45 protein-coding genes (2 of these 45 cut by a window edge) are annotated in these 57,671 nt (G+C 33.3%); 40 read left to right on the top strand and 5 right to left on the bottom strand.

The window, feature by feature from the left end; genetic code table 11:
* The 9 genes from AVL50_RS33495 to AVL50_RS07875 form a co-directional block, all read left to right on the top strand.
* Positions 1-5,139: the 3' portion of a DUF6443 domain-containing protein gene (locus AVL50_RS33495; RefSeq protein WP_062615950.1), read on the top strand. It extends 861 nt beyond the left edge of the window; 5,139 of the gene's 6,000 nt are visible here — the last part of the coding sequence; the start codon falls outside the window, past its left edge; its stop codon occupies positions 5,137-5,139.
* A complete protein-coding gene (locus tag AVL50_RS07910; RefSeq protein ID WP_062615949.1) occupies positions 5,132-5,797 on the top strand; it encodes a hypothetical protein in 666 nt (221 codons plus the stop codon). Before AVL50_RS33495 ends, AVL50_RS07910 begins: the two co-directional genes overlap by 8 nt.
* Before the next feature lie 661 nt (positions 5,798-6,458).
* Positions 6,459-10,079: a hypothetical protein gene (locus tag AVL50_RS07905; RefSeq protein WP_062615948.1), complete on the top strand. Its 3,621-nt coding sequence runs from the start codon at positions 6,459-6,461 to the stop codon at positions 10,077-10,079.
* Between the two features lie 600 nt (positions 10,080-10,679).
* Positions 10,680-12,347, top strand: a complete 1,668-nt coding sequence (locus AVL50_RS07900) for a hypothetical protein (RefSeq protein ID WP_157491203.1) — start codon at positions 10,680-10,682, stop codon at positions 12,345-12,347.
* Between the two features lie 83 nt (positions 12,348-12,430).
* Positions 12,431-13,570: a tail fiber protein gene (locus tag AVL50_RS07895; protein WP_062615946.1), complete on the top strand. Its 1,140-nt coding sequence runs from the start codon at positions 12,431-12,433 to the stop codon at positions 13,568-13,570.
* Between the two features lie 23 nt (positions 13,571-13,593).
* Positions 13,594-14,640, top strand: coding sequence for a hypothetical protein (locus tag AVL50_RS33490; protein WP_062615945.1), 1,047 nt, complete (start codon positions 13,594-13,596; stop codon positions 14,638-14,640).
* Complete coding sequence (locus AVL50_RS07885) at positions 14,630-15,766, top strand: hypothetical protein (RefSeq protein ID WP_062615944.1); 1,137 nt, start codon at positions 14,630-14,632, stop codon at positions 15,764-15,766. The genes AVL50_RS33490 and AVL50_RS07885 overlap by 11 nt, the downstream gene beginning before the upstream one ends.
* Before the next feature lie 486 nt (positions 15,767-16,252).
* A complete protein-coding gene (locus tag AVL50_RS07880) occupies positions 16,253-19,507 on the top strand; it encodes a glycosyl hydrolase (RefSeq protein ID WP_062615943.1) in 3,255 nt (1,084 codons plus the stop codon).
* A gap of 623 nt (positions 19,508-20,130) precedes the next feature.
* Positions 20,131-20,586 carry a hypothetical protein gene (locus tag AVL50_RS07875; protein WP_157491201.1) on the top strand — a complete coding sequence of 152 codons (456 nt, stop codon included), beginning with the start codon at positions 20,131-20,133 and terminating at the stop codon, positions 20,584-20,586.
* A 113-nt stretch (positions 20,587-20,699) separates the two neighbouring features.
* On the opposite strand, the gene AVL50_RS07870 is transcribed toward AVL50_RS07875, so the two are convergent.
* On the bottom strand, positions 20,700-21,662 hold the full coding sequence (locus AVL50_RS07870; RefSeq protein WP_062615941.1) for a sodium-dependent bicarbonate transport family permease: 963 nt from the start codon (positions 21,660-21,662) through the stop codon (positions 20,700-20,702).
* An 8-nt stretch (positions 21,663-21,670) separates the two neighbouring features.
* Positions 21,671-22,039, bottom strand: a complete 369-nt coding sequence (locus AVL50_RS07865) for a hypothetical protein (RefSeq protein WP_062615940.1) — start codon at positions 22,037-22,039, stop codon at positions 21,671-21,673.
* 91 nt (positions 22,040-22,130) lie between these two features.
* Here AVL50_RS07865 and AVL50_RS07860 point away from each other — a divergent pair, with 91 nt between their 5' ends.
* The 3 genes from AVL50_RS07860 to AVL50_RS07850 all read left to right on the top strand — a co-directional run bounded on the left by AVL50_RS07860 (position 22,131) and on the right by AVL50_RS07850 (position 24,118).
* Positions 22,131-23,051, top strand: coding sequence for a LysR substrate-binding domain-containing protein (locus tag AVL50_RS07860; RefSeq protein ID WP_062615939.1), 921 nt, complete (start codon positions 22,131-22,133; stop codon positions 23,049-23,051).
* 40 nt (positions 23,052-23,091) lie between these two features.
* Complete coding sequence (locus AVL50_RS07855; RefSeq protein WP_062615938.1) at positions 23,092-23,631, top strand: GNAT family N-acetyltransferase; 540 nt, start codon at positions 23,092-23,094, stop codon at positions 23,629-23,631.
* Positions 23,632-23,740: 109 nt separating this feature from the next.
* On the top strand, positions 23,741-24,118 hold the full coding sequence (locus AVL50_RS07850) for a hypothetical protein (protein ID WP_062615937.1): 378 nt from the start codon (positions 23,741-23,743) through the stop codon (positions 24,116-24,118).
* Positions 24,119-24,172: 54 nt separating this feature from the next.
* On the opposite strand, the gene AVL50_RS07845 is transcribed toward AVL50_RS07850, so the two are convergent.
* Together AVL50_RS07845 and AVL50_RS07840 are read right to left on the bottom strand one after the other, a co-directional pair.
* Complete coding sequence (locus tag AVL50_RS07845; RefSeq protein ID WP_062615936.1) at positions 24,173-25,108, bottom strand: type II CAAX prenyl endopeptidase Rce1 family protein; 936 nt, start codon at positions 25,106-25,108, stop codon at positions 24,173-24,175.
* Positions 25,109-25,150: 42 nt separating this feature from the next.
* Positions 25,151-25,981: a sulfurtransferase gene (locus tag AVL50_RS07840; RefSeq protein WP_062615935.1), complete on the bottom strand. Its 831-nt coding sequence runs from the start codon at positions 25,979-25,981 to the stop codon at positions 25,151-25,153.
* 220 nt (positions 25,982-26,201) lie between these two features.
* On the opposite strand from AVL50_RS07840, the gene AVL50_RS07835 reads away from it, so the two are divergent.
* The 6 genes from AVL50_RS07835 (at position 26,202) to AVL50_RS07810 (ending at position 29,884) form a co-directional block, all read left to right on the top strand.
* Positions 26,202-26,732 carry a DinB family protein gene (locus AVL50_RS07835; RefSeq protein WP_062615934.1) on the top strand — a complete coding sequence of 177 codons (531 nt, stop codon included), beginning with the start codon at positions 26,202-26,204 and terminating at the stop codon, positions 26,730-26,732.
* Between the two features lie 2 nt (positions 26,733-26,734).
* On the top strand, positions 26,735-27,388 hold the full coding sequence (locus AVL50_RS07830; protein ID WP_062615933.1) for a bifunctional 4-hydroxy-2-oxoglutarate aldolase/2-dehydro-3-deoxy-phosphogluconate aldolase: 654 nt from the start codon (positions 26,735-26,737) through the stop codon (positions 27,386-27,388).
* Positions 27,388-27,897 (top strand): hypothetical protein, encoded by a 510-nt coding sequence (locus AVL50_RS07825; RefSeq protein WP_062615932.1) that lies wholly within the window; start codon positions 27,388-27,390, stop codon positions 27,895-27,897. The genes AVL50_RS07830 and AVL50_RS07825 overlap by 1 nt, the downstream gene beginning before the upstream one ends.
* A gap of 445 nt (positions 27,898-28,342) precedes the next feature.
* The gene (locus AVL50_RS07820; RefSeq protein ID WP_062615931.1) at positions 28,343-28,798 is read left to right on the top strand and encodes a hypothetical protein; all 456 of its coding nucleotides are present in this window, start codon (positions 28,343-28,345) and stop codon (positions 28,796-28,798) included.
* Positions 28,799-28,895: 97 nt separating this feature from the next.
* Positions 28,896-29,204 carry an MTH1187 family thiamine-binding protein gene (locus tag AVL50_RS07815; protein ID WP_062615930.1) on the top strand — a complete coding sequence of 103 codons (309 nt, stop codon included), beginning with the start codon at positions 28,896-28,898 and terminating at the stop codon, positions 29,202-29,204.
* A gap of 176 nt (positions 29,205-29,380) precedes the next feature.
* Positions 29,381-29,884 carry a hypothetical protein gene (locus tag AVL50_RS07810; protein ID WP_062615929.1) on the top strand — a complete coding sequence of 168 codons (504 nt, stop codon included), beginning with the start codon at positions 29,381-29,383 and terminating at the stop codon, positions 29,882-29,884.
* 126 nt (positions 29,885-30,010) lie between these two features.
* On the opposite strand, the gene AVL50_RS07805 is transcribed toward AVL50_RS07810, so the two are convergent.
* Positions 30,011-30,751: a DUF4272 domain-containing protein gene (locus AVL50_RS07805; protein WP_062615928.1), complete on the bottom strand. Its 741-nt coding sequence runs from the start codon at positions 30,749-30,751 to the stop codon at positions 30,011-30,013.
* Between the two features lie 323 nt (positions 30,752-31,074).
* Between AVL50_RS07805 and AVL50_RS07800 the strand changes: the two genes are divergently transcribed.
* The 22 genes from AVL50_RS07800 to AVL50_RS07700 all read left to right on the top strand — a co-directional run.
* The gene (locus AVL50_RS07800; RefSeq protein ID WP_062615927.1) at positions 31,075-32,391 is read left to right on the top strand and encodes an amidohydrolase family protein; all 1,317 of its coding nucleotides are present in this window, start codon (positions 31,075-31,077) and stop codon (positions 32,389-32,391) included.
* 12 nt (positions 32,392-32,403) lie between these two features.
* The gene (locus AVL50_RS07795; protein ID WP_062615926.1) at positions 32,404-32,994 is read left to right on the top strand and encodes a MarC family protein; all 591 of its coding nucleotides are present in this window, start codon (positions 32,404-32,406) and stop codon (positions 32,992-32,994) included.
* Between the two features lie 181 nt (positions 32,995-33,175).
* Positions 33,176-34,177 carry an AraC family transcriptional regulator gene (locus AVL50_RS07790; protein WP_062615925.1) on the top strand — a complete coding sequence of 334 codons (1,002 nt, stop codon included), beginning with the start codon at positions 33,176-33,178 and terminating at the stop codon, positions 34,175-34,177.
* Positions 34,178-34,344: 167 nt separating this feature from the next.
* Entirely contained in the window at positions 34,345-35,289 is a 945-nt protein-coding gene (locus AVL50_RS07785) for a hypothetical protein (protein WP_062615924.1), read from the top strand.
* Between the two features lie 674 nt (positions 35,290-35,963).
* Entirely contained in the window at positions 35,964-37,967 is a 2,004-nt protein-coding gene (locus AVL50_RS07780) for a hypothetical protein (protein ID WP_062615923.1), read from the top strand.
* A 743-nt stretch (positions 37,968-38,710) separates the two neighbouring features.
* Positions 38,711-39,928 (top strand): tail fiber protein, encoded by a 1,218-nt coding sequence (locus tag AVL50_RS07775; RefSeq protein ID WP_062615922.1) that lies wholly within the window; start codon positions 38,711-38,713, stop codon positions 39,926-39,928.
* A 145-nt stretch (positions 39,929-40,073) separates the two neighbouring features.
* A complete protein-coding gene (locus tag AVL50_RS07770) occupies positions 40,074-41,255 on the top strand; it encodes a hypothetical protein (RefSeq protein ID WP_062615921.1) in 1,182 nt (393 codons plus the stop codon).
* 18 nt (positions 41,256-41,273) lie between these two features.
* Complete coding sequence (locus tag AVL50_RS07765; protein WP_062615920.1) at positions 41,274-42,203, top strand: hypothetical protein; 930 nt, start codon at positions 41,274-41,276, stop codon at positions 42,201-42,203.
* 96 nt (positions 42,204-42,299) lie between these two features.
* The gene (locus AVL50_RS07760; protein ID WP_062615919.1) at positions 42,300-43,709 is read left to right on the top strand and encodes a pyocin knob domain-containing protein; all 1,410 of its coding nucleotides are present in this window, start codon (positions 42,300-42,302) and stop codon (positions 43,707-43,709) included.
* A 10-nt stretch (positions 43,710-43,719) separates the two neighbouring features.
* A complete protein-coding gene (locus tag AVL50_RS07755; protein WP_157491200.1) occupies positions 43,720-44,826 on the top strand; it encodes a tail fiber protein in 1,107 nt (368 codons plus the stop codon).
* A gap of 51 nt (positions 44,827-44,877) precedes the next feature.
* The gene (locus tag AVL50_RS07750) at positions 44,878-46,323 is read left to right on the top strand and encodes a tail fiber protein (RefSeq protein WP_062615917.1); all 1,446 of its coding nucleotides are present in this window, start codon (positions 44,878-44,880) and stop codon (positions 46,321-46,323) included.
* Positions 46,323-47,282: a hypothetical protein gene (locus AVL50_RS07745; RefSeq protein ID WP_062615916.1), complete on the top strand. Its 960-nt coding sequence runs from the start codon at positions 46,323-46,325 to the stop codon at positions 47,280-47,282. The genes AVL50_RS07750 and AVL50_RS07745 overlap by 1 nt, the downstream gene beginning before the upstream one ends.
* Positions 47,272-48,351, top strand: a complete 1,080-nt coding sequence (locus AVL50_RS07740; protein WP_062615915.1) for a hypothetical protein — start codon at positions 47,272-47,274, stop codon at positions 48,349-48,351. The genes AVL50_RS07745 and AVL50_RS07740 overlap by 11 nt, the downstream gene beginning before the upstream one ends.
* Complete coding sequence (locus AVL50_RS07735; protein ID WP_062615914.1) at positions 48,351-49,580, top strand: tail fiber protein; 1,230 nt, start codon at positions 48,351-48,353, stop codon at positions 49,578-49,580. Before AVL50_RS07740 ends, AVL50_RS07735 begins: the two co-directional genes overlap by 1 nt.
* A gap of 7 nt (positions 49,581-49,587) precedes the next feature.
* Positions 49,588-50,655, top strand: coding sequence for a tail fiber protein (locus AVL50_RS33485; RefSeq protein WP_062615913.1), 1,068 nt, complete (start codon positions 49,588-49,590; stop codon positions 50,653-50,655).
* Positions 50,645-51,811 (top strand): hypothetical protein, encoded by a 1,167-nt coding sequence (locus AVL50_RS07725; RefSeq protein WP_062615912.1) that lies wholly within the window; start codon positions 50,645-50,647, stop codon positions 51,809-51,811. Before AVL50_RS33485 ends, AVL50_RS07725 begins: the two co-directional genes overlap by 11 nt.
* Before the next feature lie 512 nt (positions 51,812-52,323).
* A complete protein-coding gene (locus AVL50_RS33810) occupies positions 52,324-52,524 on the top strand; it encodes a transposase (RefSeq protein WP_371259000.1) in 201 nt (66 codons plus the stop codon).
* Positions 52,525-52,969: 445 nt separating this feature from the next.
* Positions 52,970-54,067 (top strand): tail fiber protein, encoded by a 1,098-nt coding sequence (locus AVL50_RS07720; RefSeq protein WP_157491199.1) that lies wholly within the window; start codon positions 52,970-52,972, stop codon positions 54,065-54,067.
* Positions 54,067-54,927, top strand: coding sequence for a hypothetical protein (locus AVL50_RS07715; RefSeq protein ID WP_062615910.1), 861 nt, complete (start codon positions 54,067-54,069; stop codon positions 54,925-54,927). Before AVL50_RS07720 ends, AVL50_RS07715 begins: the two co-directional genes overlap by 1 nt.
* Positions 54,928-54,964: 37 nt before the next feature.
* Positions 54,965-56,197, top strand: a complete 1,233-nt coding sequence (locus tag AVL50_RS07710) for a hypothetical protein (RefSeq protein ID WP_062615909.1) — start codon at positions 54,965-54,967, stop codon at positions 56,195-56,197.
* A gap of 3 nt (positions 56,198-56,200) precedes the next feature.
* The gene (locus AVL50_RS07705) at positions 56,201-57,124 is read left to right on the top strand and encodes a hypothetical protein (protein ID WP_062615908.1); all 924 of its coding nucleotides are present in this window, start codon (positions 56,201-56,203) and stop codon (positions 57,122-57,124) included.
* Between the two features lie 23 nt (positions 57,125-57,147).
* Positions 57,148-57,671, top strand: the 5' portion of a protein-coding gene (locus tag AVL50_RS07700; protein WP_062615907.1) for a hypothetical protein. The gene runs 874 nt beyond the window's last position; 524 of the gene's 1,398 nt are visible here — the first part of the coding sequence; it begins with the start codon at positions 57,148-57,150; its stop codon lies beyond the right edge, outside the window.

Raw genomic sequence — 57,671 nt, 5'->3', positions numbered from 1 at the left:
ACGACTTGCGGTATAGATGCTGGTACTATAAATTTTACTTCTACAGCTTCTAGTGGTACCTACAGAATTTATAAAGATGGTACTGAAATACCAGCTTTGAGCTTTATTGGAAGTGGGAATAGTAGAGAAATAAATATATCAGGGTATGGATTTGGAAGTTATCAAATTAGATATTTTAATACGAACCAATGTATTGATGATGCAAATTTCACCATACCCGGAACATTCGAAGAATCATTTGCACCTGTAATTACAAGTTCTCCATCTTCTAGCATTTTGGATGTTGAAGGTTTATATGAATTTTCTGCATCACTAGAAGGATGTGGAAATATTGGTTGGCAATATTCAGAAGATAATTCGAATTGGACTACTTCAGAAACTCAAGGGGCCAATTTTTCAAGAATAATAACTACTCCCCAAATATTCATTCGTGCGATAAATACTGTAAATCATTTTTTAGTATCTCCTTCTTTAGCGTATACTATAAACTATCGATCTCCTGTGATTACTGATTATCCTAATTCAGTGATAAAAGAAAAGGGTGAATTCCCTTTTGCAGCTACTTTAGAAGGTTCAGGAGCTATAAGGTGGGAATATTCATCAAATAATTCTGATTGGACTAAATATTCTGATGAATTTGGGGAAGAGGTTGAACTGTCAATTCATAATGATTTACAATATATAAGAGCATATAATAGTAGAAAAGAAGATATGGTGTCGCAGACTATCATGTTTGTTGTTGCTCCTGATCTTAAGCCTCTATATTTCTCTAGAAAAGAGGATAAATTGTATGCAAATAATCTAGATGATTTAGAAAACTATGATCTGTTTTGGTCTGTAAATGGTGTATTAAGATTAGACTTGCCCATTAAAGAAAACCCTTTTCTTAGTGATTTATATGATAATTGGACTTATGGAATTATAGCCAAAATAAAAGAAGAGAATAAATATTCTGATGTATTGGTTGATTACACTTATTTACAGATTAGTAATACATACGTACCAAATAATCAATCATTATCACAAAGTAATATCAACTACGTGAGAACTTATGGTTTTAGGAAACCTATGGATAGTATACCTTCAGATATTGATTCAAAATCTCCGGAACATGGGATTCTGACATCTACAGAATACATTGATGGTTTAGGTAGACCGATACAGAATGTGAGTAAAGCAGGCAGTCCAAAGGGATATGATATTATTACTCCTATAGAATATGATGATGTAGGAAGAAACCCGAGAGCTTTTTTAAGTTATATAGATGAAGGGACTTCCAATGGAGATGTTAAAAACAGTGCTTTGAATAGTCAATTTGTATTTTATAATGACAACAAAGCAGGAGTTTCTAAGCATACCTCTTTCCCTTTTTCTGAAACAGTTTTTGAGGCTTCACCACTTGATAGACCATTAAAGCAAGGTGCGGCTGGAGATGACTGGGCTGGGAGTATAGGCATTAGCGAAGAAGAACATGTGGTGATAATAAACCAGAGACCAAATGTAAATACAGATTATATAAAAAGATATAGTTATGTAGACAATCCATTTGTAGAAACTATAGAATTTAACGAACCTGAAAGTGGAACACAAACTCATATAGCGAAGGAATCAATTACTTTTACAGATGGTTTTGAGTTTAGTGGAACTTCAGGGACTTTTATAGCATCTATTGATGATAATTTTGATGGCACGAACGAAGGATATTATTATACAGGAGACCTTTGGTTAGTAGAAACATATGACGAACATGGTTATTTAACCGTTGAAGGAAAAAATAAAAGTGGACAAGTAGTCGTAAAAAGAGTGCAGAATGGTATCGATGTAACCAATGGATTAGTGACTTACTATGATACTTACTATTCATATGATATATCAGGTAATCTTATTTTGGTTATTCCTCCTCAAGCAACTATTGATATCGGAAACTCTAATGAAATTTCACAAACCATTTTAGATAACTTATGTTACCAATACCATTATGATGAACAGAGCCGTATGATCGCCAAAAAAATACCAGGTAAAGGTTGGGAGTATATGGTATATGATTATTGGGATCGATTAGTGCTCACGCAAGATGCTAATTTAAGAAAGGAAAAGAAATGGTTATTTACGAAGTACGATTATTTCAATAGACCCATTTTAACAGGAATAAAAGTATTAGGGGATACTCATGAAAACTTACAAACTATTTATAATAACTCTTCTTTAGAACGTTATGAAAGTCAAGGTGGAAATGTTTTAGATTATACAAATATTGCGTTGCCTTCTGTTTCAGAAACGGATGTATTAACGGCTACTTACTATGATGATTACTCTTGGAGAGAGGAAACGTTGAAATTTGCCTTGCCAAGTAATATTTTTAATGTGACAACTGAAGAGCAACAGTTGGGTATTGAAGTTCCTAGCATACGTGAAAGCGTTAAAGGACAAATAACAGGAAGTAAGGTGAGAATTCTTGATACAAATCATTTCCTTACTACAGTTACCTATTATGATGCTCGATATAGAATTGTGCAAACTATCACGGAATCTTTAGGTGGTGGTAAAGATCGTTTAACGAATCAGTATAATTTTTCAAGTGAAATTGTCAAAACGTACCTAGAACATGATAAGGTGATCGATAATGTTACCTGTACTGTGAATGTACTACAAGAAAATGAATACGATGATTTAGGTAGAATACTAACTGTACATCAGAAGTTAAATAATGATGAAAAGCAGCTTATTGTTGAAAATACTTATAATGAGTTGGGGGAATTAGTTAGTAAAAAAACTGGTACTGCAAACCAACCTTTATTACAGGAATATAAGTACAATATTAGAGGATGGCTATTGGGTGTAAATACGGATCAAAATAGTAGTAAAACCTATCCATTTAGTTACGAGTTAGCTTACAATGAAGCAGGACAGTTTAATGGAAATATCGGTAGTCAATTATGGCAAAGTTACGGAACGCCAAATACGCTAAGAACTTATGATTATACCTATGATCCTTTAAATAGATTGAAAAAAGCGACCTATGAGGCAACACAAAACGGTTCTCCTATATCTGAAAATTTCTCTGTCACAGGAAATGATAATGGAATCGCTTATGATGCCAATGGTAATATTTTAAGCTTACAAAGACAAGGTTTAGAGTATAAAGTAGGTGAAGGAAATAGTTTTGGCTCTATTGACGATCTTACTTATACTTATGCAACAAATAGTAATCAGCTGATAAAAGTAACTGATGTTGCGAATAAAATAGGGGCTAATTTTAAGGAAGACCATAGTTTTTATGATGGTGCAAATTCTAATTCAGAGTATCAATATGATGCCAATGGAAGTATGATTTATGATGGTAATAAAGGCATTACTAATATAACATACAACCACTTAAATCTTCCAACAAAAGTAGTAGTTGCTGATGGAACAGTAGAATATGTCTATGATGCAGCAGGTATTAAATTACAAAAAATAGCTACGATCAATGGGGTCACAAAAACAACAGATTATATTGGTGGTTTTGTGTATGAAGACAATGAATTACAGTTTATGCATACGGCAGAGGGTCGTGCTTTAGCAAAAGGTTCTGGTATCACTTCTCATACAGAAAATCAAGATTTCGTACAAGAATACCATTATAAAGATCACCTAGGCAATTTAAGAGTTGCTGTTCGTCCAAATTCGATGTATTATGAAGATTTCGAGGACGATGAGACCTATTTTGAAGATGCCTTAAAAGATAAAATCAGTTTTGCAGGTAGTATGACCCAAATGCTTGGAGGAGAAACGGACCATCAAAATGGTGCAAATATTCTACTAGATGTAAAAGAAGGAGAAACCTTTGTGGCCTCAGTAGAAGCTATATACTATGTGGATGGAAGTGAGGAAACTCAAGCAACTCAAACTTCTGAGATATCTACAACCACTGTAGGAACTGATGGAGAAACTTCTTCTACAACTACTCAGCAATCTGGAACACCTTTGCCGGTAATGACTTTTGGAACAGAGACAGCAGGTGAGGTCAATGCCTATTTAAAAGTAGAGTTTTTAAATGCATCAAATGTGAGTGTGGAAACGAATAGTTCTTATCTTACTAAGGAACAGCAATGGGAACAATTACAACTGAGTTTAACCACACCTGAAGGAGCAACACAAGTAAGAGTTTCTATTCATAATACTTCTGAAGAAGTTAATGCCTATTTCGATAACCTTAAAGTCACTTTCAACGACTACATCGTACAAGAAAACCACTACTACCCGTTTGGTATGAATATGGCGGGAATTGAGAAGGAAGGGACTCCAGATCATAAATTCCAATATAATGGTAAGGAGAAACAGGAGGAGATTGGTTTTTATGATTATGGTGCTAGGATGTTAGATGTAAAAACCGGAAGATGGTTTGCTGTAGATCCTTTAGCAGAAAAAATGACAAGGCATTCTGTTTATAATTATGCTTTCGATAATCCCATTAGATTTATTGATCCTGATGGTATGAGTCCTGATGATATTATTTATATAAACTACAGTGATTCAAAGAATTTTGTGAATATTATTAAATCTTCAGGAAGAGACCTTATAGTTTTTGTTAGAGGAAATGATAATTACACTGTTGGTTCTGCAGACCATAAGTCCTGGAATAGATATGTTAAGGACGGTAAATATACTGGTGGTTTTGATTATATTTACTCTTCAGGTTTTCAACATTCAAAACTAGACTTTTCTCTATTCTCAACGTTAGTACTCTCTGATCCTTATAATCATTTTGTAACCAAAAATACTGTTGAGGAATCTTTTGATGGAGAAGGTTATATGTTATTTGATACGAACAGTGGGGATGATGGGTTAGGATGGTCTTCAAATTTAAAAGCAAGTAAAGATGCTTACGTTCAATCTCTTATTGGATTTGTAGATATAGCTCATGGTAGTACAAATGGACCAGTATTTAATGGAAAACTTGGATATGATGCTCTTAAATTTAGTTCTAAAAGCTTGCTTAACATTGGAGCTGAAAAGGTATTGAAATCAGATGTTATTGTAGGTCCAACAACATTCAAAGGTGCAATAGTGGAGCTTCCAAGCGGAAGACGTTATCAAGATGTAGAAGGTTATAATAAGTATGGAGAATTAATTAGAAAAAGAGTTATTTATGAATAGTTACAGATATTATCCTTTTAAAAGGATTGTTTTACTTCTTTTATTTTTTTTCTATATCTCTTGTTCTACAAAAACGGGAGTTTATTGGGATGACCTAACTTTAAGAGGAAATATAAAACAAATTATTATTGAGAAAAAAAGTATTGGTGAAGATGGATTACCACCATCTATTACAATTAAGAATTATGATAGGAATCGTAATATTGTTAATGAACATAATATTATAATTTCGGGCAAAGACACAATTATTCATAAAACAATTTATAGTTATAAGAATGGGCTTGTATCACAAGTTAATGTCGATAACTTCTTTTTAATGTTTTATGATAAACATAATAATTTGGGACTTCCTACAGGAGGACGAATTTTTGAGAATGTTAGTGATGAAGTTTTTATACAAAATAGGTTTGTGTTTACTTATAATGATAAAGTAAAAACAAAAATTATGCATTTTTCTATTTCTGATTCATTAGTTTTTGAAGCGAATTATTTTTATAGAGATGAAGAACTATACGAAAAAGTTCTAGGTGAAAATATAATTAAATATTATGATTATGTGTATGATAAGTTTGGTAACTGGATTGAAAGATGTGAAGAGAAAACCATGAAAACAAAAATCACAAGAAATATCGAACAAAGAAAAATAGAATATTATTAGACTTTATCACGGTTTATTAAAGTAGAGTTTTTTAAAGTTCTTATTTATGGTTAAAAAGTGTTTTTTTATACTGTTTTTTAAAAAAGGTAATTGCACCTCGAAAATTCATTACAAAAGAAACCGTGATAAACTCTATTAAATTTCTCTCAGTTCATAGTGTTATTTCAGATTTTAACCATAAGAAATTTCATAGTAAATAATTTCCTAGAAAGAATGGGTATGATCATAAGAAACATTATGATGCTCCTTTGAACTGAGTGTTAAGTAGTAAAGTTAAACAGAGCTTACCCATAGAATAAGTTTTCAAAAAACAATAAACAAAAGTAGTAAGAGTAGAAAGTTGTTTTGTGAGTCCAAGTCATTAGGGAATTTTACGAATCTCTATCCAATTGAGCTTATCACCTCCTAAGGTTGAGATATTCCACATTATAAGGAGTGGGATCGTAACATGTAGAGGTGACAGAAGCTTACCTACTAAGGTAGAAGACTTTATTAATAATAAACATAATGAAATAATATTATCTGTAAAGATTTGATAAGGAAACAGCAATGATATTTCACACTCCTACTGTCGAAGTGTGAAAGGAAATGTTATTCCAAACCAACCTATTGATTAAATTTCAAACTTATCTTTTTAAACAAAAAAAAGCATAGTAAACTAATGAAAAAATATATCATCTTCATTCTATTACTATTTACAACCTTTATATCCACTATACAAGGTCAAACTATTAATGGAATTACACCACAAGACCCACAAGTAAGGGCAATACAAAGGTATGATGAAGTACCCGTTGGAACGTATACAGGCATCCCTGCTATTTCTTATCCTTTATTAGGCTTAAAGAGTGGAGACTTAAACTATCCTTTATCCCTTTCCTATCATGCAGGGGGAGTTAGAGTATCAGACCAATCCACCAATGTAGGTTTAGGTTGGTCCTTAAACAATGACATCGTCTTAACCGTAAGTCCAATTGGGAAAGTAGATTTAGATCCAAATCTTAACTACACAGAAGATGAAGTTGAGAATTTATTGAAGATATGGAATGATTTTCCAGTAAAAACATCAACTAACCAAAGACGGTCAGTTATCGATGAGGAAACGTGGGCATGTGATACAGACCCAAGGTCTTACAAAGATGAACCCCGAGCAAGGATTGCTGAACAATTAGAATGGGGAGAGTTTCAACCTGATGTATATTCTATTTCATCTAGCTTATTGAATATACGTTTTATGAAAGACTTTAAAACAAATAAATGGGTTATATTAGATGGAGATCCTAATTGTAAAATTTCCTATAATAATACTTATAATACTTGGGAAATAATAGACTCAAATGGTACGAAATTTAACTTTGGTTATGTTGAGCATAGAAAAAATTCAAATTTAGCGAACAGTACACCAAGTTGGCGTATTGCAAGTATTGTTAGTTATAACAATAATTTTCTAATTTTCACATACGAGGATGGTAGTCAAGGAGGTAGAGATGAGTTTGATGAATTTAGAGAAGAAAATACTTATGATTATAGAGTAGAAATTCAACCTCTCACTTATTATAATACATCTGCCAAAACGTTAGTTGAAACTGATCCACTTAATCATGTTCCCCAAAGCTCAGGATGTTATGTAGATTTTAAAACAAGAAGGTTAAGCAAAGTAGAGAATAATTTTGGCGAACATATAGTATTTGATTATTACACCACTAAAAGAGAAGATTTAAAAACTATTGATAGTAAAAAAAATTATGCACTTAAGAGTATCACAAAATATGATAGATATGATAAAGAAGTAAGATGCATTAAATTAGATAATAATGATTATTTTGACTCTGATCCACAAAATAGTTCAATTGATTATTTAGAAAAGAGGTTAAAACTATCAGGATATAGTATCAACGAGAATTCAACTTCTACTAACCCCATTGAAGTTTATTCATTCGAATACGACGAGACTTATTCTTTACCCAAGAAAAATAGTAAAGCAGTAGATTATTGGGGCTATTATAATGGAGAAAGTAATACCTATTTATTCCCAAATTTACTTTTACTTCATAAAGTAAACAACCTTCCAAAGTTGAGAACAACAACGGGAGGTAACAGGGGAACAGATGAAGAAGGACGTTTTAAGGCTTGGTCTTTGAAGAAAATCAATCTTCCTACAGGAGGAGCGATAGTATATGATTTTGAGGCACATCGTTTCAACAATTTTATAATGCCAAATCGACAGGAAATGAAAGAAGGGTCTATTTCTTCGATGATTGAATATAAACAAAGTGGATACGCTGATACAAGATATCTTTCTGAAGAAATTGAGGTGGGTGATAATGAAAATGTAGAGTTAACTATTCATATTTCTTTTGGAACTGATACATATCTTGAATCATCTGAAGAAATAGAAGCAGCTAAAGATTATGCAATTTCAATATTAGAAAATCGTCCAGGAAATCCATATTTCTTTTTTGAAATAGAATCTTTGGATGAAGGAAATAATTTCAATCTCACTTGGAACCCCACTATTGATTTTATGAATGACTTTAGGAAAGACAAGAAGTGTTATGCAACAGACGTTGTTCACTTTAATCTTCCAGCTGGAAACTATAGAGTTTCTAGATGGTTCCCAGGTCCATATTTAAATTATAGTTTCTCTTTTGATGCTTATCCTAAGAATGTATATCCTGAACTCCACGAAAGTATAGGAGGGGGTATGAGAGTGAAATCAATCAGTTATTTAGACCAAAACGGGGAAACAACTAAGAAAGTAGATTATAATTATAAACAAGATGGTATTAATACAGGGAAATTGATTCAAGTGCCATTGTTCTATAGTACTGCTATTCAGAAGCAAGGTCTAACAGACGTGATTTCACATACTAATACAAAAACGACACTTCAAAAGTCATATCAAGTAAGAGCAACTATTTTAGAAAATGGTAATGTTTTTATTACGTTTAAGGAGCAAATTGATGTCGTTGATGATATTACTGTAAATTATACTATAAATGTTTCAGATTATCTATATGAGAAATGGACTATTAGTTCGAATAGTTTTAGTACTAAAATACCTGGTTCAACAGGATCTCATATAGGTTATTCATCTGTGTCATTGATATATTCAGATGGAGGTAAACATACTATTGATTATTATAATGAACCAAGTACTGGTCTTAATACCTCCTCTCTTTGGTTGAAGAATAATAAAAAGAATGGATCTATTTTATATGAAAAAAAATATAACGAAAGAGGTGATCTTTTAACGTCAGAAGAATATTTATATCGAAGTTATAAAAGAGATAATATTGATTTAGCTTCAATGTCAGTAAGAGATGAATACTCGGGTCCAGAGTGTGAAAGTGTTGGAATGATGATGAATAATCATCTCTATAGGGGAAGGTGGATATTGAGTTTAAACGTTTTTGATATCGGTTTTGTAAAACCCTATAAATCTATTTCAAAAAATTATTCCAATAAAAAATCACATGAAGTCATTACCTATTATAACTATGATGATTACTTACAAACAAAGTCTATTGAAGTAAAAAATAAGGATCAACTTTATTCAACAATATCATATTTAGAAAATAAATATCCTTATGATAATATCGATGATTATAGTACGACTATTAAAAGTTCATTAGTCAATTATAATAGAATAGCTCAGCCTTTAGAAATAATTGAAAATCAAAAAGATTTATATAGCTCTTACAATTCAAGTTATTCATCAAATAGAAAAAGAATCAATTTTAGTTCTAAATTATATGACGGTAAAAGGTTATTAGAAAATATATCAGCATATCACCAAAAGTCAGAAAATAGTAATGAGAAACTCATATCTGAATATAAAATAGAAAAAAGAGGTGATGAATTTCCATATCATATTCTAGAAGAAACGGATAAAAGTGACATACATTATTGTTATCTATACGGGTATAAAAAAAGTGGTGAAACACAAACATATTTACCTATAGCAAAAATTATTGGAGCTACTTATGATAATGGTTCAATAAAAGATATTAATAATAATGAATTGACATCAGATCAAATTACAAATCTAGAAAGTTTTTCGGGAGAGGTAATTACAGATGCTTTGAAAGCAATTCAAACTATATTACCTGCAGCCCAAATTGAGTTGTATGCTTATAAAGAAGGTTTTGGTATTAGTGAGAAAATGGATATTAATGGAAAGCTTTTTACATATAAGTATGATACTACTGGTAGGCTAATTGAAGTAAAAGAAGATGGAAATGTAATTTCAGCTTATGATTATAAATTATTAAATAAATAGAGAAGAATCTATTTAACATATTATTCCTCCTAATTCATAGTTTAGTTTTTTTACAAAAATTATCCCCAATGTTATGAGTGTTAAGCAACAGTATCACTTCGAACTTGGCTATAGAATAAGTTTCCAACTTATAACTTCAAATAAAAAAGAAAATAGGTAAAACATAAAGGTCAATTTTTGATAACTATACTTTCAAAATTGACCTTTACCTACTCTTATGTAGAAAGTGGTTTTTGGGAGTCCAAGTTCTCAGGGAATTTCACGAATCTCTATCCGGTTGAGATTATCACCCTCCTAAAGGTGAGGTGTTCACCCTTATAAGGGAAGGGGTTACGACATGGAAAGGGGAAAGAGGTGTACCTACTAAGGGTGAAGAGTGTCACCTTATAAGGTAACACTCTTCACCCATTTTTTTCTTACTATTTGTGATTTGAAAACTTCAACTTCTCAACAAAAATTGTAGTATATTTACGCCATAAATCGAACAACTGTTATGTGTACTTCCCACTGTTCAGAGTGTTAACTGGTATCACTCGGAACTTACCTATGGATTAAGTCTTTGACTTATAACACAAGATGATAAAAAGCAAACATCAAAAAATGAGATACACTCTCTTACTTTTTTTATTTTTCACATTGGAGGTTTTGCATGCACAAACCTATCCCTCACTTTCTGAGCTGAAGCAACAAAAACAGCTTCTTCAACAACAGCAGTTGGAAGACAGTTTGTTGCAGATGGGAAAGATGCCACAGTTGGTGCCTTTTGTAGGAGGAAGAATAGGTGCATCAAAAGTCTACGATTTCAATCGTGGGGAAACAATAGCTCCAAACATTGCCCCTTATCTCACCGCAGGCGTAAGTTATCGCTATTTGCGTTGGGAAGCAGAAGCAATGATGGGGTTGAATGTGATGCTCAATACTGATTCCTTGTCGTTGGGTATTTCAGACCGTTGGCTGGCCGAGGGAAAAGTAAAATACAGATTAGGTGCACAAAGAAAAGGAATGCTCAATGCAGGTCATGGATGGCAACCGAACACCAATTATATCAGTGCAGGCGGTGGTTATGCATGGAAAAACAAAAAGGACAAAATCATTACGTTGTATTCAGATATCAACTACCACTATCAGCACAATGACTGGGGCGTACTGGCAGGCATTTCTGTAGGATTTGGCAAAAAAGGCTTAGATCAAGTGGTCAAAAGCAATCTCAATGGTTTTGACCCCAACCGAGAAATCCAAAGTCCTAACCTCAAAATGCTGGAGAAATTCAAGGACATGCAAAATATGCCCTTCGGAGAAGGTCTAGGCTTGCTAACTAAAGCACTTAATATCGGGAACACGATCACAATTGCACAGCAAGATCCACTCAAAGTTACTTATTCCCCGTCTTTGCAACTGCCCCTCAGCAAAGCTTGGAGTGTAGGCATTGGCCCGAATATCTCAATGGTGTATGATTCCCTGCATACCAATTGGTCCTTTGGAGGAAGAGCCTTCGCCAGAGTACAACCCCACAAATACCTGCCTTATCTACAAGTAGAATATTCCGGATTGTACGAAGCCGATTCCCTTTCCATCTCCAAAGAAGGCATCACACCTTCCCCCACTTCAAGCTGGAAAAGTGATGTGCTGATAGGAGCAGGATATTCTTTGCAAGTCGGAAAATTCTTCTCCATAGAAGCTTCCGCCATGCGAAAAACCGGTTGGGTAGACCCCGTAGACGGCAACCCATGGCAATTTCAACTGTCCACCAAAAAAGACATTCCATTTGCCAATCCAGAAATGGACCAATTGGAAATTCCAGAAGCCACCATTGATGTCGGCAAATTCCTCAAAGTAGGAGGAGGCATCAATATGACATTAGGAGAAACCCCTGGAGTGGAAGTAGCCCCTCAGTTCTATAAAACAGTAGGGACCAAAAAGAAAACAAACATAGGTCTGTCCCCCTTACTCCGCTATTCCAGAGTAGAAGACAAAGACCTTTGGGTCTACGGAGGCCGAGTGTTCACACAATATACACCCCTCAAAGGATACCCGCACATAGACGCAGAAATAGAAGGCATGAATGCCTCAGATCCTTCACAACCCGAATACAAAAGACATTGGTATCCCTCCCTCAGAGCAGGTACCGGCTACACTTTTCAATTCGGCAATTTCTTCGGCATCAACTTCCAACTGCTTTATTCTTTTGTCTATGAAACAGAAGACAATCCCCTCCAAAACAGCCCTTGGGTCTTTAGAATTGGGTTTAATGGGATTGGGGATAAATAATAGGTATATCATCATTAGCCCACGACTTAAGTCGTGGGCTAATGATGATTGAAAAAATTAAATATTTAAATACTCTTTAAAAGATGAAAACTATGCTTCTAAGACTTCAAATTTTGATCACAATAATATTAGTGAGTTTGAATACATATGGTCAGGACGAGACAGTAAATGGCAACTTGGATGTGAAAAAAAGTATCACATTAGGTGGGACAGGTGAAAAATTACATTGGGGGTGGCCGGATAGATCAATAGAACAATACTCTTCCGATGACAAAAGTATGATGATACGTTTTAAAAACAGTATGAGCAGTAGTTATGGGAATGCTGATGGAGGTTTCGAATTTACTGATCATACCGGGAAATCTGTTCTGAGAATCAATAACTATAAAGTTGGAATAGGAACAGATTCTCCTAAATCACTACTATTTATCAAACAATCTTCAGAGACAAGTAATTCAGGTTTGTCAATTCAAGATTTAGCGACAAGGACCATCAATATTTATGGAGAAGGTGCTTCAGGTAGACAAGTGATTTCAACAACAGGCACCAATAACCCTTTAGCTTTTATCTTAAATGGTACTGAGGTAATGAGAATGGATTACAGAGGGCATGTAGGGATCGGCACAATAACACCAACATCTAAATTTTTAATAAAGCAGTCTACAGAAAAAGAAAGCACGTCAGGTCTGTCTATTCAAGATTTAGCGACAAGGACCATCAATATCTATGGAGAAGGAGCAGCAGGAAGGCAGGTGATTTCCACAACGGGAACAAATAACCCTTTAGCTTTTATCTTAAATGGAACGGAAGCTATGAGAATGGATTATAGAGGGCATGTTGGTATTGGGACAACAAACCTTTCTGATTTTAAATTATCTGTAAAAGGTAAAATCAGAGCCGAAGAAGTAAAAGTATACACAGGCTGGGCAGACTACGTATTTGAAGAAGATTACAACCTAAAAACTCTCTCAGAAGTAGAAGCCCATATCAAAGAGCATAAACATTTACCAGATGTTCCATCAGCCAAAGAGGTAGAAGAAAATGGGGTAAATGTAGGAGAGACAGAGGCGATGTTGTTGAGGAAGATTGAGGAGTTGACATTGTATACTATTGAACAAGAGAAAGAAATTTCCAATTTGAAAAATGAATTAAGAGAAGTTCAAGATTTAAAAAATGAGCTTAAATCTTTAAAAGAAATGATTCAATCAATTCAAAAAAACTAAACTAATAAACTGAAATATATATTATGAAAAAGACATTTATTTTACTTTCGATTCTTCTGATTTCTGTAAAAGTATTTTCTCAAAACCAGGAAATTAAAGGCCACTTAACAGTGACCAAGAGTATTTTAGCAAATGAACCTTTAGAAGCCAAAAGTTGGGACGATTTATGGCAATGTGGCTTTTTTGATGCTCATAGTTTGCCTTCAGCACCTGAATCTTCTGGCTGGTTTTGGGGTGTAAATTTAGGCCATAGGTCCAATTTATATTCAGATGCTAAATATGGAGGACAACTGCTCATTAAGCATAGCCCATCAACTCCAACACTTTATTTTAGATCAAGAAGTGCAGAAGGTTTGGGTACATGGGCAAAAGTATTACATAATCAAGGTGATCAGACATTAGGAGGGAATTTGATGGTAGGATCTTATTATGCTGATGAATCTACACAAAATGACTTTCTAGGTAAAAAAATATACTTTGGAGGAGCCCACCTTAATGGAGATGCAGTATGGATGGGTAGATATAATGAAAGCAGAGAAAATACACATTTGAGGATAAATATTGGAGATGATGGGGCTGATATTTTTGATATTGGTTATAACCACTGGAATGGTGGGGGATGGCAAAGTCGTTTTAAAATAAATATGTATGGCAATGCTATTATCCATAATTCATTATGTATAGGAACAACTTCAAGAGGGGATTACAAACTTTCTGTGGCTGGTAAAATCAGAGCCGAAGAAGTAAAAGTATACACAGGCTGGGCAGATTATGTATTCGAAGAAGATTATAACCTAAAATCTCTTTCAGAAGTAGAAGCCCATATCAAAGAGCATAAACATTTACCAGATGTTCCATCAGCTAAAGAAGTAGAAGAAAATGGGGTAAATGTTGGTGAGACAGAAGCGATGTTGTTGAGGAAGATTGAGGAATTGACTTTGTATACTATTGAGCAGGAAAAACGACTTAACCATCAAGACCAAAGGTTAGATGAGCAAAACGAAACTATTTTAAAACAACAACAACTTATACTTCAGTTATTGAATAATATGGAGCAAAATGAAAAATAAAACATTAAAGGTATTAATAACAGGGATATTATCTTTATCCCCTTTTATCACTCTCGGTGTATTTGCACAAATTAAGACTTCAGAAGTTAAGGTTGAACAAACTAATAATGTAACCACAATAGATGGACAATTGCATTTGAATAATAGAACTTACTCGAGAGGTATAAGAATTCTAGGTCGATATGATTATGGTAGATCGTCTACTTCAGCAATTGAATTAGAAGTAAAAGATGAAGATTATAATGCAATTAGAGCATTTAATGGAGATCAAAAGCTAGGTACTATTCACTTTTTTGATGATAATTGGCATCAGGGTGATCCAACGAAATCAGCTGGTTCAATCAACTTTGACCCTGTTACAGCAGTAACTATTGGTACATGGGATAATCCAGCTGCTTATTTTAGGGCAAATGATGGTTTTGTTGGTATAGGAACTCAAAATCCAAATTATAACTTAACTGTAAATGGTGTTACTTCAACAAAAGGATTGCGTATTCCTGGAAAATATCAATACGGTTATGATCATTCAGCCATTGAGATTGAGGTTGAGAATGAAGATTATAACGCAATTAGGGGGTTTAAAGGTTCTACTAAAATAGGAACAATACATTTTTTCGATGAAAATTGGAAAGGAGGTAGTCCTTCTAGTTCGGCAGGATCAATAAATTTAGATGCTATAACAGCTGTAACTATAGGTCCATGGGAAAATCCAACAGCTTATTTTAAGCAAAGTAATGGTTACGTTGGAATTGGTACAGAGAGCCCTACTCATAAATTAGAAGTTAATGGTTCGATTAAAGGTGTTAGTTTTCATTCTAATAATAATAGTTGGTCAGATTTTGTTTTCAAAGATGAATATATTCTACCTACGTTAAGTGAAGTCGATCAATTCATAAAAAAAAATGGACATTTGCCTAACATTCCAAGCGAAACAGAAGTATTAAAAAATGGTACAAACCTTGGTGAAATGGATGCCAAACTCTTACAAAAAATTGAGGAATTGACTTTGTATACAATCAATCAAGAGGAGCGAATTGAAGAAATGAAAAAACATAATGAAACGCTAGAAAATAAAGTTGTTGAATTAGAAAAATTGGTTCATCTTCTTTTAGAAAAGGATAAATAAAAATTCGTAAGTTCTAAATCAAAAATAAATTATAGTTAATTCTAATTTATTTTTTGAGAGTACAACGCTAAAAAATGTATTAATAGTGGTTCTATTAAAAGTTTTTTGAAGGCAGTAATCGCAAAACAATAAATAGAATTAGTATTAGATAATTTTGAATTTGTACTTATTATAATACAATAGCACAAGAGTATATAAAACCTCATAATACCCCGAAAAATGTATAATCTACATTTCCGGGGTTTTTTATTGATGGAATTTTCTTTTCACCTGAAGGCATAACATTGAGAATGAGGGAAGAAAATGCTTCTAAAATTTAATATCCCAAAAGAAAGTTTTTAACTTAACATTACTCTTCCAATTCATTGAACAAAATAAATAAAACAAAATAGTTAAGCATTCATTATTTAAACATGAGGTCAGGATTATCAAATGCTGATAACCAATTCAATTTCCTGGTCTTACATCTACTATAAACTAAATTTTATGAGAAAAATTTCACTATTGCTCCTCGTAGCATTCTTGATTATGGGAAGTAATCAAAGTTATGCACAAAGAAAGAAATCTACAGTTGCTAAGGTAGAACCAATTGACTCCCATCTTTTTGACAGTCTCACGTTTAGAAGTATTGGGCCTGCATTTATGTCGGGAAGGATTGCAGATTTAGCCATTGACCCAACCAATGAGAATATTTGGTATGTGGCAGTGGGATCAGGTGGTGTATGGAAAACAGTCAATGCAGGTACTACTTTTCAGCCAATTTTTGATCAGCAATCAGTATTTTCTATTGGTTGTGTTACGCTCGATCCTCAAAATCCAAATACGGTTTGGGTTGGAACTGGAGAGAATGTTGGCGGACGTCATATTGCCTTCGGCGATGGTATTTATAAAAGTACAGACGGAGGGATAACTTGGGAAAATAAAGGGCTCAAAAAATCCGAACATATCTCCAAAATTATGGTCCACCCTGAGAATTCTGATGTGATTATGGTAGCTTCTCAAGGACCACTTTGGAGCCCAGGAGGTGAAAGAGGTTTTTTCAAATCTACGGATGGAGGAGAAACTTGGAAAAAAACGTTAGGAGATGAGCAATATACAGGGGTAACAGATATGGTTTTTGATCCTCGAAATCCTGACCGTATATATGCTGTTACATGGGAACATCACAGAACAGTTGCCGCTTGGATGGGCGGTGGTGAGCAATCAAGAATTTATAGTTCTGATGATGCAGGCGATTCTTGGACGCAGTTAAAAGCCGGTCTTCCAGAAGGAAAGTGGGGTAAAACAGGCCTTGCTATCTCTCCTCAAAATCCTGATGTTTTGTATGCCGCCATTGAGTTGAACCGCAGAAAAGGAGGTGTTTGGAGATCGGATAACAGAGGTGGCAATTGGACTAAAATGTCAGATGTAGTTTCAGGAGGAACGGGGCCACATTATTATCAAGAAATATATGCTTCACCACATAAGTTTGACCGTCTTTATTTTATGAACAACAGTTTGATGAAATCAGAAGATGGAGGAAAAACGTTTACTTATATGGATGAAACGGCAAAGCATGGCGACAACCACGCAATGGCTTTCAAGGCTTCAGATCCTAACTATATTTTGGTGGGAACCGATGGAGGTGTATATGAAAGTTTCGATTTGGGAACCACTTGGCGCTATATGGAAAATATTCCTATCACTCAGTTTTATAAGGTGGCAGTTGATGATGCAGAACCATTTTACAATGTTTACGGAGGAACACAAGATAACAGTACAGAAGGTGGACCATCAAGAACGGATAATCACCATGGTATCAGAAATGCCGACTGGAAAGTGGTGCTAAACTGGGATGGTCATCAACCTGCAACAGAACCAGGTAATCCTGATATTATGTATGGTCAGCGTCAACAGGGTACGTTGTCAAGAATTGATTTAAAAGCTGGGGAAGTGATCGATATTATGCCTCAACCTGATGCTGATGAAAACTATGAACGTTACAATTGGGATGCTCCTATTTTAGTATCTCCACATCAGCCATCAACCATTTATCATGGATCACAAAGACTTTGGAAATCGACCAATAGAGGTGATTCATGGACCGCTTTATCAGGAGATTTAACTAGAAATGAAGAGCGTATTGCCTTGCCGATTATGGGAGGGACACAAAGCTGGGATTCCCCTTGGGATATTTATGCAATGTCGAATTTCAGTACAATTACTTCCATTGCTGTTTCACCAAAAAATGAAAAAGTTATTTTTATTGGTACCGATGATGGTTTGATTCAAGTTACGTCAGATGAAGGAGCAACTTGGACTAAAATAGAGGTAAGTGCTTTGGGAGCGCCTTCAAGAAGTTATGTGAATGACATCAAAGCAGATTTATTTGATGAAAATACGCTATATGTTGCGTTAGACAATCATAAAGAAGGAGATTATAAACCCTACTTATTGAAGAGTAATGATAAGGGTAAAACATGGACAAAAATTGAAAATGGTTTAGGAGAAAAGAACTTGGTTTGGAGAATTGTTCAAGACCATGTCAATAAAGATCTAATGTTTGCAGGAACTGAATTTGGTGTTTTCTTTACGGTAGATGGTGGACAAAGCTGGACGGAGATGAAAGCCGGTATTCCAACTATTTCCTTCAGAGACTTAGCGATTCAAAGGAGAGAGAATGATTTAGTGGCCGCTTCTTTTGGTAGAGGTTTTTATATATTAGACGATTACTCCGCATTGAGAGGAGTAAATAAAGAGCAATTGGAAGCTACGGCTACTTTATTTGAACCTAGAAAAGCGTGGTGGTATATCCAAAAGTCAACTGTTGATTTTGATGATGCAAGAGGTACGCAAGGTAGTCAAATGTATTTGGCCGAAAATCCTGATTTTGGTGCTGTATTCACATATTATTTGAAGGAACCAATCTTAAGTTTGGAAGAGGAACGACAAGCAGATGAAAAGGAAAAAGGTAAAGCTTCTTTTCCAGGATGGGAAGTGTTAGATCAAGAGAAAAGAGAATTGAAACCATTTGTTTATCTTGAGATTAAAGACCAAGAAGGACATATTATCAATAGGGTAAATGCTTCTAATGCAAAAGGGTTTAACCGTGTGACTTGGGATTTAAAAGTAGGAGGTACGGGCACTATTATGTTGAATGATAAGGAAGAATATTTGACCGCTTTGTTAGTTTCTCCAGGCACGTATAGTGCTACTTTGAATGCTTTTGAAGGTGGAAAATCAAGAGTCCTTTCAGGTCCTGTCAATGTGGAAGTAGAGCGATTAGGCAAAACAGCCCTTGAAGGAAGTGCAATGGATGAGGTTGTGGCTTTCTGGCGTAAATACGAAAACCTGACACGTGAGGTCAGTACATTGTCTATTCAATTATCAAATACTCAAAAAGCAAGCACGAAACTATTCAATGCAGCTGTAAGTTCTTCATTGGATCATCAAATGATGGAGAGAATTGCCACTTTGAATACACAATTGGCAAGTTTGGATACCCAGTTTAATGGAAATCCAGCCAAAAATGAGGTAGGAGAGAAAAGTAAGACCACAATTGGTGAAAGACTTTTTGCTTTGAACCGTGGTATTTCGATGTCTACTTATGGACCAACTGCCACACATTTAAAAACGGTGAAAATCATAGAGGATGAACTAAAAGCACTTCAGGAAAAATTAGCTCCTTTAAAAACAGAAGTGAAAGAGATTGGAGCAAAAGTTTTAGAAGCAAATGGTGCTTGGATTGAAGGAACAGAATAAATGTTCAATTGATATATTTTATACATTGTAAACGAAGTTATCGACCACTTGTAGTATTTAGAAATCAAGAGATACTTGAAAGGAGGTGATAATTTCGAAATAGTTTGCTTTACTAAAAAATAATAAAAGGAGATTGTTCATTGTAGCAATCTTCTTTTTCTTTTGTCACAGTACTTAGTACATTGTCAACTAAATTTTCAAATATTTTTGACATTTAGAAATCAGGAGATTTCTAATGATCTGTAGGGCACGAATGACACTGACGCTTAACATTCGCGCCAGTGAACTTTCTACCATTTTAGTTTGGTAGTACTTCCCCTGGCATTGAAGGGAAAAGCGTTAAGAATTTCATGAATTGAGCCGTTAAAAAATGATTTTCTTGTTTGAGCAAAGCGAGTTTAAAATCATTAAGGCGAGTGGAATGAAATTTAGCTTTTGACTTCTAAGCCTTGAATTTTTGCTTCGTTTTTCATCAATGGAAAAATGAAGAAAGAAGAAGCTTGGAAGTAGATCATAAAAAGCTTGTAAAATATTGATTGAAAGTTAATGAAAACTTAGTTTACAATTTGCTTAAATGTACTTAGATTATATTCATTAAATTAACGGATCAAAAACAAATTATAATGAAACTTCTTAAGCAACTTATCTTTATCATACTGTGTTTGATGATACTACAAACCATCACTTTTTATACCATAGCTCCCAAAACTATTTTAAATCAAGTTGGGAAAAACTACATCAGTTATATCTTAGAATATATGGATAATGATGAGGTTTCGATTGCAGTGGTTTCAAACTTAAACGCTACTTCTGTAGAAATAAAGGAGGAAATATTGCCATTTCAACCTTACTCAACTGATATATTGTCTTTAGAAACGAAAGGAGATGTTATGGGATTACTCCATCAAGGTTATACTTTAATTTATTTGTTAGAATTTGATGGCAGTCATCCATTTTTTATTAATACCATCCATGAAGCTGAAGCGGCTAAAGAATATGGAGCAGGGTGGGAATCCAAATACATCTGGGTACTTTATCAATGGATACTTATTGAAAAAGTGAATACAGGGATCTCTTGATAATTATAAAAAATAAAACACCCCGCCTATAAAATCTGCGGGGTGAATGGTGCGTTAATGCTTCTTCATGCTAAATTGAGTTAACTTACTTTGACTACTGAATCCTAATATCTTTACATATTTATTAAGGTGTAATAGAAGGGAATACCGACTATGACATTGATAGGGAAAGTAATGCCCAGTGCCATAGGGAGGTATAAACTTGGATTGGCGTCGGGTACAATCTGTTTCATTGCGGCAGGAACTGCAATGTACGATGCACTTGCACCTAGGATTGCAAATAGTAATTGATTACCAGGGTTGTCAGTGATTTGCTGACTGATTAAAAGTGCTATTAATCCGTTGACAAAAGGCATAATGGAAGAGAAAAGGAAGGGTGAAAGCCCTTTGCTCACCAACAGTGATAATTGTTTACCACTCGTGATGCCCATGTCTAGCAGGAATATGGCTAAAAAACCTTTAAATATGTCTGTGGTAAATGGTTTGATTCCTTCTGCATGTTCAGCTGATACCGTAAAACCGATCAGTAAACTACCAAATATTAATATTACACTTCCGTTAGTTACCGAGTGCCATAATAATTTCGAAATACCTGATTTATCGTTACTATTTCCTTTTTTGTAGTAATTGATCAACATTACCCCCATCACAATTGCAGGGGCTTCCATAATGGCCATAACCGCAATCATGTGTCCATTAAAATTAATCGATTCAAATTCTAGAAATGAAGTGGCAGTGACAAAAGTGACAGCACTCACAGAACCATAAGATGCAGCAATTGCTCCTGCATTTGCAATACTCATTTTTCGTTTCAGAATCAAGAAGGAGGAAATTGGGATAGTGATGGCTAGAAATAATCCTAAGAAAATGCTCGATAGAATTTCCAGATTCATACCACTATGAGAAAGTTCTTGCCCACCTTTGAAACCTATGGAGAGTAAAAGGTAAATGGATATAAATTTGGAACTGTTCTCTGGAATCTCTAGGTCACTTTTGATTTGTACAGCGATAATGCCAAGAACGAAAAAAAGAAGTGCGGGATTTGTTACGTTTTCTATAAGTACTTGAATGTCCATATTAGATGTTAATCAGAAATTTTTACTGTGTAAACTTTTTCATATGTCACCTTTTTACCCATCTGTTCTGCTTTGAGTAAAAAGCTGTGTAATGTGGAATACGAAAGTTTCCCTTTCTGAAATTCCACTTCGTTAGAACCAATCAGATGATCTGTTACAATTTGGTTTTCACCTTTCTCATTCAGTGTTTCTTGCAATACTGAAAGAAGCTGGGAAGGATCAATGGCTTTCCGGCCGTTACTAGAAGCTGATACATTCTCATGCTTCATTGTAGACTTGATGTGAATGGTTAGCTCATCTTGAGCAGTTCTTGTTGCAAGACTTGTTACGTCTTTTGTTTGCAAATCTGTCGTTGTGTTTCTTGTACTCTTAGTCATAGTATTTATGTTTTATTGTTGACACAAACCTACAGATTAAAATTCATAAGTTTTTATTTAATATATTTATGAAAAATATAAGTAATTGTTTATGAATTTCACTTTACACCAACTAAAAGTACTCCTTAAAATTGCTGAACACCAAAGCATTACGAAGGCATCAGAAGAGCTTTATTTGACCCAGCCAGCGGTATCATTACAGCTTAAAAAACTACAAGATCAGTTTGAATTGCCCCTTACTGAGGTTATCGGAAGGCAACTTTATATCACTAATTTCGGAAAGGAAATTGTTGAAAGAAGTAAAAAAATATTAGAAGAAGCAGAGGGCATAAAATACACAGTAGACCAATACAAAGGTTTGGTTTCAGGAAGTATAAAAATTTCTGTAGTCTCCACTGGTAAGTATGTAATTCCCTATTATTTGAAAGATTTTATGGACAAATATCCTAGCGTTGAGATTAAGATAGACGTGTCCAATAAGGTAAAAGTAATAGAAGGGTTAGCGAATAATGAAAGTGATTTTTCATTAGTTTCCGTTCTTCCTCCTGATTTAAAAGTGAACACTGTAGAGTTAATTGAAAACAGATTGTTTTTAATTGGAAGTAGTTTTAGTAATGTGAAAATTCGAAGACCAAAAGACTTAGAAAAAGTAACATTACTTTTTAGAGAAGAGGGATCAGCTACTCGAAATGCTATGCAGGATTATCTCAAAGAAAACAATGTTAATGTAAAAAAATCAATGGAATTAGTCTCTAATGAGGCGGTGAAACAGGCCATAAATGCAGGTATTGGTTTCTCTATTGTGCCACTCATTGGTTCCAAACTCTTTCTAGAAAGTGAAAGCGTAAAGTTTTATCATTTAAAAGGGTTGCCCATAGAATCGAAATGGCATATCATCTACAATAGAGGTAAAAAGTTAACACCAGCACATCAGGCTCTTTTGGATTATATTGAGGAGCATAAAGAAGAAATTGGACAAAAATATTTCTCCTGGGCACTAAAAGAAATCTAGTTTTAGTACTAACTTTACAAAAACTAAAACTACATTAATTATGACTTCAATTCATGAATTTAAAGAAGAGGAACTTGATGATTTTATCCAGTACCTTACTTTACATTTATCAGAAAATGGCAAAGACGGAGAAGCTTTATTCCAGCCTATGTCGAGGAAACACGGAATAGGTGAAACACAGCTTAGGGAAAAGTTCAAAGTAGGTTTAATTAGAAATTATGGTGAACCAGGGTGGCGAAAATTATGGCTTGCCAAAAATGAACAAGGCCAAATTATTGGTCACATAGACATACGTTCTTATCCAGATCAGAACTCTTCTCATAGAGTGCTTTTAGGCATGGGAGTAGACAGCAGTCACAGAAGATTGGGAGTTGGTTTGCAGATGCTTGAATATGTCATACATTATTGTGATGAAGAAGAACAGATCAATTGGCTGGATTTACAAGTGATGACTTGCAACCAAAAAGCCATCAATCTTTATCTCAAAAAAGGGTTTGTAGAAATTGGTAAAATCGAAGATATGTTTAGAATCGATAACGCGTCCTTTGGCTCTACCTCTATGACTTTAAATGTAAGCTAATGCCCTATATTTATCATTTTCATCAAAAAAGGTTGGCCACTTAATATTAGGTTAAAACTAACTCAATTTTTTTTTATTAACTTGGCTTGCGAATAAACTGATATAAGATATGTCAACTTTAGAGAAACTAAGAAATCTAAACAGCAACGATCAAGTGGTCAATCATGAATTTTTATTACATGAAGATCACTACGACTTACTAATGGACCTTGCTGAAGCAGAAACAGATGATGAAGAAGATGAAATCTTCGAGCAAATGTCTGATATACCAAATCTAGCTTATATTGCTTCTGTTATTGAATATTGGGAGAATAAGGTGGGTTCTGCAGCCATAAAAAGAGAAATAGACAGAGGTTATGAGGTCACAATGGAAAGCAAATCCGAATTAGAAGAAACGGTTTGTGAAGAGTTATCTCTAGAATTTACAAGATTTACAGTTGAGATTGATGACGAAATCATTCGAGTACAAGTCATCTCCAACGACTAATCTCTAAAGAATATACCCATGACGCGCCAATCATGGGTATATTTTTTTGTCAGTTTATAATTGTATATAAGCAAAAAACTCCATTAACAAGGCAATTCCAATATGGATAATAATGCCTCCCCAAAGGTTTTTGGAATAGTAAGCAATCACCCCAAGAATATAGCCACCGAAAATGGAGCTGATGGATTCACCAAGCGGTTTTCCAAAGTGAAATACAGCGTAGGTAATAGCCATTGGAATGACCACATCTTTCCCCAAATATTTGACTAATCCAAAAATTAGTACCCCTCTAAAGAAAAGCTCTACTCCGAAAAATTCTAAAGCATAAACCAATTCAAATAAGCCAATAAAAAGAGCCTTGGGAAGTTGGAATGTAATGGCCATCACTTCAGGTCGGGCGTACTTTACAAAAGGATAGAACTTTTGGAATGAAGCCGTAAATGATGCTCCTATGATAAAAGGAGAGATCAAAAGAAGAAGAATTAAATAAGGCTTTAAGTTTTTGGCCCTTAAATCAAGACCATAAAAATTTGACAGTTCTTTCCTGTCGTACATAAAATAAAGTAGAATAGCCCCTGTGAAAATGATAGTCACTTTTCGAGCTTTTGACAATACTTTAAAGAAATACAACTTGACATACCCCTCTAGATCTGCAACAATGTAATGATGAAATAGGAAACTTCTGGAAGCCGCCAATACCATAAAAATAAGCGTGAGCTTGATCCAAAATTCTTTGTTTTGCGAGAGTACTTTTCGCTCAGAGGTAAAGTGTATAATAATGAGCACGCCCAAATATCCCGTCATATGATAGCAAAAAAAGGCAACCCCTTTTAATGCAAATGGTTGGATGGTATCAATATAGGAATCTTCAAAATCAAAATGATAATTAAAACCAAGCAAAAGAACGGCCCAAATACCGATTAAAATTAATGTGATGGGGCTGTAGAGGTTTTGATGAAAATCCTTGAAGTAAGTAATTAGTTGTTTCATGAAAAAATCCTTTGAAAGATCCAAAAAAGTATAGCAGTGATTTTAGCTTTTGACTATGGGATGTTCTGATTTTCCCCATTCAGACCAAGACCCATCATAGATTGACATTGAAACATCTGAAATTTCGGAGGCCGCCAAGTGAACAATACATGCTGTGATTCCTGATCCACAGCTGAATATTAGATTTTTACCCTTTGGAACACTTTCTTCAAAAATTGCTTTCAGTTCTACTTCACTTTTTAGTTCACCCTCTTTCAATAATTCTTTGAAAGGTACATTTACAGCATTTGGAATGTGACCACTTTTCATACCTGGTCTTGGTTCTTCAACTGTTCCATCAAAACGTTGCTTCCCTCTTGCATCCACTACTATTTCTTTTTCAGAAGTAATATTTTCCAAGACTTCCTGCATAGATCTTACGCTCTCAGGTTTCAGCTTTGCCTTAAAATCTCCTTTCTCAAATTGTTGTTCTTTGTCCTTTTTTACCGTGTCAAAACCACTTTTCAACCATGCAGGTAACCCTCCATTTAATACTTTAATGTTTTCATGCCCCATGGCCTTAAACATCCACCAAACCCTTGGGCTTGAAAAAAGACCAATGTTATCATAAACTACAATGAAGCTATTTTTATTGATTCCCAAGTTCTGACATTCCTTTTCAAAATGCTCTGGAGTAGGAAATGTATTTGGCAAACCACTTGAAGTATCACTAAAAACATTCTTAATATCAAAGATTCGTGCTCCATCAATCATCAAATCAGGATATTCAGTAGCTAAACCAGCTGCTTTTCCATCTTGACTTCCATCAAGTAGTATAAGGTTTTGATCTTCTAGCTGATCATATAATTGTTGAGGAGTGATAAGGTTTTTCATATATAATTTTTTTAAGGTCAAATTTGAGACTGAAGATACTAATATTTCAATTTAATCGCTGATCTTACTTCACTTGAATCTTGAAAAATGATGCTTGCAGAACTAAGAAAGTGATTTGAACCTTTATTATTAAAAGATTTCATTAAATTAGAGACTGCTGAAGGTGAAATTTAGATTTTTAACGCTCTTTCAGGAGTCATTATAACCGAATATATTTTTTATGAAGAAGAAAGATCTCCCATTTATGCCTGATTTTTTTGATAGGTATATTAATAAAGTAGATGACAAATTATCAGTCATAGACGCACTGTCTGAAACTATTGTAACTATTGATGCAGAATTTGTTGCGGATTTAAAAGCGCTTAAAATGGACGTATATGCTCCTAACAAGTGGACCACTCACGAACTGTTGCAGCATATGATTGACACTGAGAGGATATTGGCCTATAGAGCGTTGACAATAGCGAGAGAGGATAAAACGAACCTGCCAGGCTTTGAAGAAGATGATTATGTAGTAGCAAGTATGGCCAACCATAGAGAATTGGATGATATGATCAATGAATTTCAAATCATTCGAGTTAGCACAATAGCAATGTTCAAGAGTTTTACAGACGAGATGTTGTTGCAGGCAGGGTCTGCGAACGGTGTTAAAATCTCTGCATTGGCATTAGGATTTACAATTGCAGGGCATCAATTGCACCATATGGATGTCATTAAAGAAAGGTATTTCCCACTTTTAGCATCAAAATAAAAATGATAGATACATTTTCTTCAAGTGCTTTTGAACGTGCACCGGTTATGGGCGTGTTGCGTGGAGTAGATTGGGAAACACTGAAAAGGATACTTCCATTGTATGAAGAAGCTGGTTTTACCACTTTAGAAATTACAATGAATACCCCTAAAGCAGAAGTGTTGATTCATAATGCGATTCAAAATTTCCCGAACTTGAATATCGGTGCAGGTACCGTTTGTTCCGTACAAGAATTGCAAAAAGCATTACATGCAGGAGCCAACTTTATTGTGACGCCAATTTTGAATGAAGAATTGTTTGAAAAGTGCAAAACAAGTAATACACCCATTTTTCCAGGTGCCTTTACACCTTCTGAAATCTACAAAGCATGGCAATTGGGAGCTAAAGCAGTAAAAGTATTTCCTTGTTCTCAATTAGGCCCTCAATATATCAAAGACGTCAGAGGTCCACTGAATGAGATTCCACTTTTACCAATGGGTGGTATCAATCAGGATAACTTATTTGAATATTTCAAATTGGGAGTTTATGGTGTGGGTATGGGAGGGAGTGCCTTATTTACACCAGAATTAATGCAAGAAGGAAAAGATCAAGAGTTATTGGCTCATTTTAAAAAATTATACTCCAAGCTAGAACAAATTAAAACCATCTTGAAATAATGGACAAACAACTTCTTTACGATGAAATACCTCAACTTCCAGAAAAGACTAATGCGGCTACTGTAATTAGTAGAATGGTAGATGGTCTAGGGTTTAGGTATCATTGGGCAACAGAAGGACTGACAGCCAATGAAATTGAATTCAGGCCAGTGGATTCAAGCCGAAATATGATTGAACTGATCGGTCATATTTATGATTTGGCTTTTACTGCTCATAAAGTTTTAACGAATAGTACTTCTCCTAAAAAAGAGCTTTCCAACTTGGAAGATTACCGTCAGGAAACATTGACTTTGTATTGGAATTTGAGTCAACACCTAAGAGGTATGGACCCGAAAACATTGGAAAATTATAATTACAATGGGTCTACTCAATCTTTTCCATTTTGGTATTTGATCAATGGACAGATTGCAGATGCTCTTACTCATGTGGGGCAGGTGGTAAGCTGGAGAAGAATAGCAGGTAATCCTCAACCAAAAGGAGTGAATGTATTTTTAGGAAAGAAAAATTAACCTTTTAAAAACCGTATTGGACAGTCCAATAATGCGTTTTTAACCACGTTTTTTCTTGAATAAAAATAATTGTTCTAGTCTCAAAACATTGTATATAAGTCTCATTTAGGCCAAAAAACAGAAAAAATACTTAAAAATGGTTATTGTCTAGAGAGATACTACTGATTATTTTTGTTAAACATTTATTAAGTTACAAAAGTAGTTAGAATCCCAATTTCTGGGACTGAAAAACACCACTTCTTGAGTGGTGTTTTTTTCTATATGCGTAATACACATTTATAAGTAACAACCAATTTTGATGATGATCATCAATAAAATACCTCAATAATTTTAAAGTCTTCCTAATAAATACTATTGCTTCTGTAGGTTAATATTCATTAGTAAGCCATTCGTCTGTAGTGCCGTATCTTTGAGCTGTTAGTGTTTAAACATAAAATCAACTGTAATGTTAACGAGACTTTTACCTATTTTCATTGCCTTATTATTTACTCAAAAATTATTCGCCCAAGAGATCGAAGGAATTCAAATTGGGAAAAAAAATCAAAGCAGTACTTTTACTGAAATTAATGAACATTGGTATCAAGTGATGCCGATAGAAGATGAACAATCAGAATTGATTTGTGGTGTCATTTATTTACCTGTCGATTCAGACTCTAGAATTCCTACAACTTTGACAAAATCTGCTCATATGGCTTTTGAAGAAGGAATGCAAGAAGCACATACCATCACCTTTGATAGTGTATTGAATTATTCTGAAGCAACTATGAAGTTTTTTATTAATAAAGAAAGAGGAGTTGAATACGAACTGATTACTCAAAAGGTAGGTGAAGAATATGATACTTTTTTTGTGGTATGGTATGAGAAATTCTCTTCCAAAAAGAATCCCCTGCATATAAATTAGGTATAGATTCATTATTCCTCATAAATTTGTGAAAGCACGACTCAAATGATTGCATCATTTTGATGAAATGCCTGAAACTTAAAAAACAAACTCATTTATGGGAGCAATTATGAATTTCGCGATCTTCCCAATTGATAAGGGAGATCATATCGGTGAATACGTGAGTAAAGTCGTAAAACACATTAAGGACTCTGGATTAACGTACCAGTTTTCACCAATGGGTACTGTCATTGAAGCAGAGACCGTGACTGAATTACTCAACGTTGTGGACGAAGCATACAAAATTATGGATCCTATTTCTGATCGTATTTATTGTGTGATGAACATGGATTACAATAAGAATAAATCAAATATGATTAAGTCAAAAACAGAATCAATCGAAAAAAGAATTGGTAAAGTGGACTAATCGAACCGAAGGGAATTTCTAAAAATAGAGGTTCCCTTTTTTATAACCATTTTTTGATAGCAAACACCCGCATTTTATAAAAACCAATTTCAGTATCACCGTTTTATACAGTAGCTCAAGACCAGAAGAAGACATTTTATTTTGGTGCTTTAATCTTTAAATTTTGTATTCAAAAAATGGAAATTAATAACAGGTTGCTCATGCTTTTAAGTTGCCTTGGTGTACTAACGGCCATCAATGCCTTCAAAGAAATTCAACAATCCACCGAACTTGTTTCTCATAAAGCTCAAAAAATTGCGGATATTTATCAGTATGGGTTTCCGATTGTGTTGATGTATTATACCCAAAAATCAAAAACTAAACAGAAAGAGAATTCTAATCCTTTATTATTCAAAAAGGCATCATTTTCTTCTCCCATAGAAAAAGTGAAATCACTCACCTTAGAAGAGTTTCTGACAGAGTTATCATTTCTTATGCAAAAGAAACCTTATGCTCAAAACAAAAAGTTACTTCAGCAAATGAAAGCGATTGGTATTCATATTGGTAAACCGTTTTCAATGCATGATATTGGTCCGGTGGAAAGAGAATATTATAGATTGATTCCTTCAGACGTACAATTAGAGTTAGAAAAACATCATTATTATCCATCAGGAATGATAACAAATAGAAAATTGAAATAAGTACTAAATCAAAAATAAATCATAGTTAATTTTGAATTTGTACTTAAGTTTTTAAAAAAAACTCCTTCACTTTACAATGCATTATGAAGTGAAGGAGTATTTCTTTTATGAATTAACGTTTTTAGATCAAGTATCAGTTGTCACATTATCCCAGTTTTGATTCGCATATTGAATAAGCCAATTCAAAGCATAATGCCATTCATAAACAACGCCTGCATCTAAATTTGCCGGAGCTTTTTCCCCTTTTACACGTGCACTCACACATGCCCAATCGTAACGTAATATCAGATCAGCTTTGTCAAGAATTTCTTCTTTGTTTCTCAATTCAGCATCCTCTCTGAATTTCTTTGGCCCTTTTTTGACAATGATGCCTACATCATCAGCTACATTACATACCTCACTTGGAAAATGTAAATCTTCAATATAACCCAAAGACCAAAGCATAACGTGCATACATTCATATTTCCAATTTGCATTTACTCTTTGCTGTTCCGTCGGGTTATCGGCATTAAAATAAAGCAATTCATTAGGAGTTAATTTTTCCTCCACACTATACATTTGCTCAAGATTTTTTAAATGAGCCTCTTCCAGCCCTTCACTTTTTAAAGCAAGATAGAGCAACGCAAAAACGCGGTCCACTACTTCATCTTTTGTCCTTAGTGTAATGGCCTCATCTGAGTTGATAAATAAGGCGTTTTTATTCTTGTACACTGGAATCCCTTTAGATTGACAGATGGTTTCAGAACGTTCTCTTCTTTCCTTTTGAGAAGTCGTAGGTTTAATATTTTCGACTGCTTTGGTGTTTTGTCCGTACATCATTTGAATTGAGAGTAGACTGATTAAGATGAATGTTGTAATAATTTTCATAAAGTTTGTTTTAATAGATCTGATGAGAACGCTACCTATGGTCAGGTTTAAAAAATGCTTATAATAAATTGAAGTAAAGGTTTAAGCTGTTATTCTCATCAATAAATGATCTTTTTATACCAAAAGCAATCTACTATATTTTCCTCTTTTATGCATCTATTTGCACGAGATGTCTCAAAAATAACTTTTGACTTTTTTATGTAAATGTCTAATCAGATAATGTAAACGATTGATTGGTAATTGTATGACCTTTGTAATGTGAGATTTAGGGAAAGAAAGTGATCTCACAACACTATACATCATTAAATCAAAAATCTATTATTATGAAAAAGTTATTATTGCTACTATGCGTTTTTGCTAGTGCACAATTATTTGCTCAAAATGACATTCTAATTAAAAATGTAGATGTATTTGACGGCAAAAATGAGAAATTAAAAAAAGGCGTTGATGTACTGATTCATGGGAATAAAGTACAGAAAATTGCAAAAAATATAGAAGCTGATACAGTTGAGATAATAAATGGAGAAGGCAAAACATTAATACCCGGATTGATCGATGCACATTGGCATACCTCTTATGCTTATACTCCAGCAGAGGTTTTGTTTATGAACCAAGGTGACATGCCAGAGGTAGCAATCCGTAGTATGAAAGGGGCAGAACAAACACTAATGAGAGGCTTTACTACGGTAAGAGATCCAGGTGGAAATCCGTTTGCCGTAAAGAAGTTAATTGATGCTGGAGAATATCCAGGCCACCGTATTCTGCCTTCGGGACCATTTATGAGCCAGACAACAGGACATGCAGATCACTACTGTATTTTGGATGAACCAAGAAAATCAGTAGGAGAGATGAGTTATTGGGAAAGAAATATGATGGCCATTACTGCTGATGGGGTTCCTGAGGTACGTAAAGTCACAAGAGAGATATTAAAATATGGTGCTACGCAGATTAAAATCTGTACAGGTGGCGGTGTTTCATCTGAATATGATCCTTTAGAGGTAATGGAATATTCTATGGATGAAATCAAAGCGATTGTCGAAGAGGCAGAAAATTATGGTACTTATGTTCAATCACATGTAATGATTGATAAAGGAATTATTGCAGCTGTAAATGCAGGAGTGAAATCAATTGAGCATGGTTTCTTTGCTTCAGACTCTACTTTGGAATTGATGAAAGAAAAAGGCGTTTGGTTAAGTCCACAGCCTTTCTTGGAAGGAGATAACGCTTTTGCAGATCCGGGTAGTCAGGAGAAATGGTTACAAGTGGTAAAGGCGGTAGACAATGTGTATCAGAAAGCTTCAAAAATTGGTGTGAAAGTTTCATTTGGTACAGACATTTTATTTGATGCAGAAAACACTAAGAATCAGAATGTCTTATTGGCAAGATTGGGCAATTGGTATTCACCGTTTGAAGCTTTAAGAATAGCCACTTCAGGAAACGCGGAGTTGTTGGAATTGGCTGGCTCAAGACATCCTTATCAAGAAGGTTTGTTAGGTGTGGTAGAAGAAGGTGCTTATGCCGATATGATTTTGGTGGACGGTAACCCACTTGAAAATCTTGATTTGGTAGCAGATCCAGAACACAATTTCTTGATGATCATGAAAGATGGAGTAATCTATAAAAACACAATCAATCAATAAAACAATAAAAAAATGGAAGTTTATTTTCAAGGAATATTAACCATTTTCTCATTAATCAATCCGGTCATTTGTTCTCAAATCTTTGGCGGGATTGAGAGAGGGAAATCATACAAACACAAACTAAGAGATCTGACAGAAACCGTTTTTACTGTGGGATTAATATTAGCGATATCAGCATTTTTTGGATCAAAACTCCTTAATATGTTGGAAATAAGTTTAGATGCATTCCAAGTGGCAGGAGGATTAGTATTGGTTTCAATAGGCTTTGGAATGTTAAACAAAAAAGAGAATCAAAAAGAACAGAATAAAGAGAAAAGTTTGATGCCTTTGATTCTTTTTGCTGCAAGTCCAGGAACCATAACAGGCGTGATCACACTCTCCATTTCAGAAGCAGAGAATCATATACCTGTAGTGGCACTGATATCTATTGCGGTGGTATTGATTGCAACATGGATTATCATTGCATTATTATCAAGAAAGAATCAGACAAAAGCATCAAAAACAAGCCAAATCACCACCCGTTTTATGGGACTAATCATCTTAGCCATGGGCGTTCAATTTATTTTGACAGGTGTCATGAGTTTTGCAAATAGTTTTCATTAGTTATAGGTACTAAACCAGAATCAGTTCTCGAATAAATTATATAATAATGAATCAGAATTAGTTTTGTTTTGGTACGAAATTAAGTTTCGTAGTATTATAAATACCTCCGGTTTTGCTGGGGGTATTTTTTACATTATTTTGAAATGTGGAAAAAGTGGAGTACATCTTTACAGAATGATAAATGAAGGAAAATAGACAGCAATTTACATTTCACTATCAAGGGAATTTCTCTGTGGAAGAGTTCTTAGCAGCACTTGCTTCAGAATATAATGGGGACTATAAAGACAATCTATTAAAGATAAAAAATGATGCTTTTGATCTTCATGTGTACTATTTTGAATGGATCAAAGGTGTAAAAATCACTATCAATTCAATCTCTTTTCATGAGCAGGTGGAGCTTCATTACCAAACTGATCAAAACGATTCTAATCTATATTTTAGTTTTTATCCTCAAATCAATTTCCATAGAAAAAACTGGGCAGATAAAACTGTACTTCAAAATACAAAATCATCAATTGTTTTGATAGAGAAAAATATAGGGGAGGTTACCTTGCTTTTTGAGCCACAAGAGAAAAGAGAATGGATCAGTATTGAAATACCTTCCAACTACTTTGAAAACATTCATCATCAAAACACCATTAATATCCAAAAATACCTTCTCGAAAAAACATATGCATTTGTAGAGCTTATACCCTTTGAAATTAGCAAATCGCTTTACGAGTTGATACATTATAATGGAGAACGCATCTTGCAACCAAGTTTTACCACCTACAGGTTACTAGAGTTGACTACTAAGTTTTTGTACCTCATAGACAATAGAGGTGAAGAATTATCAACCATGAATCCTAATGACATTCATAGAATGATACAATTAGAAACAGCACTGACCAAAAACGTTGGAAAGTTACCTTACATCCCAGAACTATGTGCACAATTTGGTATCAGTGAAAGTAAACTCCAAAAAGACTTCAAACAGATGTACGGCACCACCGTCTACAAATACTTCCAAAACTTCAGACTAGAAACCACCAAGCAACTGCTTCTCGAAACAGGCAAGTCCATGACTCAAATTGCCTTGGACTGCGGGTTCTCTTCATTAAAGAAATTTTCTACAGCCTTTAAGGAGAAATATGGGGTGAGTCCGAGTGGTTTTAGGAAGGGAATTAACTTTAAATGTAAATAAAAGTTAAAATCAAAAAAAAGAATGTAAATGATTGTTTATTAATTATTAATGTGTGTACTTTGTTTTGTAATACAAACAAACAATTAAGCGTTATTATATAAAATATTTAACATATTAGTGTGTAAGCAAATATTGAAAAAACAAACTATATTCTAAAATTAATAAAAATGAAACCTTTATTTTTTCTCATCTTAGTGCTGAGTGCATTTAAGACAATTGCTCAAGTTACTGAACTAGGTAACGCTTCTGGTCATGCTTATGTATTTGTAAATGGAAATACAGATAATTTTTCAGAATCTAAAATTCGAATCACAAAATATTCTAATGCAAATGCGCATATAGATGTTTGGGATGGGAATGACCTTCACTTTAATTATTACAAAGGAAATCATATTTTTTTTGGTAATGGTAGTGGATCTGCTCACAGCATGTTTGCAAAAGAAGGAAGGTTGATGATAAATACATTATCTAATAATTCAAACTACAATCTTTTTGTAAATGGCAACTCATACGTTAATGGAGTTTTGGTTATTCCTAGTGCGAATGATAAGGAAGGTAAATCATCAGGAATAACCTGTCAAATAAATGACGATTTCTTATTTGATGAAGAATACATACACCACTACGGTTTTGGCTTTCACAATTTTGATGCTGGTTCATCAGCTAATGGTAACAATGCTTATATGTCTGGCCATTTTGGTGCTGATATTTTTACAGGAGGCAAACATCGTTTTAGAATTACACAACATGGAAAGGTTGGAATAGGAACTACGACACCTGATGCGATGTTAGCTGTAAATGGGAATATCAAAGCAAAAGAAGTGAAAGTAACAAATGAAAATTGGCCAGACTATGTTTTTGAAGACAGTTATGCTCTAAAACCACTTTCAGAAGTTGAAGCCCATATCAAAAAATATAAACATCTTCCCGATGTTCCATCTGCCAAAGAAATTGAAGAAGATGGGGTGAATTTGGGAGAAAGTGATGCTGTTTTATTAAGAAAGGTTGAAGAATTAACGCTTTACTTAATTGAAGTGAGAAAGGAATTGGACAAACAAAATGAACTAAATAAGATTTATTTAGAGAGAATTAAAAAACTCGAACAAGACTAAGGTAGATGAATTTGAAAATGGCTAAACAATTAAAACAAATAGCAACAATAGCTTAACACTTTAACTGTTTCTATTAATTAATAATAACCTAAGTTCTGAGTATTTAGATAGGTATACTCAAATACTGTATAAGATTACTATAATGTTTTCAATTAGAAATTTTTGATGGAAATTGATATAATTCTCATTTAGGTATCGTCTCTCATTGCATTTTTCATGATTTAGTTATAGAGTTTCTCTTTAAGAAGAAGTGGGCATTTCAAGTAAGTATGAGGTCAAAGATTATCAAATATGTAATAAAAGGTTTGATACAATCTTTCTTTTTAGTGATGTCTATCCAAGTTTTTCCAGATAGTTTTCTAGGATTAATTCAATTCAACTGAACTTTTAAAGCAATGAAATACTTCAAACTTGTAAGGTCATTTCAGAGAATATATTAATATCAAAACAACTCTGTTCACCACAATAATTTCTTTTACTAGTACAAATAGAGAATTAAAACATATTCCACTAAATATTTCAGGTCGGTTCCATTTGCAGAAGAGGTCATGGAAAGAGTGTAAGTAAAAAGTACTGCTATTGGGTATATAAGGTGGGTTTGCCTCTCTTGCTAAGAGAGCAAATAGTTTTTTAGTATAATAAAATGAATTTTAAACATATTTAAAGTAAATATAATGAAGCAAATATTAATCACTTTGTTAATTATAACTAGTTTATACAATTCTTCGTTAAGTCAAGATTGTGTATTAGAAGTAGACATTAATTATACCTGGAAGAATCCAGATGATATATTTAATGGGACAACTGAAGAAACAATTGATTTTCCTTTTACTGTTTTTTCAAATAACTCGGGAGATTGTAACAATTTAAATATTGATAAACCAATTATTCTCTTAGAAGGCTATGATATCTTTGATAGGGAGGATCCTCAAGAAATATTTGACACTTATTTAGATGCTCATGGATTAGGGCAACAGCTCTTGAATGATGGTTTTGATATTATTGTACCAAATCTAAATGCCCCATCATTGGAAATTCAATTTAATAGTTATCTTTTTGAGAAATTTATTTCTTATATAAATGGTGAAAAAAAATCTAATGAAGAACTGATAATAATAGGGGTTAGCTTGGGAGGAGTTATTTCAAGATATACACTGTCAAAGATGGAACAAGATAATATTCCCCATCAAACAAAACTTTTTATAAGTTTTGATTCACCTCAAAAAGGAGCAAATGTACCTCTATCTGTTCAGGCATTTATCGCAGAGCATAGTGCTTTTAGTGCTTTTAGTCCAGATATCACATTACTTAAGTATCATAGGCTAAGAGCAGGTACTCAACAATTAGTTTATCCAACTCTTGGATGTAAAGATGAGAATTATTTTTACACACCACATTTAGCTCATGAAGATTTCTACAATGAATTAGCTAGTTTAACACAGAATAATGGATATCCACAAAAGTGTAAAAATGTTGCCATATCTAATGGGACTTTAAATGGAATGGGCTTTTTTAATACAGCAGGGGCAACAGCACTTATCGCTCAGATTGGTTTTTACTCCAGAGTTTTAACCACAGCACCAGGTGGTTCTGATTTATTATGGGACTCTGATATTTTTAGTTATTATTATGCATCAGAACCTCATGACATAGGTATTGAACCAGACAATGGCCGTTTTTTTTCAATTGGATTTGATAATGAACCTTTTGATAACCTTCCTGGAGGTTATTATAATTGGTTTGGTATAGTTAGTGATGAACTTAATAATGCTGATATTGATCATATTGGAGCTAGAGCATTAATTGAAGACGCCTGTTTTATTTCAACAAATAGTGCTCTCGATTTATCTACAGATATTTCAACTCTCAATTTAGCTAACTATGGAAAAGATAGAATTTTAAGTAATACACCTTTTGATGATATTTGGTGGGATGTCTCTCATTCCAATATGACCCACACAGAATTATCATCCGATATTAGTATTTGGATAGAAGACCAAATCTATTCAGTAGATAATGAGGATATTTATGTTACTCATCAAAACACATTAACACTTAATAATTATTCACCAATGAAAAATGAAGTGATTAAAGCTGGAGAGTCAATAACAATTGAAAGTTTAAGTCGTAATTTAGGAAATGGTGATAATATTGAAATTGTTGCTGGAAATAATATTTTTGTGAAAAACTTACAAATTGATAAAGGAGCGAACATTATTATTAAAGCTACAGATGTTGAAAATTTAGAATTTGAATGTTTAAATAATTTACCTTCTAATTCAAATACAAGAACTTTCAATGATGATTTTTCAAATTCAGATCAACTAATTCAAGCAGATACTATTGTTGATGGTAAAAAAATTGTTTATTATAAAGTTATTGAAAAGGGATCTGAGGAAGCGGTAATATCAAATCAGTTAGCTACTAATGTTGATGAAAACTATATTATTATAAATAATAACCTTGAATCTAATAAACTAGGTGTAAAAGTTCTTGATGGAACTAAATACCAATTTTATCTAATTGATCAATTCAATAATTTATTATGGAATAACAAGGATTTAAATAAAACAAACTATTTAATTAACACTGATAATATGAATAAAGGGATTGTCTTTTTGAAGGTAATCAATCCTACAACAAAAACTATTAATTATCATAAAATCATAATTAATTAGTGTTAAGATTTATTATTTACTAGAAAAATTTTTATAGGAATATTATTGTTACAACTGAAGAACAAAAGCCCTCAACTCTCAATAAGAGAAGAGGGCTCATTTCTATTAATTACTTATTTATGATCTATCTTTTTTCTAAAATCATAATAGATTATACCTATTTTTTATTTAGCTGATATGTAAGAAGATATATCTTAACTATTTTCTTAATTGTTCCTTGAGGTAATGTACTTAGTGTAAAAACTATATTCAAAAAATGGTAAATAACCGAGGTGGTTATTTCAAATGTAAAATGAGAATTAGGAACATTAAAAGTATAATTTCATAGGATGTTGAATTAGGGCTAAAGAAATAAAAGTATACATTGACATGGAAAGGAAACTCTATGTATAACTAGAACACAAACTAGAGTTTCTTTCAGAAGTCAAAAGTTTATATTAAAAAACATAAGCATAAATACTTAGTTGGTGCTTTTATAACCAATAAATTACAAGGTAGAGGTGTATCTTGGAGAGACATACTAATGATATAGAGAAGTTTAGGTCGTATTCAATTAAACAAGAGAAATAAACTTATTTTTTTATAAAATAGTAGAATACTAAAGAAAGGATTTGTTTTGCTAGAAAAAATGAGTAGGGTAATTATTTCATCCTGAACAGCTCAACATCTAAGTAATTGTTCTGATATAGAAAAGAAGATTTTAAAAGTTTTCAAACTTTAAAACAAAAAAATAGATAATTATAATGAAAAAACTAATGCTAATGGCAGTGTGCTGTTTTTGTAACTATATAGTTTACGGACAACAACAATATAAAGAAGATGTTGATCCCAATACTATGGAAAATGGGGTTTATTATCAGGGCGGACCTGGTAGTGGTAATGCAAACTTTAATTGGAAATATCCATATGGCACTAAACTAACCATTAAAGCAGACAATAGTGGATACCGATTATTTGAAATAATGACAAACCAATATTCAGCAAGTAAAGATAATTTATATTACAGAAATTATAATCCTAGTGGTTCTACAGAAAAATGGAGTTCATGGTATAAGATATTATCGGAAGATAAGGAAGGTAGAGTAGGTATTGGTACAACATCCCCAAAAGAAAAGTTTGAAGTTATAGTTTCTCCATTAACTTCTCTCAAGACATATCCTAGTGGAGTAGAAGTAACAACCAATTCAGATGGTGGATGGGCTAGAGGATTTCGTATCAGAAATGAAAGAGAAAATACAGCCACCATTTTTGGAGCCTTAAATGGAGATGCATACATAGCTGTTGGATATGATTATACTCAATCTCAGTCAGGATATCTAAATCGTGCGATGACGATTAAAAAAGAGGGTAACGTAGGGATAGGAACTGATTCTCCTGAAGCCGTATTGAATATTAATAAATCAATTAATAATTTTTGGACTACTAAAATAAAGAATACAGGCGGTAAGTCTCAAGGATTACTAATACAAAATGGTTATGGTAGGTCATCAAATGATAATAGTTCCATCATTTTGCAATGTGAAGACAATGATCAAAATGTAAGGTTTAAAGTTCAAAGTAATGGAAAAGTAGGTATTGGAACTTCTACTCCTGATTCAAGGCTAACAGTAGCAGGAAAGATTCATGCACAAGAAGTAAAGGTAACAGTATCGGCAGGAGAAACACCTGATTATGTATTTAAAGAGGACTATCATCTTATGTCTTTAGAAGAAATTGAAAAATATATTCAATTACACAGACATTTACCTGAGGTAAAATCAGCAAGTCAAATAGAGGAAGAAGGACTTCATCTGGCTGAGATGAATTTACTTTTGTTGAAGAAGGTTGAGGAGTTGACTTTGTATACTATTGAGCAAGAGAAAGAAATTTCCAATTTGAAAAATGAATTAAAAGAAGTTCAAGATTTAAAAAATGAGCTTAATATTTTAAAAGAAATGATTCAATCAATTCAAAAAAAGTAAACTAATAAACTGAAATCTCTTTTGCTTCAACTTCCAACTGCACTAATCTTTTGTCTATGAAACAGAAGAAAACCCTTTACAGAATGGCCCTAGGGTGTTTAGAATTGGGTTTAGAGGGATTGGGGATAAATAATTAACTATTCTAATGAAAAAATTAATTCTAACTGCTACTGTTTGTTTATGTAGTTTAGCAGTATTTGGACAAACAAATTATTCAGGTATTTTGTCTCACAAAAGTTCTTATTTTACAATATTTCCATATAATAGCCAATATGATGATAATTCTTATGTTAAGCTCTTTTATGATGGTAATAATAACTTAATTAACTTTTGGAACTCAGATTCGGATCGCCCTTTCACAAGTTTAGCTGTGAATAAGGTTATCACATTTGGAGATATAGAACTAGGTCATTACAGACATGTAACTGGGAGTGATACCGATACTTATGGCAATAAGTTAGTATTAAGAGGCGGTCATTCCAACAGTGACCCGACATGGATAGCAAGATACAATCGAGAAGCAGATAAAACTTCTTTTAGAGTAAATATTGGTGATGATGGAGTATCAAATCACGATTTATTTGATGTTGGTTTTACTTATTGGAAAGATTCGGAGTGGAAAAGTAGGTTTACAGTTGATATGTCTGGAAATGCTTATATCTACCAAAGTTTAAACATTGGTAATGAAACAAATCAGTATGGTTATTCATTGGCAGTGACAGGAAAAGTGGGTATAGGTACAAATGCTCCTAAATCACAACTATTTGTCAAACAATCAGGAGAAACAAACACATCAGGTTTGTCTATTCAAGATTTAGCAACTAGAACTATCAATATTTATGGAGAAGGACCATCAGGAAGACAAGTGATCTCAACAACAGGCACCAATAACCCATTAGCTTTTATCTTAAATGGAACGGAAGCTATGAGAATGGATTATAGAGGGCATGTTGGTATTGGGACAACAAACCTTTCTGATTTCAAATTATCCGTAAAAGGAAAAATCAGAGCTGAAGAAGTAAAAGTATACACAGGCTGGGCAGACTATGTTTTCGAAGAAGATTACCACCTAAAATCTCTTTCAGAAGTAGAAGCTCATATTAAAGAATATAAACACCTTCCAGATGTTCCATCAGCTAAAGAAGTAGAAGAAAATGGTGTTAATGTTGGGGAGACAGAAGCGATGTTGTTGAGGAAGATTGAGGAATTGACTTTGTACACAATTGAACAGCAAAAACTAATTGAAGAGCAGAATGAAAAAATAAGTAAGCTAGAAAAGCTACAAAGTGAAATAGAAACGATTAAAGAACTAATTAAAAATAAATAAAGTTAATACGCAGTCATTATGAAAAGAAAATTTAAGCAAGCTACTAAATATGTATTATCCATCTCCTTAATACTGTTTATTAGTTTATGTATTTCATTAAAATCTTATGCTCAGGAGTATCAAATTGTATTGGGTTCTGTTAATGTAGTAGGTTCTGAATACTTAGTGGGATATGTACCAAAAAATGATGGTAATAATTTTCATAAATTGAGATTAGAAATATTTGGAGGTAATTGGCATGCTTCAAATTTAGGTTTAACAACTTATTATATTTCTTCTAGGGATGGTTTGAAAGTTAATCTTGAAAGAAGAGGTGGAAGTCATAGTAAATATCAAGTTAAGTTTTATCAATCTGCTGATGGCGGATATGATATTGTATTACGTATTACTGATATATATCCATCTCTTTCGATTAAATCTTCAATGATTAATTCTAAAACATTGTTTCAAGAGGTGAAGTATTTTAAACCTGAAGTTTATAGTTTAGAAGGAGCTGAAGATATAACTTCAACCATAGTTCCCAAAATCATTACTTATACTGGTACACATGGAGAAATTGGACTGAATACTTCCAATATATCAGGTTATCAATTATCTGTTGGAGGCAAGGTTAGAGCCGAAGAAGTAAAAGTATATACAGGCTGGGCAGACTATGTTTTCGAAGAAGATTACCACCTAAAATCTCTTTCAGAAGTAGAAGCTCATATCAAAGAATATAAACACCTGCCAGATGTTCCCTCAGCCAAAGAGGTAGAAGAAAATGGTGTGAATGTTGGGGAGACAGAAGCGATGTTATTGAGGAAGATTGAGGAGTTGACGTTATACACTATTGAGCAAGAAAAAGAAATCAAAAGCTTAAAGGAGTCGTTAGATAAAGTAGATAATCAGGATAAAATTATTTATCAATTATTAGAAAGAATTTCAAAACTAGAAAAGAATCAGGAATAGTAAGATTCCATAAACTATTCAACCTTAGTTTGAAGAATAAAGTGATATTGAGCAGCTTGTTAAAAACTTTCAAACAAAAAAAGATAAAAAGAAATTATGAAAAAACTAATATTAACCTCAATCATCTCTATTTATAGTTTTGTGATTTTTGGACAAGAAACTATTAAAGGAGATTTAACAGTTGAAGGACGAATTATTGGCGGTTTTGGTGCTGAACATGTTAATGGAGTATTAGATTGGAATGATAAGTCTAATACTAAATCAGGAAACGGGCTTACCTTGCTAAGAGGTGATGCACCTAATGGTCCTAAAAAATCGAATTATTATTTTCATCCATTCAACTTTGAATATATATCTAAAAATGGGACAGGTAATATAACTCAATTTGCAATCCCTTACGGTGCATCTAATGCAATCAATGAAGGAATGTATATGAGAGGACGCTATTCTAACAATTGGACTGATTGGGTAAAAGTGTTAAGTGAAAATACAAGTGGACAAGTTCGAATCTCCACTGGATTAGGAATTGGAAGTTCATCGGTTACCGCTCCAATTGATGTGGCAACTACTCAAGAATATCAAGCACATAATGCAAATAAATTGATTGTAAGGGCACCCAATTCATCAGGCACAGATGATCAAAGAATGGTAGGGCTTTCATTAAGTTTAGATTACAGTGATAATATGCATAAGGAAAGCCAAAAATCTGTCGGAATCTTTGCACAGTCTACAAGTTCATGGAGTAATAGAGTAGATATGTTATTCTATACTAGAAATTATGAAGGGGAAAAATCATATGATGAAAGGATGCGAATTTCTGGGAGTGGTGATGTTGGAATAGGAATATCTAAACCTAGTGCAAAATTAGATGTGGACGGTATAATCAAGACAAATGAAAGTATTCAGATTAAAACTAATCAATTTGCAAGTAATGTCAAGCCAAATATAACTTTATCATCAACAATCGCTTTAGGGAAAATAGAAGGAATTGATTTCCGTACAAATGAATCAGCAACTTTTAGGGGAGGTCTTTCTTTTAAAACTAGGTATCATACAGACGGAGATGATAATGGTTTTCATGAACGAATGATAATAGATCACTATGGGAATGTTGGAATAGGCACTAATGAAACTACTGATTTTAGGTTATCAGTAAAAGGAAAAATCAGAGCCGAAGAAGTAAAAGTATATACAGGCTGGGCAGATTATGTTTTCGAAGAAGATTACAACCTAAAATCCCTTTCAGAAGTAGAAGCCCATATCAAAGAACATAAACACTTACCAGATGTGCCATCCGCCAAAGAAGTAGAAGAAAATGGGGTGAATGTTGGGGAGACTGAAGCGATGTTGTTGAGGAAGATTGAGGAGTTGACTTTGTATACTATTGAACAGCAAAAACAAATAGAATATCAGAGCAAGCAAATTAGAAACCTTGAAAAAGAAAAAGAACGTAATGATGCATTGGAAGAGCGTCTTTCAAAAATCGAATCTTTATTAAATAAGTAAACTAATTATTATGAATAAATTTTTACTAATTATCTTATTTATGAGTGTCTTTACTCTAGTAGGTTATGGGCAAACAAATAAAATAGGAACAGAGGGTAATGTAGGTATAGGTACACTGAGTACTAGTGGGGCAAAATTGACTATTCTTTCTAATGTGGGAGAAACAGAAAATTTGCTAAAAATGAAGGTTTCAGATGCCATTGATGATTATTTTTTAATCACAAATTATACTGGCGCTGCGTCACAGTTTATCCCATTAATAAAAGGAGCTCGTTCTTCAGATAATAGAGTTGCATTAGGTATTATGGGAATGGCTAATCCTAATTTAGATACAGATGATAATGCTTTAATTAGTTTTAATGCTCGATTGTCACATACTTCAGGTGCAGGACAAAGAGTTGTTAATAGACCTCTTTTTTCTTGGGAAAATTATACAGATAAAGTAATGGTTTTAAATGCACAAGGAAGATTAGGAATTGGAACTACTCGCCCAACCGCAAAACTACATGTTCAAGAAAGTGATGGAAGTCAAGCTAAAATTAGAGTACACGGTAAAGGTGAGAATAATAGTGGTACTCAAAATGACATTTATATTCATGGTGATTTTGTAAGCGGAACTGCAGATGCGGCTTCTTTCGATAGATATAATGTTGGTATATCTTCTTGGTATGGTATAGGTTTTCATAGTTCATTTAATAATAGAGCGGGTATTGTGTTTGATACAAGAACTGCCAATGCTTATTTTGATGGGAAAGTAGGAATCGGGACAGATACACCTGATTCAAAACTAACTGTCAAAGGGAAAATTCATGCCCAAGAAGTGAAAGTTACAGTATCGGCAGGAGAAACACCTGATTATGTTTTTAAAGAAGATTACAATATGATGTCATTAGAAGAGGTAGAAAGGTACATTAAAAAACATAGTCATTTGCCAGAAGTGAAATCAGCAAGTCAAATAGAGGAGGAAGGGCTTCATTTAGCAGAGATGAATTTACTTTTATTGAAGAAGGTTGAGGAATTGACAATTCATACTATAAATCAAGAAAAAGAGATCTCAAATCTTTATGAAACAGTAGAATTACTTATAAATAAAGTAAATCAATTAGAAAAAAAATAGGACCAATTTTTTACCTGAAAAATATATCAAACTCTAAACGATCAAACAAGCATGAAAAAGATACATTTCATTTTATTAATAATATTTTCAACTTCATTAAATGCCCAAACCATTGATACTAATAATGGGGATATAAGAGGGTTTAATAGAATCCAGACAAATAGTGGAGATTGGATGGATATTCAATTATTTGGCTCAGGAAGTTCTTTTAGAATAAAGGATATGTCAGGTACACCCCATACATCTTTTGTTGAATTTAATTCAGGATCAAAACGTTCGGATTTTTATTCAGATATATTTTTACTTCCTGCTGGAAATACAAGAGGGAACAAAAGTATTAATTTATACAGAGGTTCTGAAGGTAAGGACTTGGCAACTATAGGTTTTGGAGAATTAGGTTCTCAACTTAATTGGCATATTGGTCATTTATATTATGGAGGCTCCCCCAATAAAAGTTTTTATATAAGTCGATCTTCATCGATAATTAATCCTGATGGAACAGCTAATCACACCCCAGAGTTTACTATACTAGGTAATGGTCAAGTTGGGATAGGTATAACAACACCAAGTGCAACACTACATGTGAATAACGGGGACAACTCATATGGTACTATTTTAGCCAATGCAGATGAATCAAATTTTTCACTTTATGCTAAAACAATCACAACACAGCCAATCAATACTGAGTCCTTTCGATTAGGATTAAAATACGCGAGTGATGAAAAAAATGGTTTTATTTCATTTTATCGTGGGTCAGGTACATATGGAGGCTTTTTGGGGCTTTCTACTAATGGTATTGAGCGAGTTAGTATTGATAGTAAAGGGTATGTTGGAATCGGCAGAAAAAGCCCTTCAGCAAACCTGCATGTCCAACATAACGGTGCTGATAGAGCTTCTGTAAGGGTTGAAGGTAAAGGTGAAAATAACAGTGGGGCGAGAGATGATATTTCAATTCATGGTGATTTTGTAAGTGGAACCGCAGATGCTGCTTCTTTCGATAGATATAATGTTGGTATATCTTCTTGGTATGGTATAGGTTTTCATAGTTCATTTAATAATAGAGCGGGTATTGTGTTTGATACAAGAACTGCCAATGCTTATTTTGATGGGAAAGTAGGAATCGGGACAGATGCACCTGATTCAAAACTAACGGTCAAAGGGAAAATTCATGCCCAAGAAGTGAAAGTTACAGTATCGGCAGGAGAAACACCTGATTATGTTTTTAAAGAAGATTACAATATGATGTCATTAGAAGAGGTAGAAAGATACATTAAAAAACATAGTCATTTGCCAGAAGTGAAATCAGCAAGTCAAATAGAGGAGGAAGGGCTTCATTTAGCAGAGATGAATTTACTTTTATTGAAGAAGGTTGAGGAATTGACGTTATATACCATTGAGCAACAAAAACTAATTGAAGAACAGAATAAAAAAATAGATAAGTTTGAAGCATTGCAACGTGAAATTGAAGCCATCAAAGAGCTAATTAATAATAAATAATGAAAAAACTAATTATAACAGCAACGATTAGTATCTATAGTACATTATTATTTGGGCAGGAAAAGTTAATGACTGAAAATCGTGCTATTAGTGATTTAATTTACAGAGATGGTAAATTAGGAATAGGAACTAATTCCCCTACAGAAAAAATTCGAGTACAAAATGGTAATATTTTGTTATCGTCAGGTCAGTCTACGAATTCTTCAATACATACAGGTGTGAAATTTTCAACTGACAATTTGCCATATTACTCTTCTATATTAGGTTATAGAGGTGAAGGTAGTAATCTTATAGGAATGAAATTTTTCACATCTGATAGAGTAGGAAATCTTGAAGCGATGCATATCAATTACAACGGTTTCATTGGCATTGGTAGATCTAACCCATTAGAGAAATTACATGTTTATAATGGTAACCTTTTAATTTCTTCCAATAATAACACTAACAATAATGTAAGTCACGGTATTTTATTTACAACTGATAATATGAATTATCAATCTTCCATTTCTGCATTTAGAGGTATAGCAAGTACATTTATAGGTTTAGATTTTAAAACTTCAAATGGGGCAGATAATATAAATGCAATGAGGATTAATCCTGATGGGTCTATAGGTATTAATACATTCGTTACATCAGGTTATAAGCTATCTGTAAATGGAAAAATAAGAGCCGAAGAAGTAAAGGTATACACAGGTTGGGCAGACTATGTTTTCGATGAAGATTACAACCTAAAATCCCTTTCAGAAGTAGAAGCCCATATCAAAGAGCATAAACATTTACCAGATGTACCATCAGCTAAAGAAGTAGAAGAAAATGGTGTGAATGTTGGGGAGACTGAAGCAATGTTATTGAGGAAGATTGAGGAATTGACTTTATATACTATTGAGCAAGAGAAAAGGCTTGATAAACAGGAAAAACTTATTAACGAACTATTAAAAAAAATTGGTCATGACGAATAAACTTATACTAACTATTACATGTGTATTTCTATCTCTTATTACTTGTTTTGGACAAGAGAAAATCTATAAAAGCTTAGAAATTACTGGTACAAATGACACAAGATCAGTAAATGGTTTTAATAATGCAATTCAATTTACACATCCAGATCATGCGGCACTTGTATTTAAATCAAGAACAGTGAATGAGCTTATGTTCGGGTTTCATTTAAATGGCAACTTCTATTGGGGAACAGGTCAATTTGCCTCTAAACCAAACTTTTATTCTATGATTTTAGATGGGTATACTGGTGATTTGGAATTAAAAGGTACTCTTAATTCAAACAAAATCGAAACAAATGATTTAAAATTAGGATCTACATTGCATATGTCCGGTGTTGGAGACGGAAAATTTACAACTCATTTTAGTGATAATGGTTTGTTTAATTTTCATTACAGTAGATGGAGAGGAGGTTGGAAATGGACCACAGATGGGTCTGAAGATGGAAATGGTGTTGTTAGGACTATAATGTCCTTACATAATCATTATGCAAGTGGTACTAGTGTAAGTTTTTCATTAGGAACAGGAGTAAGTTCTATTAATAACATTTATAATGTTCCTGATAATAGTATTGTAAAATATTATATCCCAAGATGGAGAGGAGGTTGGAAATGGGCTACGAAAGATACCAATAACCAAGAAGTTATCGGTATGCAATTGAAAAATGATATCTCAGGCTCTTTATTACAAGTAGACGGTAGAATTATTTCTAAAGAAATAAAAGTGAAAACTGATGTATGGGCAGACTACGTATTCGAAGATGATTATAACTTAAAGTCTCTCTCAGAAGTGGAAGCTCATATCAAAGAATATAAACATTTACCAGATGTTCCTTCAGCCAAAGAAGTAGAAGAAAATGGTGTAAATGTAGGAGAAACAGAAGCGATGTTGTTGAGGAAGATAGAGGAATTGACGTTGTATACAATCGAACAACAAAAACTAATTGAAGAACAAAATAGAAAGATAAATAAACTTGAAGTTCTTCAACAAGAATTCGACGAAATCAAAAAGTTAATTAAAGAAAATAAATAATGAAAAAGGTAATTCTAACGGTCTCATTTTGCATCTGTAACTTCGTTGTATTTGGACAAGAAAAAATCACAACTGAATCAGGAGCAAAATCAGATCTTTTATATAAAGAAGGAAAAGTGGGAATAGGAGCAGAATCTAAATTTGAAGCTGATCTCCATATTTCAAAAGATCATCCAACTATTAGACTGGGTTCAAGGAAGGCTGCTGAAAATTTTACTGGTTCTATAGGTTCAATAGATTTTGCTAAACATTATGATTTAGGAGTGGTATCAAGAATTTCTTCTAATACTAAATGGGGAAATGGTGAATGGTATTCTGCTGATTTAAGATTTTCTACAGCAAAGAATTCTGTATTAAAAGATAGAATGGTGATAGATTCAGAAGGTAATATTGGTATTGGTTCAAGTTTACCACAATCTAAATTACATATTAATTCTAACACAACAAATAGTGAATTATTAAGGCTTGATAATAATGGACTTAGGTATACTACTTTCAATAATTATTCAAATGGCTCTGATAATGTAGGTTTAGAAATTAAGAAACATAGTAATGAAGGACAATTTAAGTTTAGTAATTTAAATAGAGATTTACTGAATATTACTTTTAAAGGGGAATTAGGCGTTGGAATTTCAAGTCCAAGAGCAAAACTACATATTGTCCAAGAAGGTGATGCTAAAGGTTCAGAATGGAGTTCTGAACATCCTATTCAAATATGGGGGGATGACCAAGATTTACAAATTGGTGTGGATACAGAAAATCGAGTAAGTTATTTTCAATCAGTTGATCATAATACTGTTACATCAAATATTGTTTTAAATCCCCGAGGAGGTAATGTTGGTATCGGAACAGTTTCCCCAGATGCAAGGCTAACTGTAAAAGGTAAAATTCACGCTCAGGAAGTTAAAGTCACAGCATCAGCTGGCACAGTACCCGATTATGTTTTCAAAGAGGATTACAAAATGATGCCATTGGCTGATGTTGAAAAATACATTAAAGAATACAGTCATTTACCTGAGGTGAAATCAGCTACTCAGATTGAAGAAGAAGGACTTCATTTGGCAGAGATGAATCTGATTTTGTTGAAGAAGATTGAAGAATTGACATTACACACTATTGAGCAGGAAAAGCGTTTGAATCAACAAGATCATCTTAAGGACAAAGTAGACCGTCAAGAGAAACTAATCGAAACATTATTAGAAAGAATAACTAAACTAGAAAATAAATAATATTACTATGAAATCATGGCAATTAATTTTGACTGTACTTTTTATAACAAATACTTCTCTTTATGCTCAGGAAAATCAAATTAGTAACAATGGAAAGATAGGTATTTCTACACTAACACCAGCTGCAAAATTATCAATAGGCAATTCAAGTAACAGAATAGGACTTCTACATCTTGATTGGGTACATGAAAACGACTGGGGAGGAAGTGCATATAAGTGGACTGGATTTATAGGCTTTAATGCTTATAGGAATGATAACGATCCTAAAGGATATTATTACCGTTCAAATAATTATACCAATAGACTAGTGATTGAAGGAAATAACTATGGCTTTCATTTTTTAGGAGAAGAAAAAGCCCCTGATTTTGGAGGTAATACAGGTTCAAGAAAACTACAAGAATTATTTAAAATAAATAATAGTGGCCTGGTAAGCATCAATAATAGCATGATGAACTTGGGTTGGACTCACGAGAATAATTGGGGAGGAAGTTCTAATAAGTGGTCAGGTTTTATAGGGTTCAATGCAATAACTAGTGATGAATCGGCTAAAGATACTTATGCACGTATCAACGTTTACACACGTATGAACGTTTTTGAAGGTAGTAATTTTGGTTTTAGATGGCTGACAGAGCTAGATATAGATAGGAATACTAATGTAAAAGAACTCAAAGAAGTTATGATATTAAATCATAAGGGGTATTTAGGAATTGGTACTAGCTCTCCAGATTCAAGGCTAACCGTGAAAGGTAAAATTCACGCTCAGGAAGTTAAAGTCACAGCATCAGCTGGCACAGTACCCGATTATGTTTTCAAAGAAGATTATAAAATGATGCCATTGGCTGATGTTGAGAAATACATTAAAGAATACAGTCATTTACCTGAGGTAAAGTCAGCTAAAGAGATTGAAGAAGAAGGACTTCATTTGGCAGAGATGAACTTACTTTTACTAAAAAAAGTAGAAGAGTTGACCCTTTATATAATAGAACAACAAAAGCAATTAGATCAACAGCAAAAACTAATAGAAAAACAGGCTGAAATATTGAAACAAATAATTAATAAAAAAAATGATGAATAAAATTTTTTTATCGACACTTTTTGTGTTGTTATTTTTTACAAATAGTTACGCACAGTTAGTCATCAGAAAAGATGCTATTTCAGATGATGCACCCTCATCGTATCAAGATGGAGCTTATGTTATTCCAAGTGAGAGTGATGCACCTTCTTCTTGGATTTTTGATGCTGGAGTAGTGTTAGGATTAAAGCCAGAAAGTAATATTAGTAGACACACACAATTGATTTTCGACTATAAGGGCCAAAGAGCAGCATTAAGAAGTAAAAATCAAGGAAATAATTTATGGACCTCCTGGAATAATTTCATGTTGACAAATTCTAATGGAGAATTGTTGCTTGTAGATGAGTCAAAAGGTCTGAACTTTAAAACTCCCACCACAAATAAGAATACCTCAATAACACTATTTGGTAATTTATCGAGTACTATGTTTGAGAATCAAAATAATTTCTATTATAAATATTCAGGAGCTTGTTATACAAATGGAGCTTCAAATCAGATAAGTAATTATATCACTTATACCTCTTCATTTGGAAGTTATTTGAACTATAAAAATCAAGGATATGGTTTTTATTCCAAAGGCCCTTATCCAACTATGTTTATGGAAGTGACTTCAGGTAGTTTTAATGGTATTACAAACTTACCAAGTGATTCACCAATTATGAAAGATTATCTTTATCAACAAATCTTAGGTCCTTCATTTCTAGATAATGGAGGTAATTCAATTCCTGATGGTTCAGCTTTAAAAGCAACTAAATCAAATTCAAAGTGGCTTTGGGGAGTCAAGAAAAATGGAGAGTTTGTTATAGCGGGGAAAGTACATGCTCAAGAAGTGAAAGTTACAGCTAATGCTGGTACAGTACCCGATTATGTTTTCAAAGAAGACTATCATATGATGTCTTTGGAAGATGTAGAGAACTATATTAAAAAGCACAGTCATTTACCTGAAGTAAAATCAGCAGCTCAGATTGAAGAGGAAGGACTTCATTTGGCAGAAATGAATTTAATCTTATTGAAAAAGATCGAGGAATTGACTTTACACACTATTGAGCAGGAAAAGAAAATAAAAAGCTTAGAAGCCAAAGATAAAGAAATTGAAGAGGTAAAATCTTTATTATATAAACAACAAAAGCTAATTGATCAACTATTACAAGAGAAATGATAAAAGCTAGAATAATACTAATTTTTATGTGTCTCCTTTATACTGGAATATAAAAGGGACAGCAGTTAGATAATGAAGCAGTAGTGAAAGCAAACGTAACTACTACAGGTTGGAAAAAAGTAGCGATGAGCAAGAGTCCTTCTGGAAGAGGATATTCAGAAGTGAGTATAATGACTACCGGTAGTTGCTGTACACTACATTTTGTTGAAATCTCATGATTTAAAGGTTGGAGTAATTATGGAGGAATTAATATTATTGAAAATTCAACATCAGGCTATTGGAATGAGGCAAGGATAACATATGATGGAAAATATTCTTATTTAGAAGTTTATTGGTCTCAGAAATGGGTTTAAACCCCTCTACTCTCAGTACAGAACTTTAGTATTTCGAAAAAATCTAATACATATTGTGAATTATGACACTGAGTACAGAAAAGGGAATCATATAGTTACTCGATTAACCGTTCATATCGTCATTGTGATTAAGTATCGACACCATGTTTTGGAAGGGGTATTCAAAAATGGTGTAGATTTCTTCTCATTCAAATATGTGAGACTGAAGGTATTGAAATATTGAAAGGAGTAGTCAATAAAGAGCATGTTCATATTGAGTATCCCCCAAGCAAAAGTTTCAGTGAAATTCTAAAGCGAATGAAAGGCCGAACCTTTCGAATACTTCTACAAGAGTTTTCAAATTTACGGAAACGTTATTGAGGTAAGCACTTTTGGATGGGAGGGTATGCGCTTGGAGTACAGATAATGTAACCGCTGATCAAATGGTCTACCACTATTTGGAACTTCACCGTAACTATATTAAAATATGTTTTAAAAAGGTTTGAAGCTGAATCTCTCAAAAAAAATAATTATCCTTTCCTCTTAGATAGTTTGAACTAGTGGGGTAACTATATTCTTTGATATCGAAAAATTTTAAGCAATTAGAAAAACTATGTATAATATTGTAGAATGAGAATGTATAACTAACTTTGCATCTCTTTCAACAATAAAACTAAACTTATATATAACATTAAAGAAAATGAGCTTCAATCTGAAAGATTACAATAAATAAATTTCTCTTTTTTTCTCTATGCTTTTTTCTGAGATCATAAAAGTTTAGTACTAAATAGATTTATAAATAAATAGCAAACAAGCAAAATTAATTATGAGAGCTAAACTATTCATTCTAGTACTTATAATGGGTCCGTTGTTTTTCACTCAAGTACAAGCACAAGACTTTTCGGTCAATTTCCAATCTCATCAAACCACAGGGGAGAGAGTTATTGCTGTTATTGATGCAGAAAGTATTAGTCCTTACGAGGGGATGCAGATTGTAGGAAATATTATAGACAGCAATGGTAATTGGGGTTTTGATCTTCCACAACAGTCCAACTTTTCATTATTTGTGAGATTTTATCAAGGTTTTGAATATGGTCTACAGCAAGATATAAAGCTTGCAAACATTACACTTAAACTTAGGAAAATAAGTGATAGTAAAGTTCATCTAACGGCTCATGTACAGCATATGCACCGATCATTTACAGTGAACTTTTCTAACCTTGGGTTACATGGTGGTCATCCAGTAATTACATTAGGAGATCCCAATACAATTAATTCCTCAGGAGAATTACTGCTGGAAGAACCAACATATGGAATTATCAGTAATGTGGCTTTCAAAGGTAACTTTTCAGAACCAATAACTGTAGATTATAATGATGGGGAAAAGCAACTAGCACTTCAAAGGTCTGATGGAGCTGTAAGCTATCATCAGTATATTGATGATGAAAATACAGTAGTTTTTAATAATAAATCAGGTGGTGGAAACTTTGATTTTAAATCAAATGTAGGAGGAAATGGTATAAAGTCAGTTGTTCATATAAATGGTCATTATGGAAATGTAGGCATTGGAACTGCTTCCCCAGACTCAAAGTTAACCGTAAAAGGTAAAATTCATGCTCAAGAAGTGAAAGTTACAGTTGACGCTGGATCAGTACCAGATTATGTATTTAGCGAAAAGTATAATTTAATTTCGTTAGAAGAGCTTGAAAAATATATTAATCATAACAGTCACTTACCTGAAGTTAAGTCAGCAAAGGAATTAGGAGCCAAAGGTTTACATTTGGCAGAGATGAATTTGTTACTGCTAAAAAAGATTGAGGAACTTACTCTCTATACTATTGAGCAGGAAAAACAAATTAATGAGCTCAAAGAACTCAAAAAGGAAGTAGAATTATTGAAGCAATTACTATTGAATAGAGAATAATGAAAAAGTATTTAAGTATAATAATATTCTGTGTATTACCATCTTTGCTTTTTGCACAAATAAAACCTTCTAATTCGGCCTCATTCGATTTAGAAGGAAATGGTAATTGGTTTCTTGTGGGAACTAAAGGAGGGAGGCATGCTTCTTTTACTTATAATTACTCTCACAGTACTTCACATAATCCTTCAATATCAAAAGGAACTATTCAGTTTATTAATTCTCAAGGACATACTATTCAAACTCATCAAACGATGGGTTATAGTTCACATAATCAATTACAATTTGCTTATATAAATAAGGGAGGTACCTCTGAAATTTGGGTAAAGGCGACTGATGGTGTGAACACAGGTGTATTTACAATTATAGATTCACATTTTTTTTCTACTGATTTGTTAGGACAACAACAAGATAATAACCTTTCGGATAATGGAGGAAAACTTCTAATATATGATAAGCTAATTGATCATGCTCATATCTATCATGGTAGAGCTCAATTTCATGATAAAGTGGCTATAAATACCTCAAAATATGATGATTATCAATTATCTGTAGGTGGGAAAATAAGAGCCGAAGAAGTTAAAGTATATACAGATTGGGCAGATTATGTTTTTGAGGAGAACTATGACTTAAGACCACTTTCAGATGTTGAAAAGCATATTCAAGAAAATGGACACCTACCGGATGTGCCTTCTGCAAAGCAGGTGAAAGAAGAGGGAATCAACCTAGGTGAAAGTGATGCGATGTTATTAAGGAAAATTGAAGAGCTTACTCTTTACATTATTGATCAAGATAAAACAAATAAATTGCTCAAAGAAGAACTTGATCAATTGAAAAAAGAGATCAAGGATATAAAAAACTAATCAATAACGAAACTACTATTAGTAAACAAAACATCAAATGAAAAATCTATTTACAATTTTATTTATACTCTATTCATCCATTTCATTTGCACAATGGAGCCCAAGTGGCAATAATAGTTCTTCTGGAAACTTGACCATAGGGAACAATAATAATAATACTTACTCTTATATTAAAATTTTAGGCCCCAATCAGCCTTTAAATGAAGGTAGCAAAAGAGATTTTATTTTTCATTTTAATAGTGCTGGTCAAAGTATCATAAGGTCTTATAGATGGACAAGTTGGGGAACTTATCTCCAATTTTTAACAACGCCACAAACAGGAGGAGAACCCATAGAGAGGCTTCATATTGGCCATGACGGTCTAATCGGTATTGGAACTACATCACCCAAAAATATATTGGATTTAAGAGACGGGTTCTCTTTTCATGATGGAGGTCACAAAGTATTAGGTTTTGGTTATGCACCTGGTGGAGCAGGTACATCAATGTTAGATGGATATGTAAGTGAAATTAGACTAGATCCAACAAAAGGTCACTTACGTTTTGGTATTTCAAAATCATCTTATAGTAAATCGCAACAATCGTTAGAAATTATAACTGCAATGACTATTGATAGTGGAGCAAGAGTTGGGATTGGGACGAGTACTCCATCTCAGAAGTTAGATGTTAGAGGAAATATAGCCTTAGATCAATATTCAATTTTTAGCAGAGGAGGATCAAGTATTAGTTTTGGAAATACAGGTATTGGAATTTGTAATGAAGATGATGATATAGGTATTAATATTGTTGCAGATGGAGAGCTAGAAATTACACATAATTCTAAAAACATGATTAGTGTAAACCAAGATCAAATTCAATTAGCGAGAGAAAAAAATGCTCAAGTGATAATAGGTAATTTCACAAAGCCTGATTATAGGTTAGCTGTTGATGGTTCTATAGGGGCTAGATCCGTAAAGGTTGAAATGAATGCATGGCCAGATTATGTTTTTGCAGAAGATTATGACCTTAAACCACTTTCGGAAGTAGAAGCTCACATCAAAGAACATAAACACTTGCCAGATGTTCCTTCAGCTCAAGAAGTAGAAGAAAGTGGAGTTAATTTAGGAGAGAGCGATGCTATTCTATTGAGAAAGATTGAGGAATTGACACTTTATACTATTGAGCAGGACAAAAAAATCAAAGAACTCGAAGCTAAGAATAAAGAAATAGAAGAGATTAAAACTTTATATCTAAATCAACAAAAACTAATAGAGAAACTTTTAAACAAATAAACAATGAAAACAAAAATTTTACTTTTATTCATTTATGTAAACTGTTTTTTGAGCACAGTTTATTCACAAGAATACCTTAGAACCGATGGCTCAAATAAGATGAAGGGTTCTTTAGAAATTAACAGATCAGATGTTTATTCATCAATTGAGCTAAAATCAGGTGTTGGAGGTTTTATCGATTTTACATCTGATTATACATCTGACTACAATGGTCGATTAATTTGGAATTACAATAATTCTAATCGTTTTGATATTTATGGTAACGTGAATTTTAATAACTCTGTGGATCTAAAAAAAGTAGTAACGAATGACCTGACCGTTAGAACTCAATTTTTTTTATATGACCCAAAACGAATATCAGACTGGAATTTAAACTGGGGGAGTAGTTTTATAGAATCATATAATGCAGAAAATGCACCAGAATCATCTGGTTGGTTTTGGGGACTGAACATGAACCACGGATCAAATCATGAAGAGTATAGATATAATGGTCAGTTGGCAGTGAAAAATTCAGCTACAAACCCTACAATGTATTTCAGGAGTACAGGTAAGGATGGTTCTGGAACTTGGGCAAAAGTAATAAATGATCATGGGGATCAATACATTGATGGAGGATTAACCCTGAATGGGAAGTTATTGTCTAAAGAAGTTAAAGTGCAAGCTACTATTGATGTTCCTGATTATGTTTTTAAAGAGGACTATGAATTAAAATCACTAGAAGAAGTAAAGGACTTCATTGACAAAAATAGTCATTTACCAGAAGTCCCATCAGAGAAAACTATTAAAGAAGAGGGAATTAATGTGGGAGAGATGAATCTTATTTTACTTAAAAAAATAGAAGAACTCACACTTTATCTTCTAAAACAACAGGAGGTAATAAATGATTATGAACAACGTTTAAAACAACTAGAACAAAAAAATAATTAAGTAATACTTTTAAAAAATAAGTTATGAAGCAAACTAAAAACATCTTTTTTATCATTGCATTTATTTTTGTAAATGTAAATTATTCTTTTGGTCAAGAGGGTACTTTTACAAAAATCATTATTGATGATCCAGATAAAGGGTATAATACAGATCCAACTTATATTTTTAGAGATGACCAAACCAATGACAGAACATTTTTAAAAATCAATCTAGGTGATGAATATACTAGTGATTTTTCAATAGGTTATAATAGTTATGTTGATTCAGAGTGGAAGTCTCTCTTTTCATTGGATGGGTACGGAAAAGCTTTATTTAAGCAGAATCTAACTATTGGTTCAACATCCTATGGTAACCATGTTTTAAATTTAAATGCAAAAGAATCCTCAAGTGAACTATTCTTACTTGCTAAAGTTGATGGTGTGAAAGATTACTTTCAATTGGCAAATGCAACAGCTGAGTCAGGACAATTTATGCCAATTCTAAAAGGATATGTTGAATCGACTGAAAGAACATCTTTATATGTTTCAGGCCAAACTTCACCAGAACA

It is taken from the genome of Flammeovirga sp. SJP92, assembly GCF_001583495.1.
Classification (GTDB): domain Bacteria; phylum Bacteroidota; class Bacteroidia; order Cytophagales; family Flammeovirgaceae; genus Flammeovirga.
The sequence above is the reverse complement of the archived record's forward strand: the minus strand, read 5'-3'. Positions and strand labels throughout refer to the sequence as shown.

Bases quoted from the DNA above. Each gene is read 5' to 3' on its own strand.
- AVL50_RS07820 (WP_062615931.1), top strand. From the start codon at position 28,343: ATGTTAACGAGACTTTTACCTATTTTCATTGCCTTATTATTTACTCAA.
- AVL50_RS07725 (WP_062615912.1), top strand. From the start codon at position 50,645: ATGATGAATAAAATTTTTTTATCGACACTTTTTGTGTTGTTATTTTTT.
- AVL50_RS07710 (WP_062615909.1), top strand. From the start codon at position 54,965: ATGAAAAATCTATTTACAATTTTATTTATACTCTATTCATCCATTTCA.
- AVL50_RS07720 (WP_157491199.1), top strand. From the start codon at position 52,970: ATGAGAGCTAAACTATTCATTCTAGTACTTATAATGGGTCCGTTGTTT.
- AVL50_RS07860 (WP_062615939.1), top strand. From the start codon at position 22,131: ATGAATTTCACTTTACACCAACTAAAAGTACTCCTTAAAATTGCTGAA.
- AVL50_RS07895 (WP_062615946.1), top strand. From the start codon at position 12,431: ATGAAAACTATGCTTCTAAGACTTCAAATTTTGATCACAATAATATTA.
- AVL50_RS07900 (WP_157491203.1), top strand. From the start codon at position 10,680: ATGAGATACACTCTCTTACTTTTTTTATTTTTCACATTGGAGGTTTTG.
- AVL50_RS07835 (WP_062615934.1), top strand. From the start codon at position 26,202: ATGAAGAAGAAAGATCTCCCATTTATGCCTGATTTTTTTGATAGGTAT.
- AVL50_RS07715 (WP_062615910.1), top strand. From the start codon at position 54,067: ATGAAAAAGTATTTAAGTATAATAATATTCTGTGTATTACCATCTTTG.
- AVL50_RS07760 (WP_062615919.1), top strand. From the start codon at position 42,300: ATGAAAAAACTAATATTAACCTCAATCATCTCTATTTATAGTTTTGTG.
- AVL50_RS07815 (WP_062615930.1), top strand. From the start codon at position 28,896: ATGGGAGCAATTATGAATTTCGCGATCTTCCCAATTGATAAGGGAGAT.
- AVL50_RS07805 (WP_062615928.1), bottom strand. From the start codon at position 30,751: ATGAAAATTATTACAACATTCATCTTAATCAGTCTACTCTCAATTCAA.
- AVL50_RS07775 (WP_062615922.1), top strand. From the start codon at position 38,711: ATGAAAAAACTAATGCTAATGGCAGTGTGCTGTTTTTGTAACTATATA.
- AVL50_RS07795 (WP_062615926.1), top strand. From the start codon at position 32,404: ATGGAAGTTTATTTTCAAGGAATATTAACCATTTTCTCATTAATCAAT.
- AVL50_RS07875 (WP_157491201.1), top strand. From the start codon at position 20,131: ATGAAACTTCTTAAGCAACTTATCTTTATCATACTGTGTTTGATGATA.
- AVL50_RS07870 (WP_062615941.1), bottom strand. From the start codon at position 21,662: ATGGACATTCAAGTACTTATAGAAAACGTAACAAATCCCGCACTTCTT.
- AVL50_RS07750 (WP_062615917.1), top strand. From the start codon at position 44,878: ATGAAAAAGATACATTTCATTTTATTAATAATATTTTCAACTTCATTA.
- AVL50_RS07800 (WP_062615927.1), top strand. From the start codon at position 31,075: ATGAAAAAGTTATTATTGCTACTATGCGTTTTTGCTAGTGCACAATTA.
- AVL50_RS07850 (WP_062615937.1), top strand. From the start codon at position 23,741: ATGTCAACTTTAGAGAAACTAAGAAATCTAAACAGCAACGATCAAGTG.
- AVL50_RS07865 (WP_062615940.1), bottom strand. From the start codon at position 22,039: ATGACTAAGAGTACAAGAAACACAACGACAGATTTGCAAACAAAAGAC.
- AVL50_RS07855 (WP_062615938.1), top strand. From the start codon at position 23,092: ATGACTTCAATTCATGAATTTAAAGAAGAGGAACTTGATGATTTTATC.
- AVL50_RS07770 (WP_062615921.1), top strand. From the start codon at position 40,074: ATGAAAAAATTAATTCTAACTGCTACTGTTTGTTTATGTAGTTTAGCA.
- AVL50_RS07840 (WP_062615935.1), bottom strand. From the start codon at position 25,981: ATGAAAAACCTTATCACTCCTCAACAATTATATGATCAGCTAGAAGAT.
- AVL50_RS07880 (WP_062615943.1), top strand. From the start codon at position 16,253: ATGAGAAAAATTTCACTATTGCTCCTCGTAGCATTCTTGATTATGGGA.
- AVL50_RS07735 (WP_062615914.1), top strand. From the start codon at position 48,351: ATGAAAAAGGTAATTCTAACGGTCTCATTTTGCATCTGTAACTTCGTT.
- AVL50_RS07740 (WP_062615915.1), top strand. From the start codon at position 47,272: ATGACGAATAAACTTATACTAACTATTACATGTGTATTTCTATCTCTT.
- AVL50_RS07910 (WP_062615949.1), top strand. From the start codon at position 5,132: ATGAATAGTTACAGATATTATCCTTTTAAAAGGATTGTTTTACTTCTT.
- AVL50_RS07845 (WP_062615936.1), bottom strand. From the start codon at position 25,108: ATGAAACAACTAATTACTTACTTCAAGGATTTTCATCAAAACCTCTAC.
- AVL50_RS07755 (WP_157491200.1), top strand. From the start codon at position 43,720: ATGAATAAATTTTTACTAATTATCTTATTTATGAGTGTCTTTACTCTA.
- AVL50_RS07825 (WP_062615932.1), top strand. From the start codon at position 27,388: ATGGACAAACAACTTCTTTACGATGAAATACCTCAACTTCCAGAAAAG.
- AVL50_RS33485 (WP_062615913.1), top strand. From the start codon at position 49,588: ATGAAATCATGGCAATTAATTTTGACTGTACTTTTTATAACAAATACT.
- AVL50_RS07790 (WP_062615925.1), top strand. From the start codon at position 33,176: ATGAAGGAAAATAGACAGCAATTTACATTTCACTATCAAGGGAATTTC.
- AVL50_RS07780 (WP_062615923.1), top strand. From the start codon at position 35,964: ATGAAGCAAATATTAATCACTTTGTTAATTATAACTAGTTTATACAAT.
- AVL50_RS07765 (WP_062615920.1), top strand. From the start codon at position 41,274: ATGAAAAGAAAATTTAAGCAAGCTACTAAATATGTATTATCCATCTCC.
- AVL50_RS07745 (WP_062615916.1), top strand. From the start codon at position 46,323: ATGAAAAAACTAATTATAACAGCAACGATTAGTATCTATAGTACATTA.
- AVL50_RS07810 (WP_062615929.1), top strand. From the start codon at position 29,381: ATGGAAATTAATAACAGGTTGCTCATGCTTTTAAGTTGCCTTGGTGTA.
- AVL50_RS07705 (WP_062615908.1), top strand. From the start codon at position 56,201: ATGAAAACAAAAATTTTACTTTTATTCATTTATGTAAACTGTTTTTTG.
- AVL50_RS07885 (WP_062615944.1), top strand. From the start codon at position 14,630: ATGAAAAATAAAACATTAAAGGTATTAATAACAGGGATATTATCTTTA.
- AVL50_RS33490 (WP_062615945.1), top strand. From the start codon at position 13,594: ATGAAAAAGACATTTATTTTACTTTCGATTCTTCTGATTTCTGTAAAA.
- AVL50_RS07830 (WP_062615933.1), top strand. From the start codon at position 26,735: ATGATAGATACATTTTCTTCAAGTGCTTTTGAACGTGCACCGGTTATG.
- AVL50_RS07785 (WP_062615924.1), top strand. From the start codon at position 34,345: ATGAAACCTTTATTTTTTCTCATCTTAGTGCTGAGTGCATTTAAGACA.
- AVL50_RS07905 (WP_062615948.1), top strand. From the start codon at position 6,459: ATGAAAAAATATATCATCTTCATTCTATTACTATTTACAACCTTTATA.